At 56.7% G+C, this 55985-nt stretch carries 56 protein-coding genes and 1 tRNA gene (2 of these 57 running past the window's edge); 35 read left to right on the top strand and 22 right to left on the bottom strand.

The features are described from left to right. Positions 1 to 902 carry the 3' portion of an NAD(+) diphosphatase gene (gene nudC, locus AC1QQ2_RS05755; RefSeq protein ID WP_479712414.1) on the top strand. Its footprint begins 40 nt before the window's first position, so the window shows 902 of its 942 coding nt (coding positions 41-942); its start codon lies off the left edge, out of view; its stop codon occupies positions 900 to 902. Positions 903 to 954: 52 nt separating this feature from the next. Continuing rightward, positions 955 to 1419 (top strand): SRPBCC family protein, encoded by a 465-nt coding sequence (locus tag AC1QQ2_RS05750; protein ID WP_479712413.1) that lies wholly within the window; start codon positions 955 to 957, stop codon positions 1417 to 1419. On the opposite strand, the gene AC1QQ2_RS05745 is transcribed toward AC1QQ2_RS05750, so the two are convergent. Further along, positions 1416 to 2258 (bottom strand): prephenate dehydratase, encoded by an 843-nt coding sequence (locus tag AC1QQ2_RS05745; protein ID WP_479712412.1) that lies wholly within the window; start codon positions 2256 to 2258, stop codon positions 1416 to 1418. The two genes, AC1QQ2_RS05750 and AC1QQ2_RS05745, sit on opposite strands and share 4 nt — an antisense overlap. 120 nt (positions 2259 to 2378) lie before the next feature. Here AC1QQ2_RS05745 and AC1QQ2_RS05740 point away from each other — a divergent pair, with 120 nt between their 5' ends. The 5 genes from AC1QQ2_RS05740 to AC1QQ2_RS05720 all read left to right on the top strand — a co-directional run bounded on the left by AC1QQ2_RS05740 (position 2379) and on the right by AC1QQ2_RS05720 (position 8748). Continuing rightward, entirely contained in the window at positions 2379 to 2900 is a 522-nt protein-coding gene (locus tag AC1QQ2_RS05740; protein ID WP_105236398.1) for a c-type cytochrome, read from the top strand. A gap of 139 nt (positions 2901 to 3039) precedes the next feature. After that, positions 3040 to 4935, top strand: coding sequence for an extracellular solute-binding protein (locus AC1QQ2_RS05735; RefSeq protein ID WP_479712411.1), 1896 nt, complete (start codon positions 3040 to 3042; stop codon positions 4933 to 4935). A gap of 19 nt (positions 4936 to 4954) precedes the next feature. Next, entirely contained in the window at positions 4955 to 6043 is a 1089-nt protein-coding gene (locus tag AC1QQ2_RS05730) for a microcin C ABC transporter permease YejB (protein WP_067550196.1), read from the top strand. 3 nt (positions 6044 to 6046) lie between these two features. Further along, positions 6047 to 7156 (top strand): ABC transporter permease, encoded by a 1110-nt coding sequence (locus AC1QQ2_RS05725; RefSeq protein WP_479712410.1) that lies wholly within the window; start codon positions 6047 to 6049, stop codon positions 7154 to 7156. Beyond that, positions 7153 to 8748 carry an ABC transporter ATP-binding protein gene (locus tag AC1QQ2_RS05720; protein WP_479712409.1) on the top strand — a complete coding sequence of 532 codons (1596 nt, stop codon included), beginning with the start codon at positions 7153 to 7155 and terminating at the stop codon, positions 8746 to 8748. The genes AC1QQ2_RS05725 and AC1QQ2_RS05720 overlap by 4 nt, the downstream gene beginning before the upstream one ends. Here the strand turns inward: AC1QQ2_RS05720 and AC1QQ2_RS05715 are convergent. Further along, positions 8745 to 10280, bottom strand: coding sequence for a D-alanyl-D-alanine carboxypeptidase family protein (locus tag AC1QQ2_RS05715; protein ID WP_479712408.1), 1536 nt, complete (start codon positions 10278 to 10280; stop codon positions 8745 to 8747). The two genes, AC1QQ2_RS05720 and AC1QQ2_RS05715, sit on opposite strands and share 4 nt — an antisense overlap. Positions 10281 to 10469: 189 nt before the next feature. Further along, positions 10470 to 11159, bottom strand: a complete 690-nt coding sequence (locus AC1QQ2_RS05710) for an HAD family hydrolase (RefSeq protein ID WP_479712407.1) — start codon at positions 11157 to 11159, stop codon at positions 10470 to 10472. 99 nt (positions 11160 to 11258) lie between these two features. Here AC1QQ2_RS05710 and clpS point away from each other — a divergent pair, with 99 nt between their 5' ends. Genes clpS through AC1QQ2_RS05695 form a run of 3 tightly spaced genes read left to right on the top strand, consistent with a single transcriptional unit; the run spans position 11259 to position 13401 of the window. Continuing rightward, a complete protein-coding gene (gene clpS, locus AC1QQ2_RS05705) occupies positions 11259 to 11579 on the top strand; it encodes an ATP-dependent Clp protease adapter ClpS (protein WP_435404524.1) in 321 nt (106 codons plus the stop codon). Positions 11580 to 11601: 22 nt separating this feature from the next. Next, positions 11602 to 12564 (top strand): class I SAM-dependent methyltransferase, encoded by a 963-nt coding sequence (locus AC1QQ2_RS05700; RefSeq protein ID WP_479712406.1) that lies wholly within the window; start codon positions 11602 to 11604, stop codon positions 12562 to 12564. 30 nt (positions 12565 to 12594) lie between these two features. Further along, positions 12595 to 13401, top strand: coding sequence for an SDR family NAD(P)-dependent oxidoreductase (locus AC1QQ2_RS05695; RefSeq protein WP_479712405.1), 807 nt, complete (start codon positions 12595 to 12597; stop codon positions 13399 to 13401). Positions 13402 to 13407: 6 nt separating this feature from the next. On the opposite strand, the gene AC1QQ2_RS05690 is transcribed toward AC1QQ2_RS05695, so the two are convergent. Next, on the bottom strand, positions 13408 to 13794 hold the full coding sequence (locus tag AC1QQ2_RS05690) for a hypothetical protein (RefSeq protein WP_479712404.1): 387 nt from the start codon (positions 13792 to 13794) through the stop codon (positions 13408 to 13410). Positions 13795 to 13895: 101 nt separating this feature from the next. Between AC1QQ2_RS05690 and hemF the strand changes: the two genes are divergently transcribed. Continuing rightward, positions 13896 to 14786, top strand: a complete 891-nt coding sequence (gene hemF, locus AC1QQ2_RS05685; RefSeq protein WP_105235813.1) for an oxygen-dependent coproporphyrinogen oxidase — start codon at positions 13896 to 13898, stop codon at positions 14784 to 14786. After that, on the top strand, positions 14777 to 15397 hold the full coding sequence (locus tag AC1QQ2_RS05680) for a LysE family translocator (protein ID WP_479712403.1): 621 nt from the start codon (positions 14777 to 14779) through the stop codon (positions 15395 to 15397). Before hemF ends, AC1QQ2_RS05680 begins: the two co-directional genes overlap by 10 nt. 51 nt (positions 15398 to 15448) lie before the next feature. Here AC1QQ2_RS05680 and hemE read toward each other — a convergent pair whose 3' ends face one another. Then, a complete protein-coding gene (hemE, locus tag AC1QQ2_RS05675; protein ID WP_105235811.1) occupies positions 15449 to 16483 on the bottom strand; it encodes a uroporphyrinogen decarboxylase in 1035 nt (344 codons plus the stop codon). An 86-nt stretch (positions 16484 to 16569) separates the two neighbouring features. On the opposite strand from hemE, the gene hemC reads away from it, so the two are divergent. Continuing rightward, complete coding sequence (gene hemC, locus AC1QQ2_RS05670; RefSeq protein ID WP_479712402.1) at positions 16570 to 17517, top strand: hydroxymethylbilane synthase; 948 nt, start codon at positions 16570 to 16572, stop codon at positions 17515 to 17517. A 115-nt stretch (positions 17518 to 17632) separates the two neighbouring features. Next, positions 17633 to 17709, top strand: a tRNA-Met gene (locus AC1QQ2_RS05665). Between the two features lie 50 nt (positions 17710 to 17759). Here AC1QQ2_RS05665 and AC1QQ2_RS05660 read toward each other — a convergent pair. Both AC1QQ2_RS05660 and AC1QQ2_RS05655 read right to left on the bottom strand, forming a co-directional pair. Beyond that, positions 17760 to 18443, bottom strand: a complete 684-nt coding sequence (locus AC1QQ2_RS05660; protein ID WP_479712401.1) for a DUF1045 domain-containing protein — start codon at positions 18441 to 18443, stop codon at positions 17760 to 17762. 102 nt (positions 18444 to 18545) lie between these two features. Beyond that, a complete protein-coding gene (locus tag AC1QQ2_RS05655) occupies positions 18546 to 18743 on the bottom strand; it encodes a heavy-metal-associated domain-containing protein (RefSeq protein ID WP_479712400.1) in 198 nt (65 codons plus the stop codon). Positions 18744 to 18864: 121 nt separating this feature from the next. Between AC1QQ2_RS05655 and AC1QQ2_RS05650 the strand changes: the two genes are divergently transcribed. Then, entirely contained in the window at positions 18865 to 21294 is a 2430-nt protein-coding gene (locus tag AC1QQ2_RS05650) for a heavy metal translocating P-type ATPase (RefSeq protein ID WP_479712399.1), read from the top strand. Beyond that, positions 21294 to 21698 (top strand): Cu(I)-responsive transcriptional regulator, encoded by a 405-nt coding sequence (gene cueR / locus AC1QQ2_RS05645; protein WP_438986910.1) that lies wholly within the window; start codon positions 21294 to 21296, stop codon positions 21696 to 21698. Before AC1QQ2_RS05650 ends, cueR begins: the two co-directional genes overlap by 1 nt. Here the strand turns inward: cueR and AC1QQ2_RS05640 are convergent. The 3 genes from AC1QQ2_RS05640 to AC1QQ2_RS05630 all read right to left on the bottom strand — a co-directional run bounded on the left by AC1QQ2_RS05640 (position 21677) and on the right by AC1QQ2_RS05630 (position 24273). Continuing rightward, entirely contained in the window at positions 21677 to 22492 is an 816-nt protein-coding gene (locus tag AC1QQ2_RS05640; protein WP_105235805.1) for a bifunctional allantoicase/(S)-ureidoglycine aminohydrolase, read from the bottom strand. The two genes, cueR and AC1QQ2_RS05640, sit on opposite strands and share 22 nt — an antisense overlap. A 117-nt stretch (positions 22493 to 22609) precedes the next feature. Then, complete coding sequence (locus AC1QQ2_RS05635) at positions 22610 to 23569, bottom strand: aldose epimerase family protein (RefSeq protein ID WP_479712398.1); 960 nt, start codon at positions 23567 to 23569, stop codon at positions 22610 to 22612. Then, a complete protein-coding gene (locus AC1QQ2_RS05630; RefSeq protein WP_479712397.1) occupies positions 23566 to 24273 on the bottom strand; it encodes a 2-dehydro-3-deoxygalactonokinase in 708 nt (235 codons plus the stop codon). The genes AC1QQ2_RS05635 and AC1QQ2_RS05630 overlap by 4 nt, the downstream gene beginning before the upstream one ends. A gap of 124 nt (positions 24274 to 24397) precedes the next feature. Between AC1QQ2_RS05630 and AC1QQ2_RS05625 the strand changes: the two genes are divergently transcribed. After that, positions 24398 to 25639 (top strand): Hsp70 family protein, encoded by a 1242-nt coding sequence (locus tag AC1QQ2_RS05625; protein ID WP_479712396.1) that lies wholly within the window; start codon positions 24398 to 24400, stop codon positions 25637 to 25639. On the opposite strand, the gene AC1QQ2_RS05620 is transcribed toward AC1QQ2_RS05625, so the two are convergent. From AC1QQ2_RS05620 to AC1QQ2_RS05610, 3 genes are all read right to left on the bottom strand, one after another. Next, positions 25640 to 27010 carry an aminotransferase family protein gene (locus tag AC1QQ2_RS05620; protein ID WP_479712395.1) on the bottom strand — a complete coding sequence of 457 codons (1371 nt, stop codon included), beginning with the start codon at positions 27008 to 27010 and terminating at the stop codon, positions 25640 to 25642. 109 nt (positions 27011 to 27119) lie between these two features. Then, positions 27120 to 29684: a hybrid sensor histidine kinase/response regulator gene (locus AC1QQ2_RS05615; protein WP_479712394.1), complete on the bottom strand. Its 2565-nt coding sequence runs from the start codon at positions 29682 to 29684 to the stop codon at positions 27120 to 27122. A gap of 37 nt (positions 29685 to 29721) precedes the next feature. Further along, entirely contained in the window at positions 29722 to 30243 is a 522-nt protein-coding gene (locus tag AC1QQ2_RS05610) for a putative pterin-binding protein (RefSeq protein ID WP_479712393.1), read from the bottom strand. A gap of 328 nt (positions 30244 to 30571) precedes the next feature. On the opposite strand from AC1QQ2_RS05610, the gene AC1QQ2_RS05605 reads away from it, so the two are divergent. Next, on the top strand, positions 30572 to 31174 hold the full coding sequence (locus AC1QQ2_RS05605; RefSeq protein ID WP_067550152.1) for a response regulator transcription factor: 603 nt from the start codon (positions 30572 to 30574) through the stop codon (positions 31172 to 31174). A 53-nt stretch (positions 31175 to 31227) separates the two neighbouring features. On the opposite strand, the gene AC1QQ2_RS05600 is transcribed toward AC1QQ2_RS05605, so the two are convergent. Further along, the gene (locus tag AC1QQ2_RS05600; protein ID WP_479712392.1) at positions 31228 to 32067 is read right to left on the bottom strand and encodes a hypothetical protein; all 840 of its coding nucleotides are present in this window, start codon (positions 32065 to 32067) and stop codon (positions 31228 to 31230) included. Positions 32068 to 32153: 86 nt separating this feature from the next. On the opposite strand from AC1QQ2_RS05600, the gene flgB reads away from it, so the two are divergent. The 6 genes from flgB to flgG all read left to right on the top strand — a co-directional run bounded on the left by flgB (position 32154) and on the right by flgG (position 36572). Beyond that, positions 32154 to 32546, top strand: a complete 393-nt coding sequence (gene flgB / locus AC1QQ2_RS05595) for a flagellar basal body rod protein FlgB (protein WP_105235799.1) — start codon at positions 32154 to 32156, stop codon at positions 32544 to 32546. Next, on the top strand, positions 32546 to 32965 hold the full coding sequence (flgC, locus tag AC1QQ2_RS05590; protein WP_479712391.1) for a flagellar basal body rod protein FlgC: 420 nt from the start codon (positions 32546 to 32548) through the stop codon (positions 32963 to 32965). The genes flgB and flgC overlap by 1 nt, the downstream gene beginning before the upstream one ends. Positions 32966 to 32980: 15 nt before the next feature. Beyond that, a complete protein-coding gene (locus AC1QQ2_RS05585) occupies positions 32981 to 33652 on the top strand; it encodes a flagellar hook assembly protein FlgD (protein WP_479712390.1) in 672 nt (223 codons plus the stop codon). Between the two features lie 25 nt (positions 33653 to 33677). Next, positions 33678 to 34955 (top strand): flagellar hook protein FlgE, encoded by a 1278-nt coding sequence (locus AC1QQ2_RS05580; RefSeq protein ID WP_479712389.1) that lies wholly within the window; start codon positions 33678 to 33680, stop codon positions 34953 to 34955. Positions 34956 to 34976: 21 nt separating this feature from the next. Continuing rightward, entirely contained in the window at positions 34977 to 35732 is a 756-nt protein-coding gene (locus AC1QQ2_RS05575) for a flagellar basal body rod protein FlgF (protein WP_479712388.1), read from the top strand. Positions 35733 to 35804: 72 nt separating this feature from the next. Next, positions 35805 to 36572 (top strand): flagellar basal-body rod protein FlgG, encoded by a 768-nt coding sequence (gene flgG / locus AC1QQ2_RS05570; RefSeq protein ID WP_479712387.1) that lies wholly within the window; start codon positions 35805 to 35807, stop codon positions 36570 to 36572. A 17-nt stretch (positions 36573 to 36589) separates the two neighbouring features. Here flgG and AC1QQ2_RS05565 read toward each other — a convergent pair whose 3' ends face one another. After that, positions 36590 to 37468, bottom strand: a complete 879-nt coding sequence (locus AC1QQ2_RS05565) for a hypothetical protein (protein WP_479712386.1) — start codon at positions 37466 to 37468, stop codon at positions 36590 to 36592. Positions 37469 to 37531: 63 nt separating this feature from the next. Further along, a complete protein-coding gene (argE, locus tag AC1QQ2_RS05560) occupies positions 37532 to 38698 on the bottom strand; it encodes an acetylornithine deacetylase (protein WP_479712385.1) in 1167 nt (388 codons plus the stop codon). A 68-nt stretch (positions 38699 to 38766) separates the two neighbouring features. On the opposite strand from argE, the gene AC1QQ2_RS05555 reads away from it, so the two are divergent. Further along, complete coding sequence (locus AC1QQ2_RS05555) at positions 38767 to 39243, top strand: Lrp/AsnC family transcriptional regulator (protein ID WP_211096404.1); 477 nt, start codon at positions 38767 to 38769, stop codon at positions 39241 to 39243. A gap of 116 nt (positions 39244 to 39359) precedes the next feature. Continuing rightward, positions 39360 to 40730 carry an aminotransferase gene (locus AC1QQ2_RS05550; protein ID WP_479712418.1) on the top strand — a complete coding sequence of 457 codons (1371 nt, stop codon included), beginning with the start codon at positions 39360 to 39362 and terminating at the stop codon, positions 40728 to 40730. Between the two features lie 37 nt (positions 40731 to 40767). Here AC1QQ2_RS05550 and AC1QQ2_RS05545 read toward each other — a convergent pair whose 3' ends face one another. Together AC1QQ2_RS05545 and AC1QQ2_RS05540 are read right to left on the bottom strand one after the other, a co-directional pair. Further along, the gene (locus AC1QQ2_RS05545) at positions 40768 to 41619 is read right to left on the bottom strand and encodes an MBL fold metallo-hydrolase (RefSeq protein ID WP_479712384.1); all 852 of its coding nucleotides are present in this window, start codon (positions 41617 to 41619) and stop codon (positions 40768 to 40770) included. 45 nt (positions 41620 to 41664) lie between these two features. Continuing rightward, positions 41665 to 43224, bottom strand: a complete 1560-nt coding sequence (locus tag AC1QQ2_RS05540) for a 2-isopropylmalate synthase (protein WP_479712383.1) — start codon at positions 43222 to 43224, stop codon at positions 41665 to 41667. Positions 43225 to 43519: 295 nt separating this feature from the next. Between AC1QQ2_RS05540 and AC1QQ2_RS05535 the strand changes: the two genes are divergently transcribed. Together AC1QQ2_RS05535 and AC1QQ2_RS05530 are read left to right on the top strand one after the other, a co-directional pair. Next, positions 43520 to 44164: an SDR family NAD(P)-dependent oxidoreductase gene (locus AC1QQ2_RS05535; RefSeq protein WP_479712382.1), complete on the top strand. Its 645-nt coding sequence runs from the start codon at positions 43520 to 43522 to the stop codon at positions 44162 to 44164. Further along, a complete protein-coding gene (locus AC1QQ2_RS05530) occupies positions 44158 to 45684 on the top strand; it encodes a cryptochrome/photolyase family protein (RefSeq protein WP_479712381.1) in 1527 nt (508 codons plus the stop codon). Before AC1QQ2_RS05535 ends, AC1QQ2_RS05530 begins: the two co-directional genes overlap by 7 nt. On the opposite strand, the gene AC1QQ2_RS05525 is transcribed toward AC1QQ2_RS05530, so the two are convergent. Further along, on the bottom strand, positions 45681 to 47186 hold the full coding sequence (locus tag AC1QQ2_RS05525) for an MORN repeat-containing protein (RefSeq protein ID WP_105235788.1): 1506 nt from the start codon (positions 47184 to 47186) through the stop codon (positions 45681 to 45683). The two genes, AC1QQ2_RS05530 and AC1QQ2_RS05525, sit on opposite strands and share 4 nt — an antisense overlap. Before the next feature lie 143 nt (positions 47187 to 47329). Here AC1QQ2_RS05525 and AC1QQ2_RS05520 point away from each other — a divergent pair, with 143 nt between their 5' ends. Together AC1QQ2_RS05520 and AC1QQ2_RS05515 are read left to right on the top strand one after the other, a co-directional pair. Then, on the top strand, positions 47330 to 48988 hold the full coding sequence (locus tag AC1QQ2_RS05520) for an NAD+ synthase (RefSeq protein WP_479712380.1): 1659 nt from the start codon (positions 47330 to 47332) through the stop codon (positions 48986 to 48988). A gap of 94 nt (positions 48989 to 49082) precedes the next feature. Then, entirely contained in the window at positions 49083 to 49634 is a 552-nt protein-coding gene (locus AC1QQ2_RS05515) for a 2OG-Fe(II) oxygenase (protein ID WP_479712417.1), read from the top strand. On the opposite strand, the gene AC1QQ2_RS05510 is transcribed toward AC1QQ2_RS05515, so the two are convergent. Continuing rightward, positions 49635 to 50726 (bottom strand): DUF4329 domain-containing protein, encoded by a 1092-nt coding sequence (locus tag AC1QQ2_RS05510; protein WP_479712379.1) that lies wholly within the window; start codon positions 50724 to 50726, stop codon positions 49635 to 49637. A 99-nt stretch (positions 50727 to 50825) separates the two neighbouring features. Further along, complete coding sequence (locus AC1QQ2_RS05505; RefSeq protein ID WP_067550117.1) at positions 50826 to 51032, bottom strand: cold-shock protein; 207 nt, start codon at positions 51030 to 51032, stop codon at positions 50826 to 50828. Positions 51033 to 51340: 308 nt separating this feature from the next. On the opposite strand from AC1QQ2_RS05505, the gene AC1QQ2_RS05500 reads away from it, so the two are divergent. Continuing rightward, positions 51341 to 52279 (top strand): methyltransferase domain-containing protein, encoded by a 939-nt coding sequence (locus AC1QQ2_RS05500; RefSeq protein WP_479712378.1) that lies wholly within the window; start codon positions 51341 to 51343, stop codon positions 52277 to 52279. Between the two features lie 61 nt (positions 52280 to 52340). Next, complete coding sequence (gene trxC / locus AC1QQ2_RS05495) at positions 52341 to 52766, top strand: thioredoxin TrxC (RefSeq protein ID WP_479712377.1); 426 nt, start codon at positions 52341 to 52343, stop codon at positions 52764 to 52766. Positions 52767 to 52781: 15 nt separating this feature from the next. Here trxC and AC1QQ2_RS05490 read toward each other — a convergent pair whose 3' ends face one another. Then, on the bottom strand, positions 52782 to 52964 hold the full coding sequence (locus tag AC1QQ2_RS05490) for a hypothetical protein (RefSeq protein ID WP_105235782.1): 183 nt from the start codon (positions 52962 to 52964) through the stop codon (positions 52782 to 52784). A 319-nt stretch (positions 52965 to 53283) separates the two neighbouring features. Between AC1QQ2_RS05490 and AC1QQ2_RS05485 the strand changes: the two genes are divergently transcribed. The 3 genes in view from AC1QQ2_RS05485 to fdhF are tightly spaced (each overlapping or abutting the next) and all read left to right on the top strand, a layout consistent with a single transcriptional unit that may run on beyond the window. Then, complete coding sequence (locus AC1QQ2_RS05485) at positions 53284 to 53754, top strand: formate dehydrogenase subunit gamma (RefSeq protein ID WP_479712376.1); 471 nt, start codon at positions 53284 to 53286, stop codon at positions 53752 to 53754. Next, the gene (locus tag AC1QQ2_RS05480; RefSeq protein ID WP_479712375.1) at positions 53751 to 55268 is read left to right on the top strand and encodes a formate dehydrogenase beta subunit; all 1518 of its coding nucleotides are present in this window, start codon (positions 53751 to 53753) and stop codon (positions 55266 to 55268) included. The genes AC1QQ2_RS05485 and AC1QQ2_RS05480 overlap by 4 nt, the downstream gene beginning before the upstream one ends. Next, positions 55265 to 55985: the 5' end (the start) of a formate dehydrogenase subunit alpha gene (fdhF, locus tag AC1QQ2_RS05475; protein WP_479712374.1), read on the top strand. Its footprint extends 2168 nt past the window's final position; only the first 721 of its 2889 coding nucleotides appear in the window; the start codon lies at positions 55265 to 55267; its stop codon lies beyond the right edge, outside the window. The genes AC1QQ2_RS05480 and fdhF overlap by 4 nt, the downstream gene beginning before the upstream one ends.

Raw genomic sequence — 55985 nt, 5'->3', positions numbered from 1 at the left:
ATGATCGCGCAGCCGAAGTGCGCGGCGATCTTGCTCCGCTGCGAAATGATCCAACAGCCACAACAATTGTGACGTGGCGTGGTAAAGTTCTTACCGAAAACAATGTCTTGGTGCGGTTGCCGCTTAATCACGATGCATTGGTCGCCCCAGTGATTGAGATATTTTTGGGACGCACTCCTTCGGGGCCAATCTTTGCGACCGACATTTCGAAATGGGAACCAGATGCCGATCTGACAGAGTTGGGTTCGTTTTTCGACCAATCGTTGCAGCACCACCCAGGCCTGCCCGAAACGATGGGGTTCGCCGAACTTCGGGCTGTGATGACGATGCTTAGCGCGCTTGATGCGGAACTCGCCGCAACAGCACGGGCAATAATCGGGTGGCACGACTCGCACCGTTTTTGTTCCCGCTGTGGGGCGGAATCAAAACCCGTTATGGGTGGCTGGCAGCGAGGGTGTGATGCCTGTGGCGGGCAGCATTTCCCACGCACGGACCCTGTCGTTATCATGCTCGTCACACATGGTGATCGCGTACTTTTGGGGCGTTCCCCTGGTTGGCCCGATCACATGTATTCCGTTTTGGCTGGGTTTATCGAACCGGGCGAAACGATGGAGGCTGCCGTTCGGCGCGAAGTAAACGAAGAGACAGGTGTTAAGGTTGGAGAGGTCCGCTATGTGGCGAGTCAGCCATGGCCGTTCCCAGCGAATCTGATGTTTGGATGTGAAGCAGAGGCCGAGACCGATCAAATCACCATCGACCCGAACGAATTGGAAGATGCCCTCTGGCTTGATCGTAGCGAACTGGCACAAGTGTTTGAGGGCACACACCCTTTGATCAATCAGCCGAGAAACGGCGCTATAGCGGGTTTTCTGCTCAAGCGGTGGTTGAGTAACGTAGATTAAACGGTCAAAAGAGAACAAAGTTCGAATGAGCGATTCAATTTGAGGCAAGCAAGTGCGGTTTAGCGCTAGAGAAGATATCGAAGCACCGATCGACTACGTTTACGGCAAAATCACTGATTTTGGTGGGTTTGAGCGTTCGGCGATGCGGCGTGGCATTGATGTGGAACGCAAGGATAGCCTTGCTGGCGTTGAGGTTGGTGCCAATTGGCATGTCGGGTTCAAATTTCGCGGAAAATCGCGGGCGGCTGAATTGACCTTGCAAAAGGTTGATAACCCAAACGGCGTTGATATCGGCTTTACCTCGGGTGGGGTGGAAGGCAGCACCAATATTGAATTGGTGCCGCTGTCGCCTGCGCGGACACGGTTGATCATTCGTCTAGATATAGCACCGCGCACACTGGCTGCGCGTCTTCTGCTGCAATCGCTGAAGCTGGCAAAGAGCAATCTGACCCAAAGGTTCAAAACGCGGATCGCTGACTTTGCCGAGGATGTTGAGACGTCCTATACGGGCGTTTAACGTGTTTCGTGGCGGCGTGCCGCTGCAGGGAAGGTGCCGATCACACGCACATGATCGGTGAAATAATCCAGTTCTTCCATGGCGAGACGGACATTTTCGTCTTCGGGATGTCCCTCGATTTCCGCATAGAACTCGGTCGCGGTGAATTCGCCGTCGACCATATAGCTTTCTAGCTTGGTCATGTTGATGCCGTTGGTCGCGAAACCGCCCATCGCTTTGTATAGCGCAGCCGGGATGTTCCGAACGCGGAAGACAAAGCTCATCATCATGCCATTGGTGCCACGGCGGGTCGTATCGGGTTCACGAGCCATAATGATAAAGCGGGTCGTGTTGCGGGAATGGTCCTCAATATGACGCGCGACAACGTCCAGACCGTAGATTTCGGCGGCGAGTTCGCTGGCGAGCGCGGCTTTGGTCACGTCGTTTGCTTCGGCCACTTCACGAGCCGCACGCGCGTTATCGGTGCTGACTTTGCCAGTGATGTTGTGATTCTTTAGAAATCCAGCGCATTGCGGGAGGATGACGACGTGGCCGTGGGCTTCTTTGACGTCTGACAGCGCTGCACCTTTGACGCCGAGAAGGTTCACGTGAACGCGAACGAATGCCTCGTCAACGATGTGAAGGCCCGATTTTGGCAACAGGCTATGGACATCAGCCACGCGGCCGTAGGTCGAGTTCTCGACCGCGATCATGCCCAAATCAGCCGCGCCAGACCGAACGGCCTCCATCGCGTCTTCGAATGTGTCACAGGGAAGCGGGTCGAAATCGGGGCGTGCTTCGACGCAAGCCTGATGACCATAGGCACCAAGTTCTCCCTGAAACGCGATTTTCTGGGTCATTTCTGTCCCCTCCACTGTTCTTTTGTCTACTTTGGGCAATAAGTCGCGGTTCTACTGCTTGCAAGAGTGGACAAGAAACTTGTAGATAGCCGCGAAACTGTGAACGGAATGGAACGCGACATGTTCGACACAATGACGATGACCAAGGTGCTGGGCGGCGTTTGCGGCACTTTCCTCGTTTTCTTGCTTGGTGGCTGGGCTGCTGAAAGCATTTATTCTGCTGGCGAAGGTGCTGGCCACGAGGGCGAGCACGCTCAGGCGTATGTAATCTCGCACGGCGACGGTGAAGTTGCTGTTGTAGAAGAAGGCCCGTCCTTCGAAGAAATCTTTGCAAATGCTGACGCAGCTGCTGGTGAGCGTGTTTTCCGCAAATGTGCGGCATGTCACTCTGCCGCTGAAGGCGAGAACGGCACAGGCCCGACCCTTTACGGCGTTGTGAACCGTCCTGTCGACTCGATCGCTGGCTTTGCATACTCGGGCGCTCTCGAGGCTGTGGCTGACGTTTGGTCGCCTGAGCACCTCAACGGATTCCTCGAGAACCCCAAAGGCTATGCACCGGGCACCGTAATGTCGTTCTCGGGTCTGGCAAAAGTTCAGGACCGTGCAGACGTGATTGCGTACCTGCAGAGCGTCTCTAACTAATTTAGTGAATATCACTTAGGCAAAGGCCGTCCCGAGGGGCGGCCTTTTGTCGTTTCACAATGCGATAACGCTTTCTCGTCTTGCCCTTTATGTATTGCCCGCCGTAGCTTTGTTTCAGGGTTTCAAAGGGGAGAAAACCATGACGAATTTCACCACCAAAGCTGCTGTTCGCGACACCAATCTGCGTCGCGTTGTGCTTTTGGCAGGTGCTGCGCTGATTGCGGGCGCATCATGGGCGAGTTCGGTGTTTGCTGAAACGCCCATCATTCAGACCCATGCCATTTCGACCTATGGCAATTTGAAATACCCTAGCCCTGATTTCGCGCACCTTGATTACGTAAACCCTGACGCGCCCAAAGGCGGAGAGTTTTCGACGTGGTTCACAGGCGGGTTCGACAACCTGAACCCCTACGCGACCCAAGAAGGTAAGCCCGCCTATCTGTCATCGTCCATGTTCGAATCGGTTTTGCAGGGCACATCGGACGATGTGGACGGGAATTACTGTTATCTGTGCACGACGATGGAATACCCAGAGACCAAAGATTGGGTGATCTTCCATTTGCGCGACGATGTGGTGTTTTCGGACGGCACCCCAATGACCGCGAACGACGTAGTCTTCAGCCATAACCTGATGATGGAACAGGCCACCGAATCGTATCGTTTCGCGGTGGCGCAGATGGTCGAAAGCGTTGAGGCGCTGGACGATTACACCGTGAAATTCACCTTTGCGGCCGATTATCCAAAGCAATCCGTGATCGAACAGGTCGGTGGTCAGCCAGTGTTTAGCCAGAAATGGTACGAGGAAACGGGTGCGCGTTTGGACGAAAGCCGCCTCGAAACTGGACCGGGTACGGGGCCTTATATGGTCGGCAGTTTTGAGGTGAATCACCAGATCATCTACGTTCGCAATCCCAACTTCTGGGGCACTGATCATCCGCTAAACATCGGTCAGAACAACTTTGATTCGATCCGCATCGAATACTTCGCGGACACCACGGCCGCATTTGAGGGGTTCAAGGCAGGTGAGTTCACCTTCCGACAGGAAAATTCCTCGCTGTCTTGGGCGACCTCCTATGATTTCCCCGCGATTCAAAATGGTTGGGTCGTGAAAGAGACGCTGCCGAATGGAAATGTACCTGGCGCGACGGGGTTTGTGTTCAACATGAAGTCGGGCAAATTCGACGATCTGCGCGTCCGTCAGGCCTTGGCCCTGATGTATAACTTCACCTGGACCAACGAAGAACTGCAATACGGGCTGTTTAAACAGCGCGAGAGCTTTTGGCAGAACGGGGATCTCGCGGCGCGCGGCGTTCCTGAGGGGCGCGAGTTGGAATTGCTTCAGTCAGTTTCTTCACTCATTGATCCGTCGATCCTGACGGATGAAGTTACCGTGCCGCACGTCTCTGGTGAATCGCAGCTCGACCGTCGGAACCTCCGCAGGGCCTTGGCGCTGATGGAGGAAGCAGGTTGGGTGCCCGGTGCCAACGGGATGCTGGAAAAAGACGGTGAGCCGCTGAAGGTCGAATTCTTGGGCTATAGTCCGACGTTCGACCGCATCATTCTGCCCTATGTCGATAACCTGCGGAAATTGGGCGTCGATGCCGAGTGGAACCGCATTGATCCTGCGCAATACACTGAACGCACCCGCAATTTCGATTTCGACATGATCTTTGACGGTTACCGTGTCGGTCCGATCGAGGGAGAAGGTTTGGGCCAGAAATTCGGATCGGATGGTTTGGGCGATGTATTTAACCCCGCCCATTATTCAAACCCCGCCGTCGATAAACTGGCCGAGTCGATCAAGGACGTCGAAACTTATGATGATATGGTGGCCCATGTCCGTGCGATTGACCGCATCATGCGTCGCGACCTGTTTGTCGTCCCGACATGGTATCTGGGCGATTACTGGGTGGCCTATTACGACATGTACGAACACCCCGAGACTCTGCCGCCCTATGCGCTGGGCGAGATGAGCTTCTGGTGGTATAACGCCGAAAAAGCCGAAGCACTAAAGGCCGCAGGGGCCCTACGCTAAGGACTAATAAGGCAGGTAGATGGGCGCTTATATACTTCGCAGATTGCTGCTCGTGATCCCGACGCTGCTAGGGATTATGATCCTCAATTTTGCGATCATCCAATTCATGCCGGGTGGTCCGATTGAGCAGGTCATCGCGCGGATGCAGGGCAATGGGGATGTGTTCGAAAACATCTCTGGCGGGGCAGGGGATGCCGAATTCCAAAGTGCTGGCGTTGAACTTCAAGGTGCCTATCCGGGTGCGCAGGGGCTAGATCCACGCTACCTCGCTGAATTGGAAAAGCGGTTTGGGTTCGACAAGCCACCGCTTGAACGGTTCCTGAATATGATGTGGAACTACGTCCGCTTTGATTTCGGAGAGAGCTATTTCCGCAAAATTTCGGTGCTCGATCTTGTTCTGGAAAAGATGCCCGTTTCGATCACACTTGGTCTTTGGTCGACGATCATCGCTTACCTTGTGTCGATCCCATTGGGCATCCGCAAAGCCATCAAAGACGGTTCGCAGTTCGACACATGGACCTCTGGGGCCATCATCGTGGCATATGCGATCCCGGGCTTCCTCTTTGCAATCCTTCTCATCGTTCTATTTGCGGGCGGTAGCTATTGGCGGATATTCCCATTGCGCGGCCTCACCAGTTCAAATTGGGAAGAACTGACCATGTGGGGCAAGGTTATTGACTACCTTTGGCACATCACGTTGCCCGTGCTGGCCTCAACGATTTCGGCCTTTGCGACGCTGACCTTGCTGACCAAAAACAGCTTCCTTGATGAGATCAAAAAGCAATACGTAATGACCGCTCGGGCCAAAGGGCTGACGGAAAACCGCGTCCTCTATGGCCATGTGTTCCGAAACGCGATGCTGATCGTGATCTCTGGGTTTCCAGCGCTTTTCGTCGCGGTGTTCTTTGGTGGTTCGGTGATTATCGAAACGCTGTTCAGCCTCGATGGGTTGGGGCGGATGGGGTACGAGGCGGCGATTGCGCGGGATTATCCCGTGGTCTTTGGGACGCTTTATGCGTTTTCGCTGATGGGGCTGGTCGTCGGGATTATCACCGACATCACATACGTGTTTATCGATCCGCGGATCGATTTCGAAAGCAGGGGGTAGGGTATGCGTCTGTCTCCACTCAATCAGCGTCGCTGGCGCAACTTCAAACGAAACCGTCGTGCGGTTTGGTCCCTGATCATCCTAGGCGCATGTTTCATTCTGAGCCTCTTTGCTGAGTTCATCGCCAACGATAAACCGATCCTTGTTAGCTACCGTGGCGAACTGCGCAGCCCCGTTTTGTCCTTTTATTCAGAAAAGGATTTTGGCGGCGATTTCGCGACTGAGGCTATTTACTCCTCAATCGAGGTGAAATGCCTGATCGTGTCTGGCGGCGCGGTAGAGTGTTTTGACGACCCTGAAGGTATCTACGACACCGTAACGACGGGCGGCACGCCTGAGGTTGAGGACTTCGCCAAGGGTTGGATGGTCTGGCCCGTCATCCCTTATTCCTACGATACGATTGTTGATGTGCGCGGCGTCGCTCCTGCGCCTCCATCGGACACGAACCTCTTGGGCACAGACGATACTAAACGCGATGTTCTGGCACGCGTGATCTATGGTTTCCGATTGTCGATCTTTTTCGCAATGATGGTGGTCGGCGTGTCGTCGGTCATTGGGATCGTCGCTGGCGCAGTCCAAGGGTATTTCGGCGGCTGGGTCGACCTCGGCTTTCAGCGGTTCATTGAAATCTGGGGCGGGATGCCGTCGCTCTATGTGATGATCATCCTCGTCGCGATTTTGGGAAAATCCTTCTGGCTCTTGGTCTTTATCACCGTGCTGTTCGGCTGGCCTGCATTGGTCGGTGTCGTGCGGGCTGAATTTCTGCGTGCCCGCAATTTCGAATACGTGCGTGCCGCGCGTGCGCTTGGGGTCGCTGACAGGACGATCATGTTCCGACACGTGCTCCCCAATGCGATGGTGGCGACGGTGACGATGCTGCCGTTCTTGGTCACGGGTGCAATCGCGACGCTGGCCAGTCTCGATTTTCTAGGCTTTGGCCTGCCATCGTCTGCGCCGTCGTTAGGTGACTTGACCCTTCAGGCCAAACGCAACCTCCAGGCGCCGTGGCTTGGCTTTACGGCGTTCTTTACCTTTGCATTTATGCTTTCGCTCCTCGTGTTTATCTTCGAGGGCGTGCGCGATGCCTTTGACCCGCGAAAGACCTTCTCATGAGTTTGCTCGAGGTCACAAACCTCTGCGTCGATTTCCGACAGGACAGCCAAACTACGCGGGCTGTCCGTGGCGTGTCATTTACCGTCGAAAAGGGTGAAACCGTTGCGCTGGTCGGTGAGTCGGGCTCTGGAAAATCGGTGACGGCTTTGTCGACGGTAGACCTGTTGGCGGATAGCGCTCAGGTGTCGGGGTCGATCCGCTACAACGGCGAAGAAATGGTGGGCGCATCAGACGCCACTTTGCGCCGCGTACGGGGCAATGACATCAGCTTCATCTTCCAAGAGCCGATGACATCGCTCAACCCGCTGCACACGATTGAGAAGCAGTTGGGCGAGTCCATTGAACTGCACCAAGGTTTGCGTGGTCCAAAGGTGCGCGACCGCATCATCGAGTTGCTCGACCGTGTGGGTATCCGCGATGCCGAGTCGCGATTGACGAGCTATCCGCACGAGCTTTCGGGGGGGCAGCGACAGAGGGTCATGATTGCGATGGCGCTAGCCAACGGGCCTGACCTGCTGATCGCTGACGAACCAACGACTGCGCTCGATGTGACCATTCAGGCGCAGATCCTCGACCTGATGGAGGACCTAAAGCGCAAAGAGGGCATGGCGATGCTCTTTATCACGCATGACCTGACGATCGTTCGAAAAATCGCGGACAAGGTCTGTGTGATGAAAGACGGTGAGATCGTTGAGACCGGGCCGACGGCTGAGATTTTCAGCAATCCGCAGCATCCCTACACTCAGATGCTATTGGCGGCTGAGGCGGCTGGTGAGCCAGCCCCTGTGCCAGAGAACGCGCCTGTCATTGCAGAGACCCAAAACCTCAAGATTTGGTTCCCGATCAAACGCGGATTGATGCGACGCACCACGGGCTACGTCAAAGCTGTGAACGATGCGACCCTAACCGTCCATGCGGGCGAAACATTGGGGATCGTGGGTGAATCAGGATCGGGGAAAACGACGCTCGCTCTCGCAATCATGCGATTGATCCGATCTGAAGGGCGGATCGTGTTCATGGGTCAGGCTGTTGATGGGTTGAACCAGAAACACATGCGGCCTTTGCGCAGCGGCATGCAGATCGTGTTCCAAGACCCCTTTGGCTCTCTCTCGCCGCGTATGACCGTCGAACAAATCATCGCCGAGGGTCTAACTGTTCACGGTGTCGAACGTGGTCAAAGCCCGCGCGAGATGGTTGCTGAGATCATGGCCGAAGTCGGGCTAGACCCAGAAATGATGCACCGATACCCGCACGAATTCTCGGGCGGACAACGGCAGCGTATCGCGATTGCGCGGGCGATGATCTTACGGCCGAAACTTGTGGTCTTGGACGAACCGACCTCTGCGTTGGATATGACGGTGCAGGTGCAAATCGTCGACCTGTTGCGCGATCTTCAGTGCAAGCACGGGCTGGCCTATTTGTTCATCAGCCACGACCTCAAAGTCGTGCGTGCATTGTCCCACAAGATCATGGTGATGCGTGCAGGTGACGTTGTAGAGGCAGGCCCTGCGGCGCAAATCTTTGACGCTCCGCAGTCGGACTACACCCGTGCGCTCATGGCTGCTGCCTTTGAAGGTCGGGCAGCGACCTAACCTTCGCTGCCGATCATAAAGCAGTTTTGACCACGTGCTTGTAGGCGACGACAGGCGAGTTCAGCCGTTTCGCGTGACATGCCCATAAAGTTGGCGTCGAACCCACGGGGGCTTTGCACCACGCGGCGCAGCGATCCGTCTAGGGTCGCCATTTCGTTCAGGGCAACACGGACGAGAATACGTTCCGCCTCATAGCGCGATCCAAAACGACCTACGTTGATGCCCCAGTGACGGCCGCCAGATGTGGAGACACGGGTGACGACTTCGGGACCCGTTGCAGCAGCCACAGCGACGGCAACATCGGCGGGATCAGTGACGACCTCTTCGATCTCGACTGGAGCGGAGGCTTGGATAAAGGCTGCGGGGCGTGCTTCGGGACGCGGGACCGCTTGGACAACGACGACTTGTGGGGCTTCTTCGATGACTTCAGCCACAGGCTCGATCGTGGCGACTTCCATCGCGGCAGCTAGAGCGTTCTCAATGTCCGCTGCATCGGCGACAACGGCCACAACCGCTTGCTCGGATACTGGGCGCGGGGTCGGACGTGGGCTGGATGTCACGGCACCGGTTACGCGAATGGTGCGGCCCGCTGCGCCCGGAACATCGGTCACGTTAGCGGCGATCATCTGCGGCTCATCATTCGAGCTGTTACCAGGCTGATAGGCGGGCAGGGGCGGGCGCTGGATGCGTGCGTTACGCGGCGCTTGAGCAAAGCCCATGTCCAGCAGTTCCGCAGCACGGGCGTTGCGTGCGGCGACAGAGGACGCGCCAAAGACGGATGCAATGATGCGCACGTTGCCGCGCTGTGCAGAAGCGACAAGGTTGTAACCAGCAGCGCTGGTAAAGCCGGTCTTAATGCCGTCCGCGCCCTCGTAGGCATTCAGGAAACGGCGGTTGGTGTTATACACTTCTGCCATGCCAGCGTCGGTCGAGCGGCGCGAGAAGATGTTATAATACTGCGGGAAATCGTAGACGAGGTGACGGCCTAGAATGGCCATGTCGTGCGCAGTCGACATGTGGCCGTTCTGAGTTAGGCCATTCGCATTGCGGAAAGATGTGCGCGACATGCCCATCGATTGGGCCATACGGTTCATTCGACGCGCAAAGGCTGCTTCGGACCCTTCGAGCGCGATTCCGATCGCAGTCGCCGCATCGTTTGCAGACTTCACAGCTGCAGCGCGGATCAAATACCGAAGGCGAATTTCCTGACCAGTGCGCAGACCGAGCTTGCTGGGTGGCTCCGCGGCTGCCTCAGACGTGATTTTGACCATCGTGTCGGGGCTGATCTCTCCGCGTTCGATGGCTTGGAACGCGATGTAGAGGGTCATCATTTTGGTGAGTGAGGCAGGGTGAAGTGGCGTGTCTGCGTTATAGGATTGGATCACTTCGCCAGTGCGCGCGTCCATCACATAGGTTGCACCAGGGCCTGCCACAGCAGTCTGCGGAACCCACATCGCAAAGACCAATGCGACTGACACAAATAGACCCATTAGGGCCCGAAATTTCGGACGACCTGCCACGGTTTGCCTCATACTGCCTCATGGCTCCAATCTGACGCTGGATGCCTTATTGATTGAGGAGAGAGTAACACGGTCGGATTCAGCCGAAAACACCTTATTTCAAAGCACTTTCATCGGGTGGTTGAACTGCAACGCCATATCTGGTGGTCGATTATTGGCGATCCGCTATATCGGCGATTGTGGCGGAAATGGGGCGGCGCGTCAGGCGAGTTCGGCTATCAACTTGGGTAGGTCGCCCAGACTTTCGAGTCGGTGATATCGGGCGTGTTCAGGCTCTTCGGCGTGTTCTAATTCCCACGTCAGCTCGTGTGGAACGTAAATGCCCCAGCCACCTGCCTCGATCGCGGGGATAATGTCGGACTTCAACGAATTGCCGACCATCATAACGCGCGGGGTCTCAAATCGTGCAAAAATACGCTGATAGACAGCGGCGGTCTTGTCGCTGACAATTTCGACGGACGAGAAGTAGTCCCCAAGGTTGGATTGGGCGAGCTTGCGCTCTTGATCCAAGAGATCGCCTTTGGTGATTAGGACAATCTGCGTTGAATTTGCCAGTTCAGGGATAACCTTCTCAACGTGAGGCAGCAAATTGATCGGATGCGCCAGCATATCGCGCCCCATATCGATCAGCGCCAATGTGATATGCCCAGGGAGTTTTGCATCGGTCACAGCAAGAGCGGTTTCGATCATCGAAAGGGTGAACCCTTTGATCCCATACCCATAGAACCGCAAATTACGTCGCTCCGCCGCCAAAAGCCGCGCCCGAAGGTCATGAGGATCGACATAATCTGCCAGCAATTCGGTAAATCGCTCTTGGCTCATTTGAAAGAATTTTTCGTTGTGCCAAAGGGTATCATCTGCGTCGAATGCGATCGTCCAACGGTGTGGCATGCCTTAGCTCCTGCTGGGGGTTTTCTTAGGCCCTAATAAGATTATATAACGCAGCGGACAGTTACGACTAGTGAGAGCATGAAGCGAACTGACTTCTTTATGATGGCCGAGGGGAATGACGACGATAATGATATCGGCGTCAAACTTGACGTGCGGCCCAAGACCAAGCGTCCGCCGTTGTATAAGGTGCTCATCCTGAACGACGACTACACGCCGATGGAATTCGTCGTGCACGTGTTGGAACGTTTCTTTGGTATGAACCATGCCCAAGCGTTCGAATTGATGCTCACCGTTCACAAAAAAGGCGTCGCCGTCGTCGGCGTTTATTCCTACGAAATTGCTGAAACCAAAGTGACGCAAGTGATGGATTTCGCGCAGCGTCATCAGCACCCGTTGCAATGCACAATGGAGAAAGAGTGACGCCCCGCGTCACCGTTCACAGATGTCCAAATCCAGATTAGCTACTGCCCTGAATGATGGGCTCATCGTCCTGCCCGAAGGTCAAATTCGCGTTATGCGTCCTGCCGCGGATTATGACCTGTCGATGTTCGCTCGTGAAAACCTGTGGATTGATACAGGGTTCAAGCCCGACGCGGTTTCGTGGTCAGGGGCGGGCTATAGCCTCGATCCAGTTGAGGCGCCTGTGACGATTGTCGTTGTGCCGCGAGCCAAGGCTCTTGCGCGTGCGATGGTTGCAGAGGCTGCGAAATCGTCCTTGGTTCTGATCGACGGCCAGAAAACCGATGGGATCGATAGTCTGTTCAAAGAATGCCGCAAGGCGCTGGGCGATCTGCCGAGCGTGACCAAATCGCATGGCCGCCTGTTCTGGTTTGGCGGCGAAAACCAATTCGCAGATTGGGCGCTGGGCGATCCGATCAAAGGCGAGAACGGGTTCTACACCAGCGCAGGCGTTTTCTCGGATGGTCAGGTGGATCGCGGCTCGAAACTGCTTGCCTCTGCTTTGCCTGATAAATTGCCCAAGCGGATGGCCGATTTTGGCGCTGGCTGGGGCTATCTGTCCGATACGGTTCTGAAACGCGAAGGGGTTGAGAGCATCGATCTGATTGAGGCGGAAAAAGTCGCCCTCGATTGTGCGCGTCTCAATGTGCCTGACGATCGTGCCGCGTTCCATTGGGCGGATGCCACTACATGGAAGGCGCCCGACAGCTATGGTGGCATCGTCATGAACCCGCCGTTCCACATTGGCCGCGAAGGAAGCCCTGCATTGGGCCGCGCCTTTATCGCCAATGCCGCGCGGAACCTCACGACCTCTGGGCACTTGTGGATGGTTGCAAACCGTCACCTGCCTTATGAGGCTGCGCTCAATGACCATTTCAAAGAGGTCAAAGAGATCGGCGGCGATGGTGCATTTAAATTGTTCCACGCTTTCCGCCCAATCCGCTAAGCTCTGACAGTCGACACTCGGGAGAGTCCAATGTCTTTTTCCATCGAAGGTAAAACCGCGATTGTGACGGGCGCCGCGAATGGCGTCGGTTTGGCAATCGGACGGCATTTCATCGAACAGGGCGCGAATGTGATGTTCGCGGACATGGACGAAGCCGCGCTTCAGCGCGAGATCGGGGTAGAGATCGAGGCTGACAGCGGGCCTGCCCGTATCTTTGCGGGGGATCTGCGCAAGAAGCTGACGATCAAAAACCTGCTCTCTGCGACCGTGGATGCGTTTGAACAGATCGACATCCTCGTGAATGCGGCCCGTCAGATCGTCCTGACGGACCCGCTCAACCCTGATGATGACAGCGTTTCGATGCTGCTAGAGCAGAACATGCTCGCGGGTCTGCGGTTGTCGCAGGCAGTAGCGCGCCGGATGGTGAAACTGGCAGAAGGACAGGATAAACCGCAAGTCGGCGCGATCATCAACTTGTCGTCCATTGCGGCACGACGCACGCATCCTGATCTTTTGGCCTATTCGGTATCGACGGCTGCGGCGGATCAAATGACACGGTCGCTGGCTGTTGCGCTGGCTCCGCATCGTATCCGCGTTAACTCCGTCGCGTTCGGCAGCGTTATGAGCGCGAGCCTGAAAGGTGCGCTGAAAGAACACGATGGATACCGCGAAGATATCCTGTGCCATACGCCGCTGAACCGCATCGCAAGCGCTTCTGAGGTTTGCGATGCCGTTCAGTATCTCGCGTGCGAGGCGTCTGGCTTTGTCACGGGTCAGATCATCACAGTGGACGGTGGGCGCACCCTGATCGATCCCGTTGGATGCGCCGCCCACTAAACCCGTTTATTCAGGGTGAATCGCGACGCACTGGTTGATGCCGTCTTGAACGGTTGAGGCCATAGCCTCGCGGCGCTGAAGCAGTGACTGCAGCTTTGCCTGTTCTGCGTTCAGATCAATTGCCACAGGCACTTTGTATTCGCGGGTCATCACTTCGTCGCAGGGGAAGCGAACCTCTTCGCCAGACTCGAGCGTTTGCGTGCAAGTCCGATCAATCGTCACAACTTCGGACCGTTCAGCGAGCGCATAGCCGCGATCAATGTTCGCTTGGGTTTCTGCGATCAGTGCGTTCAATGTGCGCTGGTTCGAGGTCACCTCGTTGATGCAACGTTCGCGAGGTGTGCCACAGGCTGCCAAAGCAACGAGTGGCAAAAGGATCAGGGCAGCACGCATATCGAATCTCCGTCAATTGGTCACACATCTGCGGTGTGGTTTCGCCTTCATATCAATGCTATGGCCGAGTGATATTCAATAGCACGACGAAAGGTGTCCCGATGACAGAGCAAATGGCTGATGAAAAAGCACGCGCATCCGCATGGTTCCGTCAATTAAGAGACGACATCGTCGCCGCATTTGAAAACCTTGAAGATACCCAGACAGAAGGCCCAACAGCTTCGCTACCTGCTGGCCGTTTTGAAGTCACGGAAACGAAACGTCAGGGCGACGCAGGCGAGGATGCTGGCGGCGGTCTTATGAGCGTGATGCGCGGTGGTCGTGTGTTCGAAAAAGTCGGCGTGAATGTCTCAACCGTTTACGGGTCACTGGGCGTAGCCGCACAAAAATCGATGGCAGCCCGTGGCGTTCCCGGCGTTGAAGAAGACCCGCGGTTCTGGGCGTCCGGCATTTCGCTCGTGGCGCATATGCAGAACCCGCATGCTCCCGCAGTCCACATGAATACACGGATGTTCTGGACTCCAGCTGCGTGGTGGTTTGGTGGTGGCTCGGACCTCAACCCATGCATCGAGTATTCCGAGGACACCCAGCATTTCCACGATGTGCAAAAGCAGCACCTCGACCCGCATGGCGACCACCTCTACCCCGAACTAAAGGCTTGGGCGGATGAGTATTTCTACGTTCCACACCGTGGTCGTGCTCGTGGTGTTGGCGGTATCTTTATGGACGACCGCAATTCTGGTGATTGGGAAGTAGATTTCGCCCTGACCCAAGACATCGGTCGTGCGTTTTTGCCCGCGTATCTTCCGGTGACCGAAAAACGGCGCAACACGCCGTGGACCGAGGCGGATAAGGACACGCAGCTGATCCACCGTGGCCTCTATGCCGAGTATAATCTTGTTTACGATCGTGGCACCAAATTCGGTCTCGCCACTGGTCACGATGCTAACGCGGTTCTGATGAGCCTACCGCCGATGGCGAAATGGATCTAACCCAGTCCATCCTGCAATTTGCCTTGGCGTCGTTTCTGATCGAACTGACGCCAGGGCCGAACATGGCCTATCTTGCCGTCGTCGCGGCCTGTGAGGGGCGGCGTTATGGCTTTGCAGCTGTGGCAGGTGTTGCGCTGGGGCTGGCCTTGGTCGGGATCGCGGCGGCGCTGGGCGTCGGGGCTATGATCAATGCCTCGCCCGTTCTGTATCAAACCTTACGCTGGGGCGGAGTGCTCTATCTGCTTTGGTTGGCCTATGATGGTTGGCGCGATTCTGATGAAGAGATCGAACACGCCGCGCTCGGCTCGCCGTTGGTGTTGTTCTTTCGGCGCGGTCTGATCACAAACCTTTTGAACCCAAAGGCAGCCGTATTCTACATCGCCGTTTTGCCGGGTTTCGTCGTCGATGGCGTCGCGGTGACGTCGCAGACAGTTACGCTGTCCATTGTCTATGTGGTCGTCGCCACTGCGATTCATGCGGCGATTGTCGGCTTGGCAGGGACGGCACAGACCCTTCTCGAAAACCCGAGAAAAAGGTTGGTCCTGCGGCGAGTCTTGTCGGTCGCTCTGGCCTTGGGCGCGTTTTGGTTTGCGTGGAAAACGCGGGGCTAAGGCAAAACGGGGACCCGAAGGTCCCCGTTTATAAAATCTCTAACGATCAGGTTACGCGCCGCGCACGGTATCGATCATCAATTGAACGTTGTCAGGGCTCGCATCAGGTGTGATCCCGTGACCGAGGTTAAAGATGTGCGGACCATTAGACAGCGCATCCACAACTTTACGCGTTTCGCGGATCAGGTCGTCGCCACCCGTTACCATGTGATGAGAGGCGAGGTTGCCTTGAACGCAGCCGCCGGTTTGCACGTGAGTTGCCGCCCATTCGGGCGACACGCCGTCGTCGAGCGCAATACAATCGGCGCCGATCTTTTCGTGCAGCCCCTCATAGCGTTCACCGGCACCACGCGGGAAGGCGATGACGGGCAAATCAGGGTAGCGGTTTTTCAGCGCTGCGGTGATCCGTCGGGCGGGTTCAACCGCGAAATCGTAGAAGTCCTGACCCTGAAGGCTACCAGCCCAACTGTCGAAAATCTTAACGACCTCTGCCCCTGCGACGACCTGTTTGGACAGATATTCGATGGTTGCATCTGTCAGAAGGTCGATGAGCGCCGCAAAGGTCGCGCGGTCGGCGGCTTTCAAAGCGTGTGCAGGGCCCTGATCCGGCGTCCCGCGGCCTGCGATCATATAGGTCGCAACGGTCCATGGTGCGCCAGCGAAACCGATCAGCGTCGTTTCCTTGGGCAATTCACGCGAGAGGATTTTGACCGTTTCGTAAACAGGGTTCAGAACTTCATCGATCTGATCAATCGGCTTGAGCGCCTTGAGTTCCGCAGGTGTCGTGACCGTTGTCATTCGCGGGCCTTCGCCCGTTTCAAACCAAAGATCGACGCCCAAGGCCTGCGGCAAAAGCAAAATGTCTGCAAAAAGAATCGCTGCGTCGAAGCCGTAGCGGCGGATCGGCTGCAAGGTGACCTCTGCGGCGAGCTCCGAATTGTAGCAAAGTGACAGGAAATCCCCTGCTTGCGCACGGGTTGCGCGATATTCCGGCAGATACCGCCCCGCTTGCCGCATCATCCAAATGGGCGGAGTTGGCAGTTTTTCACCGGCAAGGGCGCGCAAGATCGTCTTTGTCATGGTCATTCCTTTTCGTTCCCGTGGTTGGTCGCCAATGACGCAGGGCAAGTCAAGCCATTGCTGGCACGCAAAGGCGCGGCTAGAAAGCGCATATGACCATGATTTTGCCCACACCCGCTGAACCGCTTATGATCGGAACCCGTGGTTCGCCACTGGCGCTGGCGCAAGCCTACGAAACCCGTGCCCGTTTGATGGCGGCCTTTGATCTGCCCGTGGGTGCCTTTGAGATCGTTGTGATCAAGACCACAGGCGATGATCGTTCGATGATCGATGCGGATCGTCCGCTCAAGGAAATCGGCAATAAGGGTCTGTTTACCAAAGAAATCGAAGAGGCCATGTTGGATGGTCGGATCGATATCGCGGTTCATTCGATGAAAGACATGCCTGTCGCACAGCCTGATGGGCTTGTGCTCGATTGTTATCTTCCGCGTGAAGATGTGCGTGACGCCTTTGTGTCGTTGAAAGAGGGTGGCTTGGCCGCTCTGCCCGAAGGTGCCGTGGTTGGGACGTCGTCCCTGCGCCGTAAAGCACAGCTTCTGAATCGCCGCCCCGATCTGAAAATCGTGGAATTTCGTGGTAACGTTCAGACTCGTCTGAAAAAACTGGGCGATGGTGTTGCGGACGCGACTTTCCTTGCGATGGCTGGTTTGAATCGTTTGAACATGACCGACGTGCCGCGCGTGGCCATCGAAGTCGAAGAAATGCTGCCCGCGGTTGCGCAGGGCGCAATCGGGATCGAACGCCGCGTTGATGATGAACGCGCAGCGACGATGCTGGCTGCGATCCACCACACCCCGACAGGGCAGCGACTCGCTGCCGAGCGGGCGTTTCTGGCGGCTCTGGATGGGTCGTGTGAAACACCCATTGGCGGTTTGGCAGAACTACAGGGCGACACGCTACGTCTACGCGGAGAGATTTTGCGCATCGACGGTTCGCAATCCCTGAGCGATGAAGTCTCTGGTCCGATCAGTGAAGGTCCTGCTTTGGGCCAAGCTTTGGCTAAAACCTTGCTCGATAGGGCAGGCGGACGCTTCTTTTAATAGAGTTTCAAGGCCGCCAAAAATGGCGGCTTTGTTTTTTCGTCGGTCGGAATGAAAAAAGCTGGCTTTGCCTCTTGACGCGGACCCCAGCCAATAATATTCCGCCCGCACTTTCGGCGGTGTAGCTCAGTTGGTTAGAGCAGAGGAATCATAATCCTTGTGTCCGGGGTTCGAGTCCCTGCACCGCCACCATATCCCCCAGATATCAATGGAAATTCGCCGGAAAGTGATCGGGTAAACCGTTATCCGTTCAGGCTATAGCGGCGAATGGTTTCAAACTGACCGTCAGGGCGCTCGCCGACCAGTGCGATGGCGTCGATGATGAACGGGCGGGGGAGTGCGCCGAGGCTCAGTGTTTCAATCGCGGCCTTTGATCGGGTGGCCGTTTCTAGGTCCAGTTTACTTGAGAGCGTCATGTGGAATTTGAATTCCTCCATGACATAGGGATAACCCCATTGCATCAATAGCTCTGTCTGTCTGTCGGTTAATCCTGCCGCCTTGCGTCGTTCAATCTCTGACGCTCTAGCTGGAGCGCGGAAGTGGTCGAGTTCGCGAACGCAAGCCGCGGCTAATGCATTGAGGCCCGATTGCGATCCTTCGACTGTATAGGCAAGGAAAGAGCCGATCTGGCTTAGCTTGAGGCCGTCGAGCGTCACTGGAGCCAATACATCCGCGAGGTCGGCCACTGCGGCTTGCAGTTCGACTTCACCATGCGACTCGGCCAGTTGGAAGGGTGGCTTCAGCGTCGCGTGAAATCCGTATTTCCGTGGTGTTTCAGTGACGGCCTCAAGGTCGAGGCCGTCCACTGGCGGGTGCGGAACTGCGCTGCCTGTCGCGATATCCCATCCCAGCCAAGCTGCGCCGAATTGCTCGAGCGGTCCCGCAGGGGGAACATAGTAAATTGCGAAGCGGGTGAAATCGGACATGGCTTACTCCCTTTTAAACTGGGGATTTCGCAGAGTTGCGTGAAACCTTAATGACATCGACTATAGTGTAAACCGATGCACAAAAAGGTGTTCACGGTCCGTTTAGTCAGCAACTTCAGCGTCAAACCCGATCACATCGAGGGCTTCGATGACTTCGGCAGAGGTCTTATCGGTCGCGACTGTGATCTTGCGCTCATCCATGTCGAATTCGACAGTTGCTGCACCATCTAGGCCAGCGATTGCTGTCCCAATGGATGATTTACAGTGACCGCAGCTCATTTCGGGAACGTAAAGTTTCATTCTAGTCTCCATGCTATGCACATTAGATGGCGCTTCCACCTGCTGGAAGGTCAAGGGGCTATTGACCTTCCAGTTACTGGAGGCACTAAATAAAGCCAAGACCAAGGAAAGAAGGTGACCAATGGCCCGCCAAATGACCATCGCGGTGAGCGGAATGACATGTGCGGCATGTGTTGCACGAGTCGAGAAAATTCTCGGCCGCACCGATGGCGTTGAAACGGTGTCGGTGAATTTGGCCAAGGAAACGGCGACGATTACCTACTCGGACAACACCGTGCCATCGACCGTTTTAGAGGTGCTCGGCCAAGCGGGATACCCCGCACGCGTAGAAAGCGTATCTCTCGACGTGTCGGGCATGACCTGTGCGGCCTGCGTTGGTCGTGTTGAAAAACTGCTGACCCGTCAGGCGGGGATTGTCTCGGCTCAGGTGAACCTCGCGACAGAAACGGCGCAGGTTGAAACAGTCTTGGACGATTTGACGCCTGTGCTCGATGCGTTGGGCAAGGCAGGCTACCCAGCTCAACTGTCATCTGGTGGACGCAAGGCCGTTTCGGAACGCAAAGCCGAAGAAGCCGCAGCAATTCGGTCGCAATTCACCACGGCTTTGCTTCTGACACTGCCCGTTTTCGCCCTCGAAATGGGTGGGCACTTGTTCCCTCAGGTCCATCACTGGGTCGATATGGTGATCGGACAGTCCATGTTCCGTCGTATCCAGTTCCTGTTGGCAACTTTGCTAATGGCTGGTCCGGGGCAGGGGTTTTATCGCCTTGGTATTCCAGCCTTGTTCAAAGGCTCGCCTGATATGAACAGTCTTGTCGCCATGGGGGCGGGCGCTGCGTGGCTCTATTCAACGATCGTGACCTTTGCTCCGGGCTTTGTGCCCGTTGAGGCGCGCGCCGTTTATTTTGAGGCGTCGATGGTGATCATCACGCTGATCCTACTAGGGCGCTTTTTCGAAGCGCGGGCAAAGGGGCGGACGGGCGCTGCGATCGAAGCTTTGGTCAAACTACGCCCGACAACCGCCAGTGTTCTTACAGATGAAGGTGAGGTGCAAACCTCAGTCGAAAAACTTGTTCCCAGGGACATTGTGCGCATTCGCCCAGGGGAGCGGGTGCCTGTCGATGGTATTGTCGTCGATGGCAGCTCGTTTTTAGATGAATCGATGCTGACTGGCGAACCCGTTCCCGTGCTCAAATCCTTGGGTGATCAGGTCATCGGCGGGACGATGAATACGGACGGATCGATCTGCATGGAGGTGCGGGCCATTGGTGCCAACACCGTACTGTCGCGGATTGTGCAGATGGTCGAGCAAGCGCAGGTCGCGAAACTCCCGATCCAAGGCTTGGTCGATCGGATCACAAGCATTTTCGTGCCCATTGTGATTTTGATTGCTTTGGTCACCGCGGTAATCTGGATGATTACTGGCCCTGGGGTTTCTTATGCCGTGGTCGCGGCGGTCTCTGTCTTGATCATCGCATGTCCTTGCGCCATGGGCCTTGCCACCCCGACCTCGATCATGGTCGGGACGGGCCGTGCGGCTGAATTGGGCATATTGTTCCGTCGGGGTGATGCTCTGCAGCGCTTGAACGAGGTCACAACGGTTGCCTTTGATAAGACGGGCACACTGACCGAAGGCCACCCGCAAGTCGTCACAATCTACGCGCAGAACCGTCGTGAAGCACTTCGGTTCGCCGCCTCTGTTGAGGCAAAATCCGAACATCCAATGGCGCGGGCTATTCTGCGTGAGGCGACGTCAAATGGTGTCCAATTGGCTGCCGCCCAGTCATTCAAATCGACCGCAGGGAAAGGCGTCTCTGGCATCGTTGATACCCATCGGGTTTTGGTTGGATCGGAACGGTTCTTGACTGAAAATAACGTCTCGGTCGCTGCGTATTCGGCAAGAGCGGCGTCCCTCGCCCAAGAAGGCCAGACCCCGTTCTTTGTTGCTGTAGATGGCGCGATGGTCGCTCTTATCGGTGTTGAGGACCCTATCAAAGCTGGGGCCAGAGATGCCATTTCTGCGCTTCAAGAACGCGGGATGCGCGTGGCGATGGTCACGGGCGATAACATCGCCACCGCAGAGAGCATCGCGCGGCGGCTCGGCATTGATACGGTCGTGGCTGAAGTGCTTCCTGAAGGCAAAGTCGAAGCGGTCAAAGATCTCCAAGCGAACGGTCCTGTGGCGTTCTTTGGCGACGGGATCAACGACGCGCCCGCTTTGGCGCAGGCAGATGTCGGTGTCGCCATGGGCACGGGGACAGACGTCGCCGTAGAAACAGCGGACGTTGTGCTGATGCGTGGGGACCTCAGCGGTGCCGTTGCATCGGTTCGGATGAGCCGCGCAGTTATGCAAAACATTCGGCAAAACCTCTTTTGGGCATTTGCCTATAACATCGCGTTGATCCCCGTTGCTGCTGGCGTGCTTTATCCCGCATTTGGCATGCTCATGTCGCCCATGCTCGGGGCCAGCGCCATGGCCTTTTCGTCAGTGTTTGTGGTCAGTAACGCGCTACGTCTCCGTAGCTATTCAGCAGGACGGAAAGTGCGCTGATGAATATCAAAGAAGCCTCGGCTAGAACCAACCTTCCCGCGAAAACGATCCGTTATTACGAGGATATCGGCCTCGTTCAGCCAGATCGCAATGCGAACGGCTATCGTGCATTTGAAGAATCCGACATTCACAAACTTGCGTTTATCGGGCGGGCGCGTGGTTTGGGTTTTACCGTCGAAGAATGCCGCACCTTGCTGCATCTCTACGAAGACACGACGCGCACAAGCGCAGAGGTGAAATCCATTGCGCGCGATCACCTTGCACGGATCGATCAGCGGATTTCTGAGATGAAAGAGATGCGCAAAACCCTAGCTCATCTCGTGTCTTGCTGTGCGGGCGATGATCGGCCCAACTGTCCAATCCTCGATAGCCTCGCCGCGGATCAGAGCGTCAAATCTGGGTGACGGTGGACGTCTTTGTAGAGCAGGTATCGGAATGGTTCGTTGCTGGTCGCGACGCAAGCCTGCGGGCAAAACGCGCGCAGCCACATGAAATCGCCGGGACCGACATCAACCCAGCGTTCGTTCAGTAGATACCGCGCTGTGCCTTGTAGAACATAAAGCCCATGTTCCATCACGTGCGTTTCCGCAAAGGGGATGCGGCCACCTTTGGTAAAGGTCACGATGTTCACGTGCATATCGTGGCGTAGATCGGTTTGATCGACGAACCGCGACGTTCCCCAATCCTTAGTCTCGGACATCCAACTGATCGGAGTGTCATAATCGCTTGTGATATACGGCATTGGCGCATCATAGCCGTGCGCATGGACATATTGGCGGCGGACCCAGTGGAATTTCAGCGGGCCATCGCCCGCATTGCGTAAGGTCCAACGCGTATGGGGCGGAATGTAGGCGTATCCGCCCGCCATCAAAATATGGGTCTGGCCCGCAACGATCAGCTCCATAATACCGTCTGCGATGAACAGCACCGCCTCGGCATTTCGGTTCGGCTCTGGCGTGTCGGAGCCACCGTTTAGTCCGACCTCGACTGCATATTGCGCAAAGGTTTCGGCAAACCCGCTAAGTGGGCGTGCCAAAATCCAGCACCGTGTGTCAATCCACCCAGGCAGAAGGCTGGCGGTAATGTCCCGCATCGTTGCGGCTGGGATCAGCGCGTAGCTCTCGGTGAAATGAGCACCGTTCTGCGCAGGATCATCATCCAGAGAGGGCATTCCACCCAACGGAAAGGCATATGACATCAAAGTACTTTCACCTGTGCGAACCCCACGCCGAAGAAAACGACGTTAGGCCGATGATATCATAAGCGGCTCATTTCTGAGAACTTTTAGGCTCTGCCCAATTTTTATGAAGGTTTGTTATGCCAGATGTTCAAACCGCCATTCTACTTCTTGGGTCCAAACCTCACCCGCTTTGACGGTGATCTTTGGGAAGGACGGTTCATGCGGTGCGTTCGGCCAATACTGCGGTTCAAAGGCGAGAGCGGCGTAATCGGCAAACCCCGCGTTCGATGCCGTGCGGCCATCATAGACCTGAAGCCCAGGCATGTCGGTCGCGATGGTCATCCGAAGATCCCCGCCCTCGAGGGTCACGACATCGCGTAGATCTAGCTTGATCCGCGATAGGCAGAAGTTGTGGTCAATCGGCGGGTTGGCTGGAACGACGTCACGCAGGGTGCGGAAATCGTAGTCGGTACCTTCAACTTCGGTCACTTCGGTTGGAATGTTTTCAGCGTCTGTGGGCAAATAGTTCTGCGCTTTGATCTGCAATTTGTGACCCGCAAAGGTCGGGTCGCCTGTCAAATTCCAATAGCTGTGATTGCAGATGTTGATCATGCTCAACTCATCCGTCGTCGCAGTGATTTCCATCCGCATAACGTTGTCGGGCAGAATGGCGAAATGGGCCATGACGCGCTGGTTGCCGGGGAAACCAGCTTCGCCATCCGCGCAAAGGACGGTCAGCGTGACGGTATCGGGAGTTTGATCCTCAACAGTCCAAAGTTTGAACTGGCTGCCCCCTTCGGCAGAGTGAAGGATGTTGCGTCCCTCGTTCGGGGTCAGCATGTGCTCGATCCCGCCAAAGGTCGCGCGTGCGCCTTTGATCCGATTGCCAACAGGTGCGATGATCGGGCCGTAGTGCTTCATCGAAGTGAGGTAGTCGTTGATGTCGTCGGACCCTAGCGTGAGGTTGTAATCATGCCCTTTCAAACGCACGTCCTGCACGATTGCGCCATAGGTCAGGATCCTGACCGAAAGATCACCGTTCGAAATGGTGATCCGGTCCACAGTACGTCCATCAGGAAGAGTGCCGAAAGTCATTGAGCTATTCCTTTGTAAGCGGCCACGAGGCCAGCAAGAGTTGTGTCGGGCATCTGTAAAACAGGAACCGATTGAGTGGTCAGGGCGCGGGCATATCCGTCAGCGATCACGCCGTCGCCAATCACGGCAACGCGCTGACCGAGCCAGTAGGCCCGACTGCCTTTGAGGTCGGCCCCGATCAACAGGCCCAAAATGCGGCTTACGGCGTCACCTTCTGCAATGCGGGCCGACGCGATATGAGACAGGATGCGTTCTGGTCGATCCATCGCTTGGGCCAGACCTTCGTCGAACGCTGCTGTCGACATCGCGCCAGAGGCAAAGGCGGCAAAGGTTTCGGGTGTGACAGAGCTCTGAAAACTCACGATTTCGCCTGCGCTGACATGGACCCAGTGGACTTGCGTGGACACCAAACAGATCACACCGTCCCAATCATCCTGAATGGCCAAAAAACCTGCGATTGCTGCCGAGTGGGGAAGCCGATGCGCGGGGCTGTCCTGAACCACAGGCCCGAACTGTCCCGACGGCGGCAACGCCTTGCATGGCACACGGCTCACCGCTGCATCGGGGAGCCCAGCGATCACTTGCGGACCTTGCCAATCGCCGATTAACGCTTCAGGCGTTGTGCCCGTGCGCTGGGCCAATGGGATGTGATCGTTCATCAGCCATGATCGGCCAGATGTCAGGTCAATTGCGATCCAAGTCATGTGTCACCTCTTGCCTTCTTCAACCATGAAACGGCCCAAAGGCAAAGAGGGTAGGCCGCAACCTACTTGCCGCGTGGCGCGATTTTGGGTAGCTCCGCAGACTTTGATGACGTTGGAATACCCTATGACCGCTCCCACTCTCGCAATTGACTTTGGAACGTCGAATTCCGCCGTCGCTATCGTTGAAAATGGCGTTCTGCGTCGGCTTCCGATTGAGGATGGCGCGGACACCTTGCCGACGGCGGTATTCTTTCCTGCTGACCGCGGGGAAATGGTGATCGGTGCCGCTGCGGCAGAGGCGCTGATTGCGGGGGATGAGGGACGCTATATGCGTGCGCTGAAATCAGTCCTCGGCACATCGCTGTTTCACGAACAGCGCCCGATTGGTGGGCAGCGCCGCACGCTGGCCGACATTGTAACGGCGTTCTTAGTCGAGGTGAAAACCCGTGCCGAGGCGCAGATCGGTCAGACCTGCACGCGCGTCTTGTCTGGGCGTCCCGTCAGGTTCCACTCTGCCGATGCTGAGCGCGATCAAAAGGCCGAGGATGACTTGCGGGCCTGCTATCACGCGGCGGGCTTTACCGACGTTGAGTTTATGTTCGAACCCGAAGCTGCCGCTTGGGCCAGTCGTGCTTTTGGTGGGGTTGGGCAAACGGGGCTGATCGTGGATATCGGCGGCGGCACCTCCGACTTTTCCGTGTTCCAGAGCGATGATGATCGGCTGGATATTTTGCACAGCCACGGCATCAGATTGGGCGGCACCGATTTCGACCACGCGATTTCGATGGCCCACGCGATGCCCTATTTCGGATATGGCGGAGAGTTGCGGCGCACCTTTGGCGAAGGTCTACTGCCCGTGCCCAAATCGCTCTACGTTGATCTCTCAACTTGGGCCAAGATCCCGTTTCTCTATACCCGCGAAACGCTTCGTCTGATCGAGGATATGCAGCGTCATGCTGTCGACAGCGACGCGATGGATCGACTTCATGCTGTAATCGAAGACCAGCTTGGCCACGAAATCGCCTTTGCGGTTGAGGCGGGAAAGATCGCCGCAAACTCGGGCGAGCGGTCGGCGATGATCGACTTGGGTTCAGTTGAAAAGGGTCTGACTGTCCCAATCTCGGCGGGGTCGATGGGCGACGCGCTGTCCGAATTTCAGATGCAGTTGCGCGAGGCAATCTATGCGACGATTTTCGGTGCGGGCCTCACACCAGATAAAATCACATCCGTGGTATTGGTCGGCGGGTCGAGCCTCATGAACCTTGTTCAATCCGAGGCCCGCGCCGCCTGTCCAATGGCGCGTATCAACCGAAACGAGGCCTTCACCGCTGTTGTCGACGGTTTGGCGCTCGCTTCGGTTGGCTGATTAGGCCATCACGCGTGTCAGGGCCTGATCGACCGCATCGGTGATCTGGTCGATATCGTCCGCAGTCGCGATCAGTGCGGGCGCGAACAACAGTGTATTGTTGAAACCCGGCATAGAGCGGTTAGACGCCCCGATAATCACGCCGTTTTTCAGACAGTCTGCAACGACCGCCATCACACGTTTTTCGTCCATCGGTTCACGAGTTTCGCGGCTCTTGACCAGTTCCGCACCTTGGAACAGACCCATGCCGCGGACTTCACCGATGCAATCGTGTTTGTTCATCAGGTCGAGCAGGTTCTGGTGCAGACGGTTGCCCATCGCTGCAGAGTTTTCGCAGAGGTTTTCCTCTTCGATGATGCGCATGTTTTCGAGCGCTGCAACCGGGCCAGCCGTGCAGCCGCCGAAGGTCGAAATATCGCGGAAATAGCCAAGCGGATCGTCGGCATCTTTGAATTTTTCAAAGACCTCGTTCGTGGTGACGCAGCAAGAGATCGCCGCATAACCAGATGCGACGCCTTTGGCCATCGTGACGATATCGGGTTTGATGCCGAACTGCTGATAGCCGAACCAAGTCCCCGTGCGACCAAGGCCACAAACAACTTCGTCGATGTGCAGCAGGATATCGTATTTCTTACAGATTTCCTGAACGCGTTCCCAATACCCTTGCGGCGGCACGATGATGCCGCCACCAGCGGTGATCGGCTCGAGGCAGAGTGCGCCAATGGTATCTGGCCCCTCGCGCAGGATCACATCTTCAATCGCTTGGGCTGCACGTTCGCCATAACCCTCACCTGGCTGATCAGCGCGGTATTCGAGGCAATGCGGAACCTCAACAAAACCAGGTGCGAACGGGCCGTACTGCGCATTGCGTTCTTGCTGGCCACCTGCGGAAAGGCAGGCAATCGTGGTGCCGTGGTAATCGCGGTCACGGTAGAGAATTTTGTGTTTCTTGCCGCCATAGTGTTTGTGCGAAATCTGGCGGACCATTTTAAAGGCTTTCTCGTTCGCCTCGGAACCCGAGTTCGCATAGTAGACGCGGTCCAGACCCGGCATCTTCTCGATCAATCGCTGTGCGAATTCTGCACCCGGAATGGTCCCCTTTGCGCCGGCGAAGTAGCACATTTTCACCAGCTGATCGCGGACGGCATCAGCTATTTCTGTACGGCCATAGCCGACGTTGACGGTCCATACACCGCCCGATACAGCATCGAGGTGCTCTTTGCCCGTGATGTCCCAAACGCGCATCCCTTTGCCTTCGACGATGATCTGCGGGTCGATCGTTTCAAAGGGTTTGTGTTGGGCAAGATGGTGCCACACATGCGCGCGGTCGGATTCGATGACCGAAGCAGGATCGTTATGATATTGAGACATGGAAACCTCCGAAGGCGGGACCATAAAGGTTCCCGATAATTTGATCATATTGATCGGAGGGTGCGCTGGATTTTGGCTTTCGTCAACCTGTTCGAAAAGGACAATCGACTTATTGCGAGACGTTTTCTGAGGCGATTTCCTCGAGTGCATTGCGGGTCATAGACCAGCATTGCGGTAGGTCAGACAGCTTGGTACGCATTTCGTCGGCGCGGCCCGATTTCCCCAACACCTCAAGCTCGCGTAGCAAATCGCTGAATTGCAGCGTGCCAAAGAGAGACGCCGAACCAGCCAGTTTGTGGATGTCGCCGATCAGGATGTTGTCGTCGTTGTCAGGTGAGGTTGTGAACTGGTCGACCAAGCTATCGGTTTCGGCCAGGAACGCGTTCAGCAGTTTCGACGATCTTTCAGCGCCAAGGTCGCTCAAGAGGCCGCGCACGGCTTCGGTGTCGAGAAGGGCAGGCAGTGCGCGAGGGGCCGCCGCTGCAATGATTTCTGGGCTCTTGATGCTCAGAGCTTTGGCGAGCTTTGCACGCGAAATCGGTTTGACCAAAACATCGTTCATGCCTGAGTCTTTGAACCGTTCAATGTCCTCTGGCAGTGCGTTTGCGGTAAGCGCAACAATACGTGTGTCGCGACAACGTCCGTCACCGTTACGAATGGCTAGGGTGGCGGCGACGCCATCCATGCGCGGCATCGAAATATCCATCAAGATAACATCGTAGTGACGCAGGTTCGCGGCTGCGACGCCCTCTTGACCATCGTTGGTGAGGGTCACGCTGTGACCTTCTTTGCGCAACATCTCTTCGACCACCAACTGGTTGATCTGGTTGTCCTCGACCACAAGAATATCGAGCGATTGTTCTGGTTTTGGGCGCGGCGCTGGTTTTGCTTCAACTTCGACAGTTTCGGCAGCGCCTTTGGATAGGATTGGTAGAGGCAGGCGGAACCAGAACAGGCTGCCATCGCCCGGTTCGCTCTCTGCGCCAATGGCCCCATCAAGAGATTCAATCAGACGTTTCGCAATCCCAAGGCCGAGGCCCGTACCGCCGTATTCGCGCGCATATGTCGTGTCCAGCGTCACGAAGTCATCAAAGATCCGATCAAGATCCTCTTCGTTGATGCCGATGCCGCTGTCGATAATGCGGAATTCGACCACATCACTGTCACCCAGTTTTTCGGCCTCAATGCGAACGACGCCGTCACGGGTAAACTTGATCGCGTTTGAGACGAGGTTCAGCAGCACCTGACGCAACCGTTGCTGGTCGCCCAGAACGGTCGGATTGCCAAGCGCTTCGAGATCAATTTCGAGTTCCGTGTGGTTCGCATGTGCGAGGCTGCGCTGGCCATCGGCCACTTCGCTCACGAGAACAGACAAATTAAACGGCCGCTTCTCAGAACCTGTCCGACCTGCATCAAGCCGCGCGATGTCCAACACGTCATTGACATGGTGCAAGAGCAGCCTACCAGAGGTTTCGATGATCCGCAGGTAATCACGTTGACGTGGATTGAGCTCGGTTTCCGCGAGCAGTTCCATCGTCCCCAGCATCCCGTTGAGCGGGGTGCGCATTTCGTGGCTCATAACAGCCATGAATTCGGCTTTGGTCCGTTCGCCAGCCAATGCCTCGTCGCGTGCCTTGAGCAGTTCTTGCTCTGCGGCGACCTGAGCGGAGTTGTCGCGAAGGAATGACACGAACAAAATACGGTTCGATGCGGGCGCCCGCGCGATGGAGAATTCACAAGGGAACAGCTCACCGTTTTTGCGTAGGGCTTCCATCTGGATGCGCCCACGACCAACCACATGAGTGCTGCCGTCGCGAAGGTGGCGTTTCATACCCTCAAGGTGCGCTTTGCGGTATTTCAGCGGGATAATCATATCGACCATCGGCGATCCGATGGCTTCGGTCCTGCTATAACCGAAAATGTATTCCGCAGCGCCGTTATATTCGACAATCAACCCCGCCTCATCGATCACGATGACGGCGTCGAGTGTCGAAGACACCATCGCTTCGAGGCGAGCAGAGGTGGTTCGTGTGACTTCGGCGCTGCGTTGCGCGACGCGGTACAATTGGAACAGAACGATGGCGAGGATCACGAGCGCCATGACGAGCGCCATGGTCAGCGCCGCTACGCGCATCAAGGTGAGCCAAACCTCGGACCTGCTTCGGTCTGAGACGCCAGCAAAATAGTCGATGCCGATCAATGCAATTTGCCGAACGGCAGTCCCGACAATCTCGACCTGTTTAGATAGTTCTGGCAATTGAGCGCGCAGTTCGTCGTCTGGCCCATCAATCAGCGGGATCATGTCGTTGACGGCTGCGTTTAGCCCCGCAAGGAGGTTAGCAAACGACAGTTCGCCCCTCAGCGTTTCATAGGCTTGGCCCGTGCGGAATGTGGCCACGCGGCTGTAAAGGATGTCAAACCGTCGCCGAACATCCCTTACGTCGCCATCGAGTTGAGCCTCTGTGATTGCAGCGTGGAAGTTGAGATATTCAACTTCCAGCTGGGACAATACCCATTGCACGTTGTCGGAACTCGCGGTCGCTTGTTCCTTAATCTTTCGGTTCACCTCGAAGCCGAGGATGGCAATCGCGCCAAAGCACACCAAGAGAACCACACCAAGTATGCCAAAGCGGGCCCATCTTAGGGGCTGTTGTTTGTTGCCTTGAGCCGTCACGAACCATCCGTGTTCTATTTACTCATGACCTAACGGATCACTCCGTTATTTCTATACGATCTAACTGCCAAATGCTCCGAGAATAAACGACTTCGGTTTGGAATTGGGGAGCCTCATCGTAGGGATATACAATCCAGAGGGGCCCCTTGTCACGAAGTGTCATCACAGAACCGTTATTTTCATAGGCAATCAGCGCAGCTGTGCTGGTTGGATCATCAAGGGGGATTTCGATTGCATAATCGTTAACTGCAGTCGCCTTGATGACAGTTCCTTCGGCTTCAACAGCTTCAAGTAGAGCGGTGAGCGGGACGCCAACGAAAGATTGAACGCCTTCGGTCCAAATTGTTGTTGTCTCGATCGACGTCATGCCGAGCTCTTTGATCATGTCGAGATCAAAAACTGCCGTGTCATTGTCGTTTGTCGAGGCGATTCCACCAGAGACCGTCAGAATGATTTCACTTTTTGGTTGCGCCAAATCTGCAGCGTGAGAGGTGGTTGAAAATGATGCAAAACAAATGGTTGCTGCAATTTTTCCTAGTTTTAATAACGACTGTTCCATTTGCTTTCGAATCTCCTCTGGGTGGATTGGTATCTTCAGGCTCTGAGATTGCACCTTTTGAAGTAGGTTGCATTCAAGCATAGGGGTATTAGTGTATGCTAAAGTATATATTATGTTGCCGTGAGAACGTTAAAGTATACGTACGCAAGTATACGACATCGTCTGGTTGTGCGGTAACCATTCCTTAGTAGCGAAGTTTGATTTCTTCGGGTTGAATGGTGAAATGATGTATAATCAAAATGTACAAGGCGTCGTTAAAGGCGCGAAATTAGGTGGGATAACTCCCTTAGCACAGGGCGGATACTCCACAAAATTGACGGAGCAAACCATGCGGGTACTTATCGCAGACGACCATGATCTGGTTCGAGAGACTGTTGCGGCCTTTTTGATGGCTGAAGGGGTCGTCGAAGTTAAGACGGCTGCGTCATTGGATGAAGCTGTGAAGATCACAGAAGAAACTGGTAGCTTCGATGTGGTTCTCCTCGACTACAACATGCCGGGGATGAATGGCCTCGAAGGTTTGACCAAGATGCGCGCGTCGAATGACGGTCGTCCTGTTGCGATCCTGTCCGGCACCGCGACCCGCGACGTTGCTGACGCCGCTCTAAAGGCTGGCGCGGCAGGGTTTGTTCCGAAAACGCTTGCCTCGAAATCGATGGTGACAGCGATCCGCTTTATGGCGGCTGGTGAAACCTACGCCCCGTTCGGCTTCATGCAAGAAGCGCCGGCTGCGGGTGACGGTCTGCTAACCAAACGCGAAACTGACGTTTTGCGCGGCATCTGCGAAGGTAAATCGAACAAAGAGATCGCTCGCGACCTCGACCTTCAGGAAGTGACTGTGAAACTCCACGTCAAGACACTGAGCCGCAAGCTCGACGCGCGGAACCGTACGCAGGCAGCGATGATCGCACGCGATCGTAACCTCGTCTAAGAATTTAAACGCCACTCACGGCACAAAAGGGCGGTCCGAGAGGGCCGCCTTTTTTAATCGTCCATATCGTCGCCAAAGCTTCCGCCTAACTGGTCAAAGAGGGCACTACCGCCGCTCAGTGCGGAGAGGTCTGTTGTGGGCACGCCCTTTTTCGCTTTGACGGGTTTGGGTGCCTCTGGTTGTGGTTCGACCACTTCGGCCGCTTCGACTTCGGTGGTGTCAGATCGCTCCGTTTCATCGGCTTCCGCAAAAGGGTCCCAGTCAACGTCGGACTGACTTGTGTCACTATCGTCGGGCGGGAACACGAGTTCTGACGCCGAGAAGTTAGTCGAAGGAGCTGGTGCGAGCGATGTAAAGTTGGACGCATCAAGCGCGTCGTTCTCGTCTTCGGCAAGCGCTGAGACGACTTCCCCCAGAACCTGTTCGTCGGTTGGGGCGTCTGCGGTGCCATCGAGCGAAATGTCGTCGCTGTCGACGCTATCTGCTTCGTTCTGGTCTTCGTCCTCTTCGACGGCGTCGTTACCACCGAATTGCAGAAGCATCGTCGCGTCAGACAGATCCAACGACATCATGGAAGATGCCTTCTTGGGTTTGTCCTTCGCTGGCGGAGCTTCCTCAGCGACTTCGATTTTCTCAACAGGCTCTTCGATTACTGGCTCAGGTTTTGGCAGCTTTTTCGGGATGAATTTGGCTGGTTTAGACGGCTCAGCAGTCAAAATTTGCATCCGCACGGCCCGCAGCAAACGTCGCGTTTCACGGTCGGCCGCTCGGTCGTAGAGCTCGGTCAACCGCGCAATGTCAGGGCTATTGGGCTCGTTCGAGACTTTGCGCATGATCGCGCGCACTGCTTTTTTTGCAGCGTTTGAACGCGGAAGGAGGTTTTGTTTCGACATGCGCTGCTCCGGCTTTGGGCAGTTGGCACAGCCCTTGCAGTTTCCGGTCTGATTGGCGGTCTTCGCCCGAGAACCGGATAGCAACTATGACGACAGGATTGAGAGAAGGTTTAGGCATCCACGCGCAAGCATTGGCTTTGCGCGGGCAGCGGAACAACGTTTTGGCATCCAACATCGCCAACGCGTCCGTCCCAGGATTCAAAGCCAGAGACTTTGATTTTGAAGCAGAACTATCGCGTCAAACCCAACTGGGCGCCTCGTTGCGGACCTCGTCGTCGCAGCACATGGCTATGCCGACCACTGGGCCTGCGGGCGAAAACGGTTACCGCGTCGCTGTGATGCCGTCGATGGACGGGAATACCGTCGATATGGCGCTCGAACAGATGGAATTCGCGGAAAACACGGTTCGCTACCAAACCAGCCTTGAACTTCTGAACCGTCGGATTTCTGGCCTTATGACTGTGATTAGAGGTGAATGATGAGCGGTCCTAGCAACATTTTTGACCTCGGCAAAACGGCGATGTCTGCACAGATGGTGCGGATGAACACCTTGGCGTCGAACATCGCCAACGCTGGTTCTGTCGCGTCTTCCCCCGAAGAAGCCTACCGTGCAATGCGACCTGTGTTTGAGACAGAATATTCGGGTCGGATTGGCGATCTAGGCACCTTAGCGACCTCGCGCGCTGTGGATGTTGTCCAGCTAGACCGCGACCCAGAATCCAAATTCCTGCCGGATCACCCGTTGGCTGACGCCAATGGCTTTGTCTACGCCTCAACCGTCAACGTCGAAGAAGAGATGGTCGAGATGATGGAAGCTAGCCGCGCATACCAAAACACCCTCGAAGCAGTGTCGACCATGCGGACGCTCATGTCGCGCACTGTCGCAATGGGCAAATAAGGAAGGGCCGACAAGATGACGACGATTGATGGGTCGAACCCGTTCTACAATGGCAACTTGGGTCAGGTCACAACTGACAAACAGGCCAATTCTTTGGGACAACAAGAATTCCTTGTTCTGCTGACCACCCAGCTTCAGAACCAAGACCCGCTGTCCCCGATGGATAACACCGAATTCATTTCACAGATGGCGCAGTTTTCGACCGTTGAAGGGATCGACCGTGTGAACGCGTCGGTTACATCGCTCGGCGATATGCTCGGCGGTAATCGCGTGTCGACGGCGGCTAGCCTACTGGGTCACTCTGTTCTGGTCCCTGGCAACATGGCGCGGGTCGACGATCAGGGTGAAATTCACGGGATGGCCGAATTGTCGTCGAACGTATCATCGATGACCGTCACCTACACTGATCCCAACACCAACCAACCGATCCACGTCCAAGAACTGGGCGCGCAGGTCGGTGGCATGATCGAATTCGGCTGGGACGAGGTTCCTGCCGCCATTCAGGCCGTCAACGGACAGGTTCGCGTGTCCATCATGGCCGAAACCGAAAACGGAACGATCAGTGTTCCGGCTTCGGTCTTTGCACGCGTCGACTCCGCTTTGGGCGGACCGTCTAGCGACACCATCACTCTTCTCGTCGAGGATTACGGAGCCCTCGATACGACCGAAGTCACAGCGTTCCGTTAATCCTATAACCGGAGGTTTTTGAAACATGAGTATGACCACCGCCCTGTCCGGCCTGATGGCAGCACAATCGGACATCGCCACCACATCGCACAACATCTCGAACGCGGGCACAAACGCCTTCCGAAAAAGCCGCGCTGAATTTTCGGATGACTACTACTCGGCTCCGATGAACGCGTTCCGCACGGTAACGGGTTCTGGTACCCACCTGTCCCGTGTTGCGACGCAATTTGGTCAGGGCAACTTTGTTGCGACAGGCCAGACACTTGATATCGCGATCCAAGGCGCAGGGTTTTTTGCGGTGACACCGCAAATGGTTGGAAGCGATACGATTGTCGACATCAGCTACACCCGCAACGGTGCCTTCTCCATTGATGCTGACGGTCTGGTAACGGACAGTTCAGGGCGCGCACTTCTTGCCTATCCTGTGGCGGATGACGGCAGCATTCTCGAAATGTCGTCGCAGGCTCTGAGCGCGGTTTCCATTCCGTTGAGCTTCGGTGAAGTGTCACGGACCAGTGAAATTGACCTCGCGCTGAATATGCCTCGTGGCGAGGATATGTTGGGTCAACAGGATGCGGTACCCGCAACGAATGCGTTCGATAATACCGACCCAACGACCTACGCGTTCTCAACGCCAGTGCCAATGATGGATGAGAACGGTCAAACGATTGAAGCGCGTGCTTATTTCGTTCGTTCGAAATCCCCAGACGCCACTGATCCGACCACCGAATACCAAATGCATCTGTTCGTGGACGGCAGCGAATACCCGTCGACTGGCGCGACGACACCCGCAACGATGGTTTTTGACGAAGCGGGTGAAGTTGATGCGACGACCCCTCTGACCTTCGCGCTTGCTGGCGTTGATTACACCGTGAATACCGACGGTTCCCGTCTGCGCGATCTGCCGTTCTCGGTTGCGAGCGTTCAGGAAAATGGCGTTCGAGAAATCGGCCTTTCCAGCCTCGAAGTTGACGCTGGCGGCGTGATTTGGGGCAGCTACGGTTCGCAGGCTCGTCTTGCGCTTGGCCGCATCGCGCTCGCTGATTTTGCAAACCCTCAGGGTTTGCGTCAGGGTGGCAGCGCAAGTTTCGAAGAAACCTCTGACTCGGGTCGTCCGAACTTCTCTGCAGCGGGTGAATCTGGGTTTGGTCGTGTTCAGTCGGGTATGCTCGAACGTTCGAACGTCGACCTGACCGAAGAACTGGTGAACCTGATTTCTGCACAACGGAACTATCAGGCGAACGCAAAAGCGATGGAGACATCGTCCTCGCTGATGCAGACCATCCTGCAAATCCGCAGCTAATTAACCTAAGGAGACGCCGTTATGGATCGTATGGTTCACACCCTTATGAACTCTATGCAGACCGTTCAGGATCTGCAGGCCATTTCGGCGAACAACCTTGCGAACATGAACGTGCCGGGCTTCCGGCGCGATCTTCCTGCTTCTGGGCAATCCGCTAGCCTTGAGGGTGAGGGGTTTTCTGCTCGTATGTTCCAGACCGAAGCCCAATACGGGAGTTTCTCTTCCGATACGGGCTTTATGGACCAAACGGGCGATCCGTTTGACGTTGCGATCATGGAAGACGGCTACTTCTTTGTTCAGGAAGGCAATGGAGCGGTAGGCCTCACTCGTCGTGGTGATCTTCGTACGGATGGCGCTGGCCAACTGGTGAACGGTGGCGGCGAATTGGTCCTCGACACCAACATGTCGCCAATCACTTTGCCGCCATATCGGACCATGCAAATCACCGAGGTCGGTCAGATTGTGATCGAACCAATTGATGGTGCTCCTGGCGAGACTGTTGAGATTGCGACGATTGGAACCGTGGTGCCTGATCCGAACGCGACAATGGCCAAAGGTTTAGACGGCCTGATCCGAAACCTTGATGGGACGTTGCCGCAGCCGAACCAAATGGCCTCTATCCGTCAGGGTGTCCTTGAAGGTGCAAACGTGAATGCGACCGAGGAATTGATTTCGTCGATTACCATTCAGCGTGCCTTTGAAATGAACATGCGCATGATCAATACGGCCAAGGAATTGGACGAGGCAGGCACTGAAATTATGCGGGCCCCATCATAACATTTCTCTGCACTGACATCTGGCACGGCGCTTGCACCATTCAGGGTAAGTGAGCCACCGAGAGGAGCCCAGATGTCTACCAATGCAATGCACGTCGCGAAGACGGGTCTAAACGCCCAACAGACGCGGCTTCAGGTCATTTCGAACAACCTTGCCAACGTTAATACGACGGGTTTCAAACGCGACCGCGCGAATTTTGAATCCCTCCTGTATCAAGTGTCGCGCCCCGGCGGCGATCAAACCTCGGAAAACACAAACCTGACCTCGGCTCTGGCCATCGGTACTGGTGTTCGTGTTGTCAGCACTGACAAACTCCATACCCAAGGCGCGCTGTCTGATACGGGCAACGCTCTCGACGTTGCGATCAACGGGCAGGGGTTCTTTCAGGTTCTGCTGCCTGATGGCCGCATCGGCTACACCCGCGACGGGACGTTTTCGATGAACCAAGAGGGCACAATCACCACGGCGAGCGGCTACGTCATTCAGCCTGAAATTCAAATCCCCCAAGGGGCGAACCAGATCAACATTTCGGCGGACGGTATCGTCAGCGTCGTGATGCCTGGTGACACCCAGAACCAAGAAATTGGTCAGATCACATTGGGCAACTTCCCGAACCCGCGCGGTCTGGAACCGATCGGTGAGAACTTCTTTGTTGAAACGCTCGCGAGCGGTGCCCCCATCGTGGCCACACCCCAAGCCGAAGGTCTGGGACAGTTGACCCAAGGGATGCTCGAAACGTCGAACGTTAACGTAGTTCAAGAACTGGTCGACATGATCGAGACCCAGCGGGCCTATGAAATCAACTCCAAATCGATCTCTGCGGCAGAAGAGGGCGATTAACGCGCCCTCAGCCTGTCTCACATATTGAACGCTGGCATGACCATTGCGCCAGCCGCGATGCGACGTGCCCACTGATCAACGTCATCTTTGAAGTGCTCGCGTGCATCTGGCACGGCGACCATAATTGCGTTGACCGCGATTTTCCCAAGGTCTTCTTCGAAATCGAGACCGTCGATGTTCACAGGCTCCCAGTTGCGGCCTTCCACGCGGGTAAAACAGCCTTGGTCGTCGATGCGAATGAACCACTCAAAGCCATAGAGGTCGAATAGGCGGATGTTGTCGCCGATGTTGACGTTGCGACGGTGGATCATGTGCATGCGGATATATTCACGCGTGGTGTCTCGGGTCGCCGCGATGATTTCAGCCGCAATTGACGACCAGCCATCTTCAACGGTGTTGCTGAGGTGATGCCACTCGCCGCCGCTTTCCAGACGGAACGCCAGCATGTCGAGAGCAGCAAGCTCGCCGATCACATAGTTGGTGCCACCGATGTTCAGGCGGGCAACGGGTTCTGGCGCGTCGGACTTGAGGTAATCGGTCTCTTCCGCTTCCTCTTCTTTCGCGGCCACGTTTTCGCGGTAACGACCGGGGCGCACATTGCCCGAATAGTCACCCGTTGAGAAATCATAGAGCAGGTCTTTGGCTGCATCCGTCAGGACAAAGGTTTTGGCTTCGATGTCACCCAGACCCGCAATGCGCAGAGCGGTCTGTTCAACGGGCGTCGCGGTGTTTTCGCTTGCCATGCGCAGCAAACCTACCAGTGTATGCGATGCCGCACCCGGATCGAATTCGCGAAGCGCGTTGATCAGATCGACAAAATCGCCCGTGGTGTAAAAGCGGGTCGGAACGTTCGGGGTCGGGGACGGCGACTTTGCCGTGTCAGTCTTGGTCTGCATGTCTGCTCGTCTTCCATGAAAAAGTGAGTGGTCGACACTAGAACGAAGCAAACGGGGCAGAGTTTAGGGGCGTGGTAACGAAAGTCTGGAACAAAGTCGTTTCAGCATGGTGAGGCACTGATCCAATTGGTCGAGGCTGATATATTCATCAGGTTTATGCGCCTGCGCGATAGATCCTGGACCACAGACAACAACATCCATTCCGATCGATTGGAATAGCCCCGCTTCCGTCCCAAATGGCACCACATCGCAGCCGTTCGCGCCCGTAAGTTCTGTGATCAGATCACGTGCCGCGTTTTCTGCCATGGGTTCTAGCCCGACAACTTCGGCAATCGTGTGAGTGTGCACGCCAGCATCAGGATGCACGGCTTTCATCTGTTTGTTCAGATGCTCGACGTGGGTCGCCAGTTCGCCCTTAACAAAGTCCGCGTCCGACACCTGAACGGGCCGCATTTCCCACTGCACAGTTGCCTTGCCCGGAATGACGTTATGCGCGACGCCACCGATCAGGCTGCCTGTGTTGATCGTGGTCCATGGCGGGTCAAAACGGCTGTCTTCGGGCGCTTTGGACTTTAGCGCGTCCTTCAGTTCCAGAAGCTTCGATATAAACCGCACCGCATATTCAACGGCATTCACGCCAAGGTCGGGGGCAGAGCCATGCCCTTCGGAGCCGTGGAAATGCGTGGTGTATTCATAGCACCCCTTGTGGCCTTCGATGATCCGCATCTCGGTCGGTTCCCCGACGATCCCGATAGACGGGCGCAGGCCACGTTCGCGCAGTACCTCGACCAAGGCCTGACCGCCAAGGCAGCCAGTTTCTTCGTCATAGGTAAAGGCGAAATGGACAGGGCGGGCGGTGGCGTGTTTTGCAAACTCAGGCGCCATCGCGACAGCCGCGGCGATAAACGCCTTCATATCGCAAGTGCCACGTCCAAATAGCTTCCCGTCCCGTTCAACCAATGCAAACGGATCACTTGTCCAATCCTGATCGGCAACGGGCACGACATCGGTGTGACCCGATAGCACGATCCCGCCGTCGCCCTCGGGCCCGATTGTCGCCCAGAGGTTCGCCTTCTTGCCGGTTTCATCCTCAAAAATCTCAATCCGCGCACCTGCTTCCTCGAGCTTGGCCGCGAGGTAGTCGATGCAATGGCGGTTCGGCAGGATCGAAGTCGTGTCGAATGCGATGAGGTCCGAAAGGATGGCGCGGGTGGTGTGCAAATCAGTCATGCCGCGACCATGGCAGAACCATTCGTGACGCGGTAGAAGGAAAGCGACACATTTTCGCCGAGGCTCGAATGATAAAGCTGGACGACCGCGACATCGCCATTCTGCGCATCCTTGCCACCGACGGCAGGATCACTAAGGCGGCGCTGGCAGAAAAGGTCGGCCTGACCCCGACACCTTGCTGGGACCGTTTGAAGAAACTGGAAAAGGCGGGGCTGATCGACGGCTATGGGGCACGGTTCAATTTGCGCAAACTCGGCCCATGGGTGACGGTCTTTGTCGTTGTTGAGTTGGCCGATCACACCGCCGCATCCTTCCGCACGTTCGAGGCACGGATTGAGGCGCATGACGACATCACCCACTGTTGGGCCTTAGGCGGTGGGTATGATTACCTGATGCAAGTCGCGGCCCGCGATGTGGAAAGCTACCAGATGACGATGGACGATCTGCTAGAGGCGCGGATCGGGATTGCCCGCTATTTCACCTATATCGTGACCAAACAGATCAAGGGCGGGGGCCTCCCGCCGCTGCATCTCTTTGCAGACTAAATTGCGGGTCTAGCGCACGTTTTGCAGCTGAATCATCTGCGGCATCAGTGAATTTCACATCCTGCCTCGGGCAAATCGCGGGCACTATCGCGCGACTCTACCCGATAGGAATGACGATGCTAACAAACGACCAACTGGCCCAATGGGACCGCGAGAACTTCTTCCACCCCTCGACCCATCTGGCCCAACACGCCCGCGGCGAAACCCCGACCCGCATTATCAAAACCGCGAGCGGCTGCCACATCGTAGACCGTGACGGCAAAAAGCTCCTTGATGCGTTTGCTGGCCTCTATTGCGTGAACGTTGGCTACGGTCGTCAGGACATCGCCGAAGCGATTGCCGATCAGGCGCGCGAATTGGCTTATTACCACGCCTATGTTGGTCATGGGACTGAGGCATCGGTTACCCTGTCGAAAATGGTGCTCGACCGAGCGCCGGATCACATGTCCAAGGTTTACTTTGGCCTGTCGGGGTCGGATGCGAACGAGACGAACATCAAACTCGTCTGGTATTACAACAACATCCTCGGTCGCCCCGAAAAGAAAAAGATCATCTCGCGCTGGCGCGGTTATCACGGCTCTGGCCTGATGACGGGGTCGCTGACGGGCCTTGGTCTGTTCCATGCGAAATTCGATCTGCCGCTCGAACAGGTCATCCATACCGAGGCGCCGTATTACTTCCGCCGTCCGGACGTCAACATGACCGAAGAGCAGTTCACCGCGCATTGCGCCGCCGAACTCGAAGCGCTGATCGAACGCGAAGGCTCAGACACCATCGCGGCCTTTATCGGTGAACCTGTCATGGGCACGGGCGGTATCGTTCCGCCGCCCGCTGGCTATTGGGCCGCGATTCAGGCTGTTCTGGAAAAGCACGACATTCTGCTGATCGCGGACGAGGTCGTCACGGGCTTTGGCCGTTTGGGGTCCATGTTCGGCTCGCACCACTACGACCTGAAACCTGACCTGATCACGATCGCCAAAGGTCTGACGTCTGCCTATGCGCCGCTGTCTGGTTCGATCGTCTCGGATCGTATGTGGAAAGTGCTAGAGCAGGGTACCGACGAAAACGGTCCCATCGGTCACGGTTGGACCTATTCTGCGCACCCGATTGGCGCGGCTGCAGGTGTGGCAAACCTCAAATTGCTAGATGAATTGAACCTCGTTAAAAACGCTGGCGACATGGGTGCCTATCTGAACGCCCAGATGAAAGCCGCCGTCGCGGATCACCCGAATGTCGGCGAAGTGCGCGGCGAAGGGATGCTCTGCGCGGTAGAGTTCGTGGCGGACCGTGATAGCCGCACCTTCTACGATCCGTCGCAGAAAATCGGTCCGTCGCTCTCTGCTGCCATGGCGTCGCGTGGTGTGATTGCGCGTGCGATGCCCCAAGGCGATATCCTCGGCTACGCGCCGCCGTTCTGCCTGACCAAAGATGAGGCGGATACCATCGTCGCGGCCACCGTCGACTCGATCAAAGAAGTGCTCGGTTAAAACGACACAGGGCCGCAGTTCGCTGCGGCCCTTTTCGTCAGAGCGGGATCGTCATCCCGTCGGTCCCGACAAACAGCGGCCCGCTGTAGTGCGGTGCGATCTCTGCGTGCCAATCTTCCAAGGTGAAATCGGGGTCGTCGCTCGGGATCAGGTGGTTCAGGGCGAGCTGTTTCACCCCTGCCGCCGTCGCGATTTTGGCCACCTCAACCGCAGGCGAATGTGACCGTTCAAGGTGAACCCTCAGACGGTCATCACCATTCCCAACCCGTTTGCATAGGGCATCAATGCCCGCGCTCAGCATCGCCTCATGAACGAGGAGGTCGGTATCTTTGGCAAAGTCGACCATCGCGTCGATGGGCGCTGTATCACCCGAAAGCGTCACCGATTTCCCGTCACCCGTCAGACGCAGGGCAAAGCTGTCGATCAGCGGCGGATGCTCATTGCGGATCGCGTCGACCGTCACGTCCCCGATTGCAAATTCGCCCGCATCCAGCAGTCGAATATCGGCCAAAGGCTCTAGCGCTGGGCGGCCCTCATCCGCGATCCGCAGGGAAATATCGGCCTCCATCGAGGCAAGGAACCCCTGCCAATAGGCGGTCAGACCTGCGGGGCCATAGATCGGCACGGCGCGCTTTAGCCCAGCGGTCCATGCCGTATGCATCAGCGGTCCCAACTCCAGATAATGGTCGGAATGCATATGCGTCACGATAATCGCATCGAGATCGGTCAGCGCGACGCCCGCATCGCAAACAGCCCGCGATACACCAAGGCCCGCATCAACGAGGATCACTTGCCCCGCCAGCCGCACAAGGATCGAGGTCGGCATCGGGGTTCCAGGTCTGATCGCAGGACCGCCCTTGGTGCCGAGGAGAGTGACGCAATTGTCCATGAAGTGCCCTTATGAAAAGGGCGGCCCGAAAGCCGCCCGATATTCTTAGATCGTGTCCTTGTAGTTCACGTTCTTAATGTCATCACCCGGAGCGGATTTTTCGCGCCGCACGATCAAACGGTTGATCGCGTTGATGTAGGCCTTGGCCGACGCAACCACAGTGTCCGTATCTGCCGACTGACCCGTCGCGATACGGCCGTCCTCTTCGAGCTTTACCGAAACAGTGGCCTGCGCGTCCGTTCCTTTGGTCACAGCGTGCACCTGATACAGGTCCAAACGGCCACCATGCGGGAAAATCGCCTTAACCGCGTTAAAGGTCGCATCAACTGGACCATCGCCCGTTGCGTGAACCGATTTTTCCACGCCATCGACCAGCAACGTCAGGTCAGCGGTCTGCGGACCCTCGGTGCCACAAACAACGCGGAGCGACTTGAACTTGATGTGGTCCTCGACCGTATCGTTCTGACGGATCAGAGCCACGATATCGTCGTCGTAGACTTCTTTCTTGCGGTCAGCGAGGTCTTTGAACCGCACGAACAGGTCGTTTAACTGGTTGTCGGCCATATCAAAGCCGAGCGTTTCCAGTTTCGCCCGCAGTGCCGCACGGCCAGAGTGTTTGCCCAGCGGCAACGAGGTGCCAGCCAAACCTACGTCCTCTGGGCGCATGATCTCGAACGTTTCTTTGTTCTTCAACATACCGTCTTGGTGGATGCCAGATTCATGCGCAAAGGCGTTCTTACCAACGATCGCTTTGTTGAACTGCACAGGGAAACCCGACGCGGTCGCAACGCGGCGCGAGATGTTCATGATCTTCGTGGTATCAACGCCAGTGGTGTAAGGCATGATGTCGTTGCGCACTTTGAGCGCCATCACGACTTCTTCCAACGCGGTGTTACCTGCGCGTTCGCCCAGACCGTTGACGGTGCATTCGATCTGACGCGCACCACCAGCCACAGCCGCCAGCGCGTTCGCCGTCGCCATGCCGAGGTCGTTGTGGCAGTGCGTCGCAAAGATCACGTCATCTGCACCCGGAACGGTCTCGATCAAGCGTTTGATCAGGTCCGCGCTTTCCATCGGGGCGGTGTAGCCCACGGTGTCAGGGATGTTGATCGTGGTCGCACCCGCTTTGATCGCGATTTCGATCACGCGGCAGAGGTAATCCCACTCTGTGCGGGTCGCATCCATCGGGGACCACTGGACGTTGTCACAGAGGTTCCGCGCATGGCTGACCGTTTCGTGGATCTTATCCGCCATCTCATCCATGGTCAGGTTCGGGATCGCACGGTGCAACGGCGAGGTGCCGATGAACGTGTGAATACGGCCCGAGCCTGCGTGCTTGATCGCTTCAGCGCAGCGATCAATGTCTTTAAAGTTCGCACGTGCCAGACCGCAGATCGTCGAATTCTTCGAACGCTGAGCGATTTCGGATACAGCGCGGAAGTCACCCTCGGATGCGATGGGGAAGCCAGCTTCGATAATATCGACACCCATATCGTCGAGCAGCTCTGCGATTTCGAGCTTCTCTTCGTGGGTCATGGTAGCGCCGGGCGACTGTTCGCCGTCACGCAGGGTTGTGTCGAAAATCAACACGCGGTCTTTGGTCATGTCATAATTCCTTGTCTGTCCTTAGCTTTTTGTCCCGACGCTAAGACACCCCTGAGCGGTCGCGCCGGAAGGCACGCTCAGAGGCTGCTAAGGAGTAGAAGGGCGCACGAGGACGACGCACCGCAAATGCGGGCAGTCTGAGTGATATGATCCAAGCGCGTCATGGGGCGGGACTATACCCATGATTCCCGCGAGGGAAAGAGCGTTTTTGCCCGTTCTTGCTCTGGCTCATTGAATGGTCGTGTTTTGGTCGGGGAAAACTGGACAGTGGAGCAGGGTAGACTAGTTCTGGCGCATGAAACGAAACCTGATCATTGGCGCCTCAGGAGGCATAGGCCGCGCGTTTTGCGATGTAGTTGATGGCGAGGTCATCAGCCTATCGCGTCGTGACAATGGTCTGGACGTGACCGACCCTGCTTCGGTCGATCGTGTTCTGGGTGCCATTGAGGGGCCTTTTGATCGCGTGATCATCGCCGTGGGTATCCTCGCCCCCAACGGTGCAGCGCCAGAAAAATCCCTGTCGGCCATTGATGCGCAGACGATGGCGCAGGTTTTTGCGGTGAACACGATTGGCGTGGCGCTGGTCCTGCAGCAGGTTCCCCGACTGCTTGCCCCAGCGGGTCGGGTTGGTGTGCTCTCCGCGCGGGTTGGGTCGATTGGGGACAACGGATTAGGCGGTTGGCATTCCTACCGCGCATCGAAGGCGGCCGTGAACCAGATCATTCGTGGCACGGCGTTGGAACTGAAACGAACGCACAAAGGTTCAGTCGTCCTCGCCCTTCACCCTGGGACCGTCGATACGCCGTTCACAGTAGGTTATGCGGCGAAGAAACTGTCGCCGACGGATTCTGCCACCGCACTACTCTCCGTCCTCGACGGGGCAGGGGCAGACCAAACAGGGTCGTTCTACGATTTTAACGGGGCGACCGTGCCGTGGTAAAACTCGTCCTCGTTCTGGGTGATCAGCTTTCGCCGACCCTCTCTGCCCTGCGCGAGGCTGATAAATCCCGCGATGTCGTCGTCATGGCCGAAGTCATGGGCGAGGCAACCTACGTCCCCCATCACCCTAAAAAGATCGCCCTGATCTTTGCCGCGATGCGTAAGTTCGCGGTTCGTCTAAGGGCCGAGGGCTGGCAGGTGGACTACACCACTCTGGATGATCCCGAAAACGCGGGCAGCATCGCTGGGGAACTTCTGCGGCGCGCCTCTGAACATAACGCTGACGAAGTGATCGCAACCCAATCGGGCGAATGGCGGCTGATCTCAGCACTCGAAGACCTGCCAATCCCAGTGCACCAATTCCCTGATGACCGTTTTCTCGCCTCTCATCGCGATTTTGAGGATTGGGCAGAGGGCCGCAAGGCGCTGCGGATGGAGTATTTCTACCGCGATATGCGCCGCAAAACGGGACTTTTGATGGACGGCGATCAGCCGGCGGGCGGTCAATGGAACTACGACCACGACAACCGCAAACCCGCGCCCGATGCCGTCGATTTCAGTGGACCGTTGCGGTTTGAACCAGATGCGATCACGGCAGAGGTTCTGAACCTCGTCGAAGACCGCTTTGGTCAGAACTTTGGCGAACTACGCCCGTTTTGGTTCGCGACCGACGCCCAGCAGGCTCAAACCCAAATCGATCACTGGATCGCGCTGGGCTTGCCGAAATTCGGTGACTTCCAGGACGCCATGCTGACGGGGCAAAAGTTCCTCTGGCACTCGATCATCTCGATGTATCTCAACATCGGCCTCTTGGACCCGCTTGAGGTCTGCAAACAAGCCGAAGCCGCCTATCGCAGCGGCACCGCGCCGCTCAACGCGGTGGAGGGGTTCATTCGTCAGATCATCGGCTGGCGGGAATATGTGCGGGGCATCTATTTCCTGCACGGCCCCGACTACATGACCCGCAACGCGCTGGGCCATGATCGTAAACTGCCGTGGCTCTACTGGGGCGGCGAGACAAAGATGCACTGCATGTCTCAGGCCGTCGAACAAACCCGTACAGAGGCCTATGCCCACCATATCCAACGGCTCATGGTGACAGGCAACTTTGCGCTCTTGGCGGGGGTCGATCCACATCAACTGCACGAATGGTATCTGGCCGTTTATGCCGACGCCTTTGAATGGGTCGAGGCCCCGAACACCATCGGGATGAGCCAGTTTGCCGACGGTGGTGTGATCGCGTCCAAACCCTACGTGAGCAGCGGCGCCTATATCGACCGAATGTCGGACTACTGCGGATCGTGTCACTACAAGGTCAAAGACAAAACGGGCGACACCGCTTGTCCGTTCAACTTGCTATACTGGCATTTCCTCATTCGTCACCGCGACCGTTTTGCTGGCAATGCCCGTATGGGGAACATGTATCGCACATGGGACCGAATGGACGACACGCGCAAGGAAACCGTTCTAGCTGATGCGGAAACGTGGCTCGCCCGACTGGACGCGGGCGAGGTCGTTTAATTCGCGGGCGCTTCGGGTGCTGCGTCTGGGGTGGCCTCGGCGGGGGCCTCTGGCGCACCCGTCGCAACATCACCCGCAGGGGCGGCATCATCGCGGGTCACGTAGAGGTCCTGATCCCAGTTCCCGCTTTCGATCTGTCCCGAGGCATAGCGCATCGTGCCATCCCCCTGACGCCGACCCGCAACAAAGGTGCCCTGATAAATATCGCCGTTCGAGTAGGTCGCGACCCCTTGGCCGGAAATCTCGCCGTTCTGCCATTCACCTTCGTAGGTAAAGCTCTCGTCGGCTTCGGTGGCGGGGTTGTCGGGGATGGTGATCTTGCCCTGTCCATGGCGCTGGCCGTTCTCAAAGTGGCCAAAGTAGACGGACCCGTCGGCATAGGTTGCGGTGCCAATCCCATGGCGTTGACCGTTTGCCCACTCACCGTCGTAGGAATAGCCGTCGCCATAGCGCATTACGCCGCGACCGTGGTTTTTTGCGTTCTTGAATTCGCCCTCGTAGACGAGACCAGAGGCATAGGTGGCAATGCCTGTTCCCTCGATCACGCCATCGACCCAACCGCCGACATAGGTCGAGCTGTCTGGATAGGTGATTTTGCCTTCGCCATTGGGTAGGTCGTTTGCGAACTGCCCTTCGTAGACAGAACCGTCTGGGTAGAGCACTTTGCCCTGACCAGACATCGCGCCACCTTCCCAGCCGCCGACATAGACGTAGCCGTCCGTCCCGCGGAACGTGCCCTGACCGTGGCGACGATCATCGTGGAAACCGCCCTGATAAATATCACCGTTGGCGTAGGTCACAGTGCCCGTGCCTTCGCGGTGACCTGCGACCAGATCGCCCTCGTAAATGTCGCCGTTCGGCTGGACTAGTCGACCGATGCCCTCGATCTGACCAGCGACCCATTTGCCCTCGTAGATGGTGCCGTCCTGCATCAGCAGCTTACCGTCACCTTCGCGGTCATCACGGGCCAGCTGACCCTCGTAGATCGTGCCGTCGGGATAGGTGATCGTGCCAGAGCCTTCTTTGACGCCGTTCACCCACTGGCCCGCATAGCTGTAGCCGTTCGGGCTGCGCATTGTGCCTGTGCCGTGGTGCATCGCGTTGCGGAATTCGCCCTCATAGATGACACCGTTTGCATAAGTGGCGATGCCGCTGCCGGTGATGTTGCCATCCACCCAGTCGCCTTCATAAACGCCACCATCGGCAAAGGTGATCTTGCCTGTGCCGCTCGGCTTACCTTCGGCGAATTCGCCCTCGTAGACAGAACCATTGGGGAAACGCGCAACGCCATTGCCTTGGATGCGGCCTTCGACCCAATCACCGTTGTATTCATAGCCATTGGGCAGGCGATACATCCCTGTCCCGTGTTGTTTGCCGTTCAGGAATTCGCCTTCGTAGACGCCGCCATCCTCGTATTGTTTGGTCTGAACGTCCTGCGCCACGGCCCCTGTCATCGACAGAACCAAAACTGCACCGCCCCATAGCGCCCGATTGCGAGTCATCGTTAACTTTCCCTATTCCAGCCCGCGCGATGCTAATAGAGCCCGCCCGCCGATACAACGGTCTAGGGGGGATTGGGCCGCAATCCGCTTTCCCTTAGCGTGGGTTCTGGTAAACCTGTCGTGAGTTAGCGCACAGGACACCGATGACCGATACATTCCGCATCACGATGGCCCAATTGAACCCCACTGTTGGGGATGTCGAAGGCAACGCCGCCAAAGCCAAAACCGTTTGGGACACCGCCCGCGCGGCTGGATCGCAGATGGTCGCACTGCCCGAGATGTTTATTGCGGGCTATTCGACCCAAGACCTCGTGATGAAACCTGCGTTCCAGCAAGCCTGCTATGATCGCATTGTCGCTCTCGCTGCGGAATGCGCGGATGGCCCTATGATCGGGATCGGTGGGCCACTGGCGGAAAACGGACGGCTCTATAACGCCTATTTCATCCTCAAGGACGGTAAGATCGCGGCTCGCCAGCTGAAACACTTCCTGCCCAACTACAACGTCTTTGACGAAGTGCGGCAGTTCAATCGTGGCGCCATTCAGGGGCCGTATGATGCTGGCCCCCTGCGGATCGGATCGCCCATTTGCGAGGACGCTTGGTTCCCCGATGTGGCCGAAGCCATGGTCGAAAGCGGTGCTGAAATCCTCGTCGTGCCGAACGGATCGCCCTACTACCGTGGGAAATTCGACCGCCGCATGAACACGATGGTCGCCCGTGTGATCGAAAACGATGTGCCGATGGTCTACGTGAACACCGTCGGCGGTCAAGATGATCAAGCATTCGACGGCGGATCGTTTGTGCTGAACCGTCACGGCAAACTCGCCGTGCAATTGCCACTCTTCGAAGAGGCCGTCGCTCACGTCGATTTCCACCGCACCGATGATGGCTGGGAAGCAGCTGAAGGCCCCAAGGCTACCTTTGGCGATGCGTGGGAACAGGACTATCACGCGATGGTCACGACGCTCCGCGATTACATGCGCAAAACGGGATTCAAAAAGGTGCTGCTTGGCCTTTCGGGCGGGATCGACTCTGCCATCGTTGCGACCATCGCCGTTGACGCGATCGGTGCCGAAAACGTGCGTTGCGTGATGCTGCCCTCTGAATACACCTCGCAAGGGTCGCTCGACGATGCCGAAGACATCGCGAACCGTCTGGGCGTCCACTACGACTATGTGCCGATCAAGCAGGGCCGCGATGCGATCACGGAAACGCTTGCCCCCCTATTTGCGGGCCGCGACGCTGACCTGACCGAAGAAAACATCCAGTCGCGTTTGCGCGGACTTCTCCTCATGGCGCTGTCGAATAAATTCGGGGAAATGCTGCTGACGACGGGCAACAAATCCGAGGTCGCCGTGGGCTATGCCACGATCTATGGCGATATGAACGGCGGCTATAACCCGATCAAAGACCTCTACAAAACGCGCGTCTTTGAAACCTGCCGCTGGCGCAACGCCAACCACCGCCCGTGGATGAATGGCCCCGCAGGCGAGGTGATCCCCGTTTCAATCATCGACAAACCGCCAAGTGCCGAACTCCGTCCCGACCAAAAGGACGAAGACAGCCTGCCGCCCTACGACATCCTCGATGCGATCCTCGAAGGTCTGGTCGATGACGAAGCCAGCGTTGCCGACCTCGTCGCTAAAGGCTTTGACCGTGATGTGGTGAAGAAAGTCGAACATCTGCTCTACATCAGCGAATACAAACGGTTCCAATCGGCACCGGGTACGCGCCTGACGAAACGGGCGTTCTGGTTGGACCGCCGCTACCCCATCGCAAACCGTTTCCGCGATAACGCATAATTACGTCGCTTTCCGTCCTGTATGTCGGAAAGCGAACAGACCCCAGACCGTTCGCGCCTAAATGACCGTCCATTCAGTAAAGGAATGGACGACCATGATCACTGTGCACACGGTGCCCGACGCTTTTTCAATCGAAGACTGCGACCGCATTCTCGATCTGGTGCGCTCTGCGCCTGCGAAGGACGCGAAACTTGTCGGGCGTGAACAGAACCACAACCTGCGCCGCGCCGATCTCGTTTGGCTGGATGATGTTGAGGGCGCGGATTGGGTGATGAACCGGATCATCGATGTCGTGCGCGTGGCCAATCGGGATGCCTATGGCTTTGACCTCACCGACTTTTCCGAAAGCCCGCAGGTCGCCCGCTATGGTGCCGAACGCGAAGGGCATTTCACATGGCATTCCGATATCGGTGACGGCCGCGTGGCGTCCAAACGCAAATTGACCATGGTCGCTCAACTGTCTGAACCCGAGGATTACGAGGGCGGCGCGCTAGAGGTCATGCCGTCAAACGCCGTGATCACCGCGAATAAGGCACGCGGCACCGTCACGATGTTCCCGTCGTATCTGCTGCACCGCGTGACACCCGTCACCAGTGGTGAACGCTATTCGCTCACCATCTGGGCGCACGGACCCGCGTTCCGCTGATTAGTCGAGGGGTTGGCCCAGCGCGGCCAGCCCCGCATTCACCCGCGCAGTTTCTTCAGCCGTCAGAGTGCGGGCGCGGGGATAGCGTGGTGCCTCGCGATCATTCAGGATCGGGCCCCAATTGTGGGTCGTGTCAAAGAAGTGATCCGCCCCTTCGTCACCAAAGACCCGCAGATATCCCTGAACAACCACGTCCAGATACGACAACAGGATCGGGCGTGTGACGGGTTCGAGGTAATGCGCAGCGTCGACCTCATACACGGCTGTAGCTTGCACCGCGTCGTCGATCAGATGGGTCACGTCACGGCGCAGATATCCGCTTTCCCGTTCATCCAGCGCCGCCCAATCCGCATTCGGAACCGCCGCCGTCACGCCGAGCAAGGTCGTGCGGTCGCAAGGTTCGACAGATAGAAACGCGGGCTCTTGGATTTGCGTATGCCGCCACACGCGACGCCATCCTCGCAGCTTTGCCGGTTTGGGGTCGGGATAGGTATGGGTGGTCAGGTTTACGAGGCTGCCATAGCCGAAAAAGCGCGGGTGGGTCATGCGAAAATCCGTCGTCATCGTCCCCGCACACTTATCGCGTTCGAGTGAGAGAGGCGAGGGGCTACTGCGACTCACTCTTGAGGATACCGCGGTGGTATAGCTCGGTTTGATCGCGCCAGCGGGTTCGTCGACAAAGTTGGGGTCTTGGGGCAGACAACCCACCCCACAAACCTGATAGGCCATCATCTCAGAGCTATCGATATACCATAGACGCCCACCGGGTGTCGCGACCCAGCCGTCGATACCAGAGTCCTCGTCTGATTCCATATCGGTCGAGGACGGCAGTTCGGAGTTGTAGTCGGGGTTATACGTACTGTGCGTGTGAAACGAGGCAATCACATCCATCTTGGCCGGCCAAGTCGGCAGATAGCAGGCCGCTTCTTCACCGCGATTGATCCGCGTGGTCATCAACTCACCATCGGGCCCATAGCCCAAATACCCGCATAACTCGCGGTTCGCGGCAAATGACTGCTCTTGGATTTTTTCAAAGATTTTGATGACGAACGCGAATTCCGCACCATCAGGTGCTTCGGCGTGGGCGGTCATACTGGTCGCGCATAAGATGCATGCGGCTGCTTTTAAAAATCTCATGGGCGCGAGCATCCCCGCACCCATGATTCCAATCAAGTCCGAATAAACGGCAGATTAGAGAATGGTGATGTTGATCGCGGATTCGCGACCATCACGGCCAGCCTGAAGTTCGAATTCGACTTTCTGGTTTTCGTTCAGACCAGTGAGGCCCGAGCGCTCTACTGCCGAAATGTGAACGAAAATGTCTTTTGCGCCGCCATCAGGGGCGATAAAGCCGTAGCCTTTGGTTGTGTTGAACCATTTCACGGTGCCGGTAGCCATCGTGATGTCTCCTGTTTTAGTAACCCGCTCGCGGAATTGCAGCGGAGCCGGCTCGTCAGAACGTGATCGAAGAACTGAGCCGGATTCGGAGACAGTGTCGATAAGTAGTAACTCGCGTCCTTTATGATGGGGTCCTCTCCTTAAATAATCAAGCTTTGCGTGAGGCCCACTTGACAGTTGGCGCAGTCTAGCAACATGTAGCGCAGCTTTGTCCGTCATGGTCGTGTTACATGTCCAAACAGTCCCCCTGAGTCTGATCGCAAATGGCTTGCCGCCGGCGGGGCGGTATTCCTTGTTTGGATGCGATCATGGCACCTTTGCTTACGTCTTCTGGTGATTTGGCGGCTGACCGCCGTTTATCTTATGCCGACGCTCTCTTGGCGGAGGGTGATGCACGCGCGGCGGCTGACCTGATGCGCGAAACCATGCCAACAGTCCCGATGTGGACGGCGGGATGGATGCGTTTGGGCGAAATGGCCGATGCGGCGGGTGATGCGACCTTGGCCCAAGAGGCCTACGCCCAAGCCCTCGCCACTGACCCGTCTGACCGTTTTGGTGCGACGTTGCGATTGGATTTGCACCGCGCGGTCCCTCTGGCCGAACGTGTTCCTGCGGCGCATGTCGAGGCTCTGTTCGACGACTATGCCCCTCGGTTCGAGGCCTCTCTTGTTGGGGCGCTGGGCTATTGCGGGCCAGACCGCATTGCAGAGGCGCTGCCGGGTCCGCTTGGCCGCGTTCTCGACCTTGGCTGTGGGACGGGTCTGATGGGCGCTGTGATTGTGGGGCGCTACGACTGGTTGGGTGGCTATGACCTCTCCGCGCGGATGCTCGCGCAGGCCAAAGACAAAGCTATCTATGACCACCTCGAACAGCGCGACCTCGCCACATTGATGGTCGATGGTAGCCGCTATGACACGATCATCGCGGCGGACGTGTTCATCTATATCGGCACGTTGGAGCGGATCATCGGCTGGGTCGCGGCATCCCTGACCGACACAGGACGTTTTGCCTTTACCGTCGAAGTCCACGACGGGGAGGGCGTCAAACTCCAGCCATCTCATCGCTATGCCCATTCGGAACGGTATATCCGCTCGCTCTTAGATGTTGCGGGGTTCAGGGATGTTCAACTGTCCCAAACCACCCTGCGCCAAGATCGCGGTGAACCGATTGCCGCGCTCATCGTAACGGCCAACGTGCCGTTACGAACATCCGACCGCGAAGGCGAGGCCGAGGAAACCATAGCCTAGGGGCTTGCATCTCTACCTCGTAAACATATATGGTTTTTGAGATATATGAATGGAGGCACCGATGGCTGGCCTGAAAATGACCTGTTTCGATTGTGGACAGGTGAACCGCGTTCCCGACGACAAACTGACCGCTGGTCCGAAATGTGCCACCTGCGGGACCAAACTCATGTCGAACAAGGCGATCGAGATCGACCTCAAGACACTTCAGAAAGCGGCGAAAACTGATGATGTGCCGTTGGTCGTCGACTTCTGGGCCCCATGGTGCGGGCCCTGCCGCATGATGGCACCAGAGTTTTCAAAGGCCGCTTCTGAATTGTCAGGCAAGGCGCGACTGGTGAAGGTCAACACAGAGATGCACCAAACAGCGAGCCCGAAATTCGGGATCCGCGGTATTCCGACGATGGTGAAATTCGCCAAGGGCAAAGAGGTCAAACGCCAGTCGGGTGCCGTTCCAGCATCCGCCATTGTTACGTGGGCGTCGACCTAAGGTCTGACTAGCAGATCAGAGAGTGGTATTCAGGCGGCGTTCGGCATGGTCGGTCGCCAGCCACACCAATGGAATCGCAATGCCTGCGATCATGTAGAGCGCAAACGAAGCCATCAGGCTCAGGTCCAAGAATACGAGACCTGCACAGGCAGCGAGCAGGCCGATAAAACTTCCAGCGATAAAAGCGACAAACGCCATTTGAGTACCTCAACACACGGGGATCAGCAGCGATCCGATACTCAGGCTTCACGCCGGCAAAGTTGGTGCGTCTTGTTGGCTTATTCCTCTGTTTGTCGACCCTATCCTTTGGAGCACGTCTCAACGTGACACCTGTTGCAGGAACATAACACATTTGTGTTCGAATCCTGAAAGGCGGGGCTGAAGCGTCTGAATTTCGGGCAATTTCGATTCGTTTTGGATTATTTGATTAATAGAAATCATCTATCAAATGACGGCTTATCGATATTGTTTTCTGTGATCACTTCTACGAGTGTCTGGCAAACTTTCGGAGCCCGCTATGACACAAGCCCAGCCCACGCCAGAGGCTATAGGCGAAACCATCGCCCGCCATCTTCACCTCGAAGGCCCGCTTTTGCCGATCCTGCATGATTTGCAGCATGAATTCGGCTTCATCCCTGAAACTGCCGTTCCCCTGATCGCTGCCGAACTGAACATCGGTCGCGCCGAAGTGCATGGCGTGGTCAGCTTTTACCACGATTTCCGCGATGCCCCTGCAGGCAAGCACGTCGTGAAAATCTGCCGCGCTGAGGCCTGTCAGTCGGTTGGCGCAAATGCCCTGTCCGATCACGCTTTGGCAAAATTGGGCGGCGATTGGCACATGACGACGCCGAACGGCAATATCACGATTGAACCTGTGTACTGCCTCGGCCTCTGCGCCTGTGGCCCCGCTGTTCTTGTCGATGATCAGCTCGAAGGTCGCGTTGATGCGGCTCGTATGGACGAAATCCTGACGGAGTGCGGCGCATGAAAATCTATATTCCTCGTGACGCAGCCGCCAAAGCTCTCGGCGCTGAACGTATCGTCAAAGCAGTAGAGGCAGAGATCAAAGAGCGCGGCATCGATGCACAGATTATCCGCAATGGCTCCCGCGGGATGATCTGGCTCGAACCGCTGGTCGAGGTTGAAACCGCCGAAGGTCGCGTGGGCTATGGCCCTGTGACCGTTGCTGACGTGAAATCGATCTTTGAAGGTGACAGCGACAAGGCGCTGGGCGATGTGGAACAGATCCCGTTCTTTGCCGCGCAAACCCGCCTGACCTTTGCCCGCGTTGGTAAAATCGACCCGCTGTCCCTGTCCGACTACGAAGCCCACGGTGGTCTCACTGGTTTGCGCCGCGCAATCGCTATGTCCGCCGAGGCTATGGTGGACGAAGTGAAAACCTCTGGCCTGCGAGGTCGCGGTGGCGCTGGTTTCCCGACGGGGATCAAATGGGACACCGTGCGTTTGGCGCAAGGTGAAAAGAAATACATCGTTTGTAACGCTGATGAAGGCGACAGCGGCACCTTTGCCGACCGTATGATCATGGAAGGCGACCCATTCACCCTAATCGAAGGCATGATCATCGCGGGACTCGCGACCCATGCGACCAAAGGGTTCGTCTACATTCGTTCGGAATACCCTGACGCCATCGAACAGATGGAAGCCGCCTGTGCGATTGCTCGTGATGCGGGCGTTCTGGGCAATGTGCTGAACTCTGGCCACCAGTTCGACATCGAAATCCGTGTGGGTGCTGGAGCTTATGTCTGTGGCGAAGAAACCTCGCTCCTCAACAGCCTTGAGGGCAAACGCGGCACCGTTCGTGCGAAACCGCCGCTCCCTGCGCTGCAAGGCTTCATGGGCCGTCCGACCGTTGTGAACAACGTCATTTCCTTGGCCACCGTTCCCGTGATCTTTGAAAAAGGTGCGCAGCACTATGCGGACTTCGGCCTTGGTCGTTCCAAAGGCACCATGCCGATCCAGATCGCAGGCAACGTGAAATTCGGCGGTCTGTTTGAAACCGCGTTCGGTATGCCTCTTGGTGATCTCGTGAACAAAATCGGTGGCGGCACCGCCTCTGGTCGTCCTGTCAAAGCCGTTCAGGTTGGTGGCCCGCTCGGTGCCTACATGCCTGTGTCCAAATTCGACACGCCCTTTGGCTATGAGGACTTCGACCAGAAGGGCGGCCTGATCGGTCACGCTGGTATCGTGGTGTTCGATGACACTGCCGATATGCTCGGCATGGCGCGGTTCGCGATGGAGTTCTGCGCAGTTGAGAGCTGCGGTAAATGCACCCCGTGCCGTATCGGTGCGGTGCGCGGCGTAGAAACCATCGACCGTATCGCAGCCGGCGATAACGCGGCCGTCGAAATCCTGACTGATCTTTGTGAGACAATGAAAGACGGGTCGCTCTGCGCGCTCGGCGGGTTCACCCCGTTCCCCGTCATGTCTGCACTGCAAAATTTCCCTGAAGAATTCTCGACCGCGAAGGAGGCCGCAGAATGAAGGACTTTATTATCCCGTGGACCGATGATCGCGATCTCGGCACCCCTGCTGTAAAATCTGACAAGACCGTCACCATCACCGTCGACGGGTTCGAAGTCACCGTTCCCGAAGGCACCAGCGTTATGCGTGCTTCTGCACTGGCGGGCATCGACATCCCGAAACTCTGCGCGACTGACAGCGTTGAGGCGTTCGGCTCGTGCCGTCTGTGCGTTGTGGAAATCGAAGGTCGTCGTGGCACGCCCGCATCCTGCACCACCCCTGTTGCAGCTGGCATGGTCGTTCACACCCAATCGTCCAAGGTTCAGAAAATCCGCAAAGGCGTGATGGAGCTCTATATCTCCGACCACCCGCTGGACTGTCTTACCTGTGGCGCGAACGGCGATTGTGAACTTCAGGATATGGCGGGCGCTGTTGGCCTGCGTGATGTGCGCTATGAAGCGGTCGAAACCCACTTCAAAGCCAAAAACACCAGCGGCGAAGCCAACCCGCAGTGGTTGCCCAAAGACGACAGCAACCCGTATTTCACCTACGATCCGTCGAAGTGTATCGTGTGCTCGCGTTGCGTTCGTGCCTGTGAAGAAGTGCAGGGCACCTTTGCACTCACCATCGAAGGCCGTGGTTTCGACAGCCGCGTGTCTGCTGGCGCGTTGAACGACACCTTCCTGTCGTCCGACTGCGTGTCCTGTGGTGCCTGCGTTCAGGCTTGCCCGACCGCGA

It is taken from the genome of Aestuarium sp. (genome assembly GCF_023253315.1).
GTDB lineage: Bacteria > Pseudomonadota > Alphaproteobacteria > Rhodobacterales > Rhodobacteraceae > Marivivens > Marivivens donghaensis.
Note: the sequence above shows the minus strand (reverse complement) of the source record. Positions and strands in the feature narration are given on the sequence as shown.

Bases quoted from the DNA above. Each gene is read 5' to 3' on its own strand.
- AC1QQ2_RS05580 (WP_479712389.1), top strand. From the start codon at position 33,678: ATGAGTATGACCACCGCCCTGTCCGGCCTGATGGCAGCACAATCGGAC.
- AC1QQ2_RS05555 (WP_211096404.1), top strand. From the start codon at position 38,767: ATGATAAAGCTGGACGACCGCGACATCGCCATTCTGCGCATCCTTGCC.
- AC1QQ2_RS05740 (WP_105236398.1), top strand. From the start codon at position 2,379: ATGTTCGACACAATGACGATGACCAAGGTGCTGGGCGGCGTTTGCGGC.
- hemC (WP_479712402.1), top strand. From the start codon at position 16,570: ATGACCATGATTTTGCCCACACCCGCTGAACCGCTTATGATCGGAACC.
- AC1QQ2_RS05490 (WP_105235782.1), bottom strand. From the start codon at position 52,964: ATGGCGTTTGTCGCTTTTATCGCTGGAAGTTTTATCGGCCTGCTCGCT.
- AC1QQ2_RS05600 (WP_479712392.1), bottom strand. From the start codon at position 32,067: ATGTCGAAACAAAACCTCCTTCCGCGTTCAAACGCTGCAAAAAAAGCA.
- AC1QQ2_RS05660 (WP_479712401.1), bottom strand. From the start codon at position 18,443: ATGTCCGATTTCACCCGCTTCGCAATTTACTATGTTCCCCCTGCGGGA.
- AC1QQ2_RS05680 (WP_479712403.1), top strand. From the start codon at position 14,777: ATGGATCTAACCCAGTCCATCCTGCAATTTGCCTTGGCGTCGTTTCTG.
- AC1QQ2_RS05525 (WP_105235788.1), bottom strand. From the start codon at position 47,186: ATGACTCGCAATCGGGCGCTATGGGGCGGTGCAGTTTTGGTTCTGTCG.
- AC1QQ2_RS05635 (WP_479712398.1), bottom strand. From the start codon at position 23,569: ATGACTTTCGGCACTCTTCCTGATGGACGTACTGTGGACCGGATCACC.
- AC1QQ2_RS05510 (WP_479712379.1), bottom strand. From the start codon at position 50,726: ATGACCGCCCACGCCGAAGCACCTGATGGTGCGGAATTCGCGTTCGTC.
- AC1QQ2_RS05695 (WP_479712405.1), top strand. From the start codon at position 12,595: ATGTCTTTTTCCATCGAAGGTAAAACCGCGATTGTGACGGGCGCCGCG.
- flgG (WP_479712387.1), top strand. From the start codon at position 35,805: ATGTCTACCAATGCAATGCACGTCGCGAAGACGGGTCTAAACGCCCAA.
- AC1QQ2_RS05540 (WP_479712383.1), bottom strand. From the start codon at position 43,224: ATGACCAAAGACCGCGTGTTGATTTTCGACACAACCCTGCGTGACGGC.
- AC1QQ2_RS05545 (WP_479712384.1), bottom strand. From the start codon at position 41,619: ATGGACAATTGCGTCACTCTCCTCGGCACCAAGGGCGGTCCTGCGATC.
- AC1QQ2_RS05725 (WP_479712410.1), top strand. From the start codon at position 6,047: ATGCGTCTGTCTCCACTCAATCAGCGTCGCTGGCGCAACTTCAAACGA.
- AC1QQ2_RS05485 (WP_479712376.1), top strand. From the start codon at position 53,284: ATGACACAAGCCCAGCCCACGCCAGAGGCTATAGGCGAAACCATCGCC.
- AC1QQ2_RS05715 (WP_479712408.1), bottom strand. From the start codon at position 10,280: ATGAGGCAAACCGTGGCAGGTCGTCCGAAATTTCGGGCCCTAATGGGT.
- AC1QQ2_RS05585 (WP_479712390.1), top strand. From the start codon at position 32,981: ATGACGACGATTGATGGGTCGAACCCGTTCTACAATGGCAACTTGGGT.
- AC1QQ2_RS05535 (WP_479712382.1), top strand. From the start codon at position 43,520: ATGAAACGAAACCTGATCATTGGCGCCTCAGGAGGCATAGGCCGCGCG.
- AC1QQ2_RS05735 (WP_479712411.1), top strand. From the start codon at position 3,040: ATGACGAATTTCACCACCAAAGCTGCTGTTCGCGACACCAATCTGCGT.
- AC1QQ2_RS05720 (WP_479712409.1), top strand. From the start codon at position 7,153: ATGAGTTTGCTCGAGGTCACAAACCTCTGCGTCGATTTCCGACAGGAC.
- AC1QQ2_RS05480 (WP_479712375.1), top strand. From the start codon at position 53,751: ATGAAAATCTATATTCCTCGTGACGCAGCCGCCAAAGCTCTCGGCGCT.
- AC1QQ2_RS05500 (WP_479712378.1), top strand. From the start codon at position 51,341: ATGGCACCTTTGCTTACGTCTTCTGGTGATTTGGCGGCTGACCGCCGT.
- AC1QQ2_RS05605 (WP_067550152.1), top strand. From the start codon at position 30,572: ATGCGGGTACTTATCGCAGACGACCATGATCTGGTTCGAGAGACTGTT.
- AC1QQ2_RS05745 (WP_479712412.1), bottom strand. From the start codon at position 2,258: ATGACCCAGAAAATCGCGTTTCAGGGAGAACTTGGTGCCTATGGTCAT.
- AC1QQ2_RS05690 (WP_479712404.1), bottom strand. From the start codon at position 13,794: ATGCGTGCTGCCCTGATCCTTTTGCCACTCGTTGCTTTGGCAGCCTGT.
- AC1QQ2_RS05640 (WP_105235805.1), bottom strand. From the start codon at position 22,492: ATGTCATATGCCTTTCCGTTGGGTGGAATGCCCTCTCTGGATGATGAT.
- AC1QQ2_RS05710 (WP_479712407.1), bottom strand. From the start codon at position 11,159: ATGCCACACCGTTGGACGATCGCATTCGACGCAGATGATACCCTTTGG.
- AC1QQ2_RS05505 (WP_067550117.1), bottom strand. From the start codon at position 51,032: ATGGCTACCGGCACCGTGAAATGGTTCAACACAACCAAAGGCTACGGC.
- AC1QQ2_RS05730 (WP_067550196.1), top strand. From the start codon at position 4,955: ATGGGCGCTTATATACTTCGCAGATTGCTGCTCGTGATCCCGACGCTG.
- AC1QQ2_RS05550 (WP_479712418.1), top strand. From the start codon at position 39,360: ATGCTAACAAACGACCAACTGGCCCAATGGGACCGCGAGAACTTCTTC.
- flgC (WP_479712391.1), top strand. From the start codon at position 32,546: ATGAGCGGTCCTAGCAACATTTTTGACCTCGGCAAAACGGCGATGTCT.
- AC1QQ2_RS05630 (WP_479712397.1), bottom strand. From the start codon at position 24,273: ATGACTTGGATCGCAATTGACCTGACATCTGGCCGATCATGGCTGATG.
- AC1QQ2_RS05610 (WP_479712393.1), bottom strand. From the start codon at position 30,243: ATGGAACAGTCGTTATTAAAACTAGGAAAAATTGCAGCAACCATTTGT.
- AC1QQ2_RS05700 (WP_479712406.1), top strand. From the start codon at position 11,602: ATGTCCAAATCCAGATTAGCTACTGCCCTGAATGATGGGCTCATCGTC.
- flgB (WP_105235799.1), top strand. From the start codon at position 32,154: ATGACGACAGGATTGAGAGAAGGTTTAGGCATCCACGCGCAAGCATTG.
- AC1QQ2_RS05515 (WP_479712417.1), top strand. From the start codon at position 49,083: ATGATCACTGTGCACACGGTGCCCGACGCTTTTTCAATCGAAGACTGC.
- clpS (WP_435404524.1), top strand. From the start codon at position 11,259: ATGATGGCCGAGGGGAATGACGACGATAATGATATCGGCGTCAAACTT.
- trxC (WP_479712377.1), top strand. From the start codon at position 52,341: ATGGCTGGCCTGAAAATGACCTGTTTCGATTGTGGACAGGTGAACCGC.
- cueR (WP_438986910.1), top strand. From the start codon at position 21,294: ATGAATATCAAAGAAGCCTCGGCTAGAACCAACCTTCCCGCGAAAACG.
- hemE (WP_105235811.1), bottom strand. From the start codon at position 16,483: ATGACCATGACAAAGACGATCTTGCGCGCCCTTGCCGGTGAAAAACTG.
- AC1QQ2_RS05575 (WP_479712388.1), top strand. From the start codon at position 34,977: ATGGATCGTATGGTTCACACCCTTATGAACTCTATGCAGACCGTTCAG.
- AC1QQ2_RS05625 (WP_479712396.1), top strand. From the start codon at position 24,398: ATGACCGCTCCCACTCTCGCAATTGACTTTGGAACGTCGAATTCCGCC.
- hemF (WP_105235813.1), top strand. From the start codon at position 13,896: ATGACAGAGCAAATGGCTGATGAAAAAGCACGCGCATCCGCATGGTTC.
- argE (WP_479712385.1), bottom strand. From the start codon at position 38,698: ATGACTGATTTGCACACCACCCGCGCCATCCTTTCGGACCTCATCGCA.
- AC1QQ2_RS05565 (WP_479712386.1), bottom strand. From the start codon at position 37,468: ATGCAGACCAAGACTGACACGGCAAAGTCGCCGTCCCCGACCCCGAAC.
- AC1QQ2_RS05520 (WP_479712380.1), top strand. From the start codon at position 47,330: ATGACCGATACATTCCGCATCACGATGGCCCAATTGAACCCCACTGTT.
- AC1QQ2_RS05655 (WP_479712400.1), bottom strand. From the start codon at position 18,743: ATGAAACTTTACGTTCCCGAAATGAGCTGCGGTCACTGTAAATCATCC.
- AC1QQ2_RS05620 (WP_479712395.1), bottom strand. From the start codon at position 27,010: ATGTCTCAATATCATAACGATCCTGCTTCGGTCATCGAATCCGACCGC.
- AC1QQ2_RS05650 (WP_479712399.1), top strand. From the start codon at position 18,865: ATGGCCCGCCAAATGACCATCGCGGTGAGCGGAATGACATGTGCGGCA.